47 protein-coding genes and 1 pseudogene (1 of these 48 only partly in view) are annotated in these 44830 nt (G+C 62.5%); 24 read left to right on the top strand and 24 right to left on the bottom strand.

Annotated elements, in window-relative coordinates; all coding sequences use genetic code 11:
* The 6 genes and pseudogenes from RY831_RS33405 to RY831_RS13310 form a co-directional block, all read left to right on the top strand.
* Window positions 1-113: pseudogene (locus RY831_RS33405) on the top strand (TRAP transporter substrate-binding protein); the annotation flags it as partial.
* 155 nt (window positions 114-268) lie between these two features.
* Entirely contained in the window at window positions 269-760 is a 492-nt protein-coding gene (locus RY831_RS13330; RefSeq protein WP_326506843.1) for a TRAP transporter small permease, read from the top strand.
* Window positions 751-2037: a TRAP transporter large permease gene (locus RY831_RS13325; protein ID WP_326506842.1), complete on the top strand. Its 1287-nt coding sequence runs from the start codon at window positions 751-753 to the stop codon at window positions 2035-2037. The genes RY831_RS13330 and RY831_RS13325 overlap by 10 nt, the downstream gene beginning before the upstream one ends.
* 196 nt (window positions 2038-2233) lie before the next feature.
* The gene (locus tag RY831_RS13320) at window positions 2234-3010 is read left to right on the top strand and encodes an HpcH/HpaI aldolase family protein (protein WP_326506841.1); all 777 of its coding nucleotides are present in this window, start codon (window positions 2234-2236) and stop codon (window positions 3008-3010) included.
* Window positions 3011-3051: 41 nt separating this feature from the next.
* Complete coding sequence (gene glxR, locus RY831_RS13315) at window positions 3052-3948, top strand: 2-hydroxy-3-oxopropionate reductase (RefSeq protein WP_326506849.1); 897 nt, start codon at window positions 3052-3054, stop codon at window positions 3946-3948.
* Between the two features lie 21 nt (window positions 3949-3969).
* A complete protein-coding gene (locus RY831_RS13310) occupies window positions 3970-5241 on the top strand; it encodes a glycerate kinase type-2 family protein (protein WP_326506840.1) in 1272 nt (423 codons plus the stop codon).
* Window positions 5242-5310: 69 nt separating this feature from the next.
* On the opposite strand, the gene RY831_RS13305 is transcribed toward RY831_RS13310, so the two are convergent.
* Together RY831_RS13305 and RY831_RS13300 are read right to left on the bottom strand one after the other, a co-directional pair.
* Window positions 5311-6063, bottom strand: a complete 753-nt coding sequence (locus RY831_RS13305) for a FadR/GntR family transcriptional regulator (RefSeq protein WP_326506839.1) — start codon at window positions 6061-6063, stop codon at window positions 5311-5313.
* A gap of 125 nt (window positions 6064-6188) precedes the next feature.
* Window positions 6189-6914, bottom strand: a complete 726-nt coding sequence (locus RY831_RS13300; RefSeq protein WP_326506838.1) for a FadR/GntR family transcriptional regulator — start codon at window positions 6912-6914, stop codon at window positions 6189-6191.
* 312 nt (window positions 6915-7226) lie between these two features.
* Between RY831_RS13300 and RY831_RS13295 the strand changes: the two genes are divergently transcribed.
* A complete protein-coding gene (locus RY831_RS13295; RefSeq protein WP_326506837.1) occupies window positions 7227-8846 on the top strand; it encodes an Ig-like domain-containing protein in 1620 nt (539 codons plus the stop codon).
* A 37-nt stretch (window positions 8847-8883) separates the two neighbouring features.
* Here the strand turns inward: RY831_RS13295 and RY831_RS13290 are convergent, their stop codons facing one another.
* The 11 genes from RY831_RS13290 to RY831_RS13240 all read right to left on the bottom strand — a co-directional run bounded on the left by RY831_RS13290 (window position 8884) and on the right by RY831_RS13240 (window position 17544).
* Entirely contained in the window at window positions 8884-9114 is a 231-nt protein-coding gene (locus RY831_RS13290) for a hypothetical protein (protein ID WP_326506836.1), read from the bottom strand.
* An 88-nt stretch (window positions 9115-9202) separates the two neighbouring features.
* A complete protein-coding gene (locus tag RY831_RS13285) occupies window positions 9203-9433 on the bottom strand; it encodes a hypothetical protein (RefSeq protein ID WP_326506835.1) in 231 nt (76 codons plus the stop codon).
* Between the two features lie 148 nt (window positions 9434-9581).
* Window positions 9582-10559 carry a 2-hydroxyacid dehydrogenase gene (locus tag RY831_RS13280; RefSeq protein WP_326506834.1) on the bottom strand — a complete coding sequence of 326 codons (978 nt, stop codon included), beginning with the start codon at window positions 10557-10559 and terminating at the stop codon, window positions 9582-9584.
* The gene (locus RY831_RS13275) at window positions 10559-11515 is read right to left on the bottom strand and encodes a sugar kinase (RefSeq protein ID WP_326506833.1); all 957 of its coding nucleotides are present in this window, start codon (window positions 11513-11515) and stop codon (window positions 10559-10561) included. Before RY831_RS13275 ends, RY831_RS13280 begins: the two co-directional genes overlap by 1 nt.
* Window positions 11512-12315: a sugar phosphate isomerase/epimerase family protein gene (locus RY831_RS13270; RefSeq protein ID WP_326506832.1), complete on the bottom strand. Its 804-nt coding sequence runs from the start codon at window positions 12313-12315 to the stop codon at window positions 11512-11514. The genes RY831_RS13275 and RY831_RS13270 overlap by 4 nt, the downstream gene beginning before the upstream one ends.
* 10 nt (window positions 12316-12325) lie before the next feature.
* The gene (locus tag RY831_RS13265) at window positions 12326-13123 is read right to left on the bottom strand and encodes an amino acid ABC transporter ATP-binding protein (protein ID WP_326506831.1); all 798 of its coding nucleotides are present in this window, start codon (window positions 13121-13123) and stop codon (window positions 12326-12328) included.
* Window positions 13124-13134: 11 nt separating this feature from the next.
* A complete protein-coding gene (locus RY831_RS13260; RefSeq protein WP_326506830.1) occupies window positions 13135-13947 on the bottom strand; it encodes a transporter substrate-binding domain-containing protein in 813 nt (270 codons plus the stop codon).
* A gap of 44 nt (window positions 13948-13991) precedes the next feature.
* A complete protein-coding gene (locus tag RY831_RS13255) occupies window positions 13992-14645 on the bottom strand; it encodes an amino acid ABC transporter permease (protein WP_326506829.1) in 654 nt (217 codons plus the stop codon).
* Window positions 14645-15316: an amino acid ABC transporter permease gene (locus tag RY831_RS13250; protein WP_326506828.1), complete on the bottom strand. Its 672-nt coding sequence runs from the start codon at window positions 15314-15316 to the stop codon at window positions 14645-14647. The genes RY831_RS13255 and RY831_RS13250 overlap by 1 nt, the downstream gene beginning before the upstream one ends.
* A gap of 135 nt (window positions 15317-15451) precedes the next feature.
* Window positions 15452-16522 (bottom strand): LacI family DNA-binding transcriptional regulator, encoded by a 1071-nt coding sequence (locus tag RY831_RS13245; RefSeq protein ID WP_326506827.1) that lies wholly within the window; start codon window positions 16520-16522, stop codon window positions 15452-15454.
* A 62-nt stretch (window positions 16523-16584) separates the two neighbouring features.
* Window positions 16585-17544, bottom strand: coding sequence for a LysR family transcriptional regulator (locus RY831_RS13240; RefSeq protein WP_326506826.1), 960 nt, complete (start codon window positions 17542-17544; stop codon window positions 16585-16587).
* 124 nt (window positions 17545-17668) lie between these two features.
* Between RY831_RS13240 and RY831_RS13235 the strand changes: the two genes are divergently transcribed.
* The 5 genes from RY831_RS13235 to RY831_RS13215 all read left to right on the top strand — a co-directional run bounded on the left by RY831_RS13235 (window position 17669) and on the right by RY831_RS13215 (window position 23834).
* Entirely contained in the window at window positions 17669-18835 is a 1167-nt protein-coding gene (locus tag RY831_RS13235) for a fumarylacetoacetate hydrolase family protein (protein WP_326506825.1), read from the top strand.
* A 57-nt stretch (window positions 18836-18892) separates the two neighbouring features.
* Entirely contained in the window at window positions 18893-19462 is a 570-nt protein-coding gene (locus RY831_RS13230) for a TRAP transporter small permease (RefSeq protein ID WP_326506824.1), read from the top strand.
* Window positions 19459-20742, top strand: coding sequence for a TRAP transporter large permease subunit (locus RY831_RS13225; RefSeq protein ID WP_326506823.1), 1284 nt, complete (start codon window positions 19459-19461; stop codon window positions 20740-20742). The genes RY831_RS13230 and RY831_RS13225 overlap by 4 nt, the downstream gene beginning before the upstream one ends.
* A gap of 135 nt (window positions 20743-20877) precedes the next feature.
* On the top strand, window positions 20878-21891 hold the full coding sequence (locus tag RY831_RS13220; RefSeq protein ID WP_326506822.1) for a TRAP transporter substrate-binding protein: 1014 nt from the start codon (window positions 20878-20880) through the stop codon (window positions 21889-21891).
* A gap of 134 nt (window positions 21892-22025) precedes the next feature.
* Window positions 22026-23834, top strand: coding sequence for an IlvD/Edd family dehydratase (locus RY831_RS13215; protein ID WP_326506821.1), 1809 nt, complete (start codon window positions 22026-22028; stop codon window positions 23832-23834).
* 269 nt (window positions 23835-24103) lie between these two features.
* Here RY831_RS13215 and RY831_RS13210 read toward each other — a convergent pair whose 3' ends face one another.
* Together RY831_RS13210 and RY831_RS13205 are read right to left on the bottom strand one after the other, a co-directional pair.
* A complete protein-coding gene (locus RY831_RS13210; RefSeq protein WP_326506820.1) occupies window positions 24104-24532 on the bottom strand; it encodes a YciI family protein in 429 nt (142 codons plus the stop codon).
* 166 nt (window positions 24533-24698) lie between these two features.
* A complete protein-coding gene (locus tag RY831_RS13205) occupies window positions 24699-24938 on the bottom strand; it encodes a DUF2798 domain-containing protein (RefSeq protein ID WP_326506819.1) in 240 nt (79 codons plus the stop codon).
* A 99-nt stretch (window positions 24939-25037) separates the two neighbouring features.
* Between RY831_RS13205 and RY831_RS13200 the strand changes: the two genes are divergently transcribed.
* Genes RY831_RS13200 through RY831_RS13190 form a run of 3 tightly spaced genes read left to right on the top strand, consistent with a single transcriptional unit; the run spans window position 25038 to window position 25915 of the window.
* Window positions 25038-25157 carry a helix-turn-helix domain-containing protein gene (locus tag RY831_RS13200; RefSeq protein WP_326506818.1) on the top strand — a complete coding sequence of 40 codons (120 nt, stop codon included), beginning with the start codon at window positions 25038-25040 and terminating at the stop codon, window positions 25155-25157.
* 39 nt (window positions 25158-25196) lie between these two features.
* Window positions 25197-25433: a LysR family transcriptional regulator gene (locus RY831_RS13195; RefSeq protein WP_326506817.1), complete on the top strand. Its 237-nt coding sequence runs from the start codon at window positions 25197-25199 to the stop codon at window positions 25431-25433.
* Window positions 25430-25915, top strand: coding sequence for a substrate binding domain-containing protein (locus RY831_RS13190; RefSeq protein WP_326506848.1), 486 nt, complete (start codon window positions 25430-25432; stop codon window positions 25913-25915). Before RY831_RS13195 ends, RY831_RS13190 begins: the two co-directional genes overlap by 4 nt.
* Before the next feature lie 131 nt (window positions 25916-26046).
* Here the strand turns inward: RY831_RS13190 and RY831_RS13185 are convergent, their stop codons facing one another.
* Both RY831_RS13185 and RY831_RS13180 read right to left on the bottom strand, forming a co-directional pair.
* On the bottom strand, window positions 26047-26286 hold the full coding sequence (locus tag RY831_RS13185) for a hypothetical protein (protein ID WP_326506816.1): 240 nt from the start codon (window positions 26284-26286) through the stop codon (window positions 26047-26049).
* Window positions 26287-26760: 474 nt separating this feature from the next.
* The gene (locus RY831_RS13180; protein ID WP_326506815.1) at window positions 26761-27180 is read right to left on the bottom strand and encodes a putative quinol monooxygenase; all 420 of its coding nucleotides are present in this window, start codon (window positions 27178-27180) and stop codon (window positions 26761-26763) included.
* Window positions 27181-27295: 115 nt separating this feature from the next.
* Between RY831_RS13180 and RY831_RS13175 the strand changes: the two genes are divergently transcribed.
* The 3 genes from RY831_RS13175 to RY831_RS13165 all read left to right on the top strand — a co-directional run bounded on the left by RY831_RS13175 (window position 27296) and on the right by RY831_RS13165 (window position 30544).
* Window positions 27296-28177, top strand: coding sequence for an AraC family transcriptional regulator (locus RY831_RS13175; protein WP_326506814.1), 882 nt, complete (start codon window positions 27296-27298; stop codon window positions 28175-28177).
* Between the two features lie 555 nt (window positions 28178-28732).
* A complete protein-coding gene (locus RY831_RS13170; RefSeq protein ID WP_326506813.1) occupies window positions 28733-29869 on the top strand; it encodes a helix-turn-helix transcriptional regulator in 1137 nt (378 codons plus the stop codon).
* A gap of 330 nt (window positions 29870-30199) precedes the next feature.
* Window positions 30200-30544 (top strand): phage protein NinX family protein, encoded by a 345-nt coding sequence (locus RY831_RS13165; protein ID WP_326506812.1) that lies wholly within the window; start codon window positions 30200-30202, stop codon window positions 30542-30544.
* 235 nt (window positions 30545-30779) lie between these two features.
* Here the strand turns inward: RY831_RS13165 and RY831_RS13160 are convergent, their stop codons facing one another.
* The 6 genes from RY831_RS13160 to RY831_RS13135 all read right to left on the bottom strand — a co-directional run bounded on the left by RY831_RS13160 (window position 30780) and on the right by RY831_RS13135 (window position 37368).
* Window positions 30780-32294, bottom strand: a complete 1515-nt coding sequence (locus RY831_RS13160) for a tripartite tricarboxylate transporter permease (RefSeq protein ID WP_326506811.1) — start codon at window positions 32292-32294, stop codon at window positions 30780-30782.
* A complete protein-coding gene (locus RY831_RS13155; RefSeq protein ID WP_326506810.1) occupies window positions 32294-32761 on the bottom strand; it encodes a tripartite tricarboxylate transporter TctB family protein in 468 nt (155 codons plus the stop codon). Before RY831_RS13155 ends, RY831_RS13160 begins: the two co-directional genes overlap by 1 nt.
* 115 nt (window positions 32762-32876) lie before the next feature.
* Entirely contained in the window at window positions 32877-33845 is a 969-nt protein-coding gene (locus RY831_RS13150; protein ID WP_326506809.1) for a Bug family tripartite tricarboxylate transporter substrate binding protein, read from the bottom strand.
* A 108-nt stretch (window positions 33846-33953) separates the two neighbouring features.
* Window positions 33954-34715: an SDR family NAD(P)-dependent oxidoreductase gene (locus RY831_RS13145; protein WP_326506847.1), complete on the bottom strand. Its 762-nt coding sequence runs from the start codon at window positions 34713-34715 to the stop codon at window positions 33954-33956.
* An 83-nt stretch (window positions 34716-34798) separates the two neighbouring features.
* Entirely contained in the window at window positions 34799-35764 is a 966-nt protein-coding gene (locus RY831_RS13140; protein WP_326506808.1) for a C-terminal binding protein, read from the bottom strand.
* Between the two features lie 29 nt (window positions 35765-35793).
* Window positions 35794-37368, bottom strand: coding sequence for a UxaA family hydrolase (locus RY831_RS13135; RefSeq protein ID WP_437126266.1), 1575 nt, complete (start codon window positions 37366-37368; stop codon window positions 35794-35796).
* A 281-nt stretch (window positions 37369-37649) separates the two neighbouring features.
* Here RY831_RS13135 and RY831_RS13130 point away from each other — a divergent pair, with 281 nt between their 5' ends.
* From RY831_RS13130 to RY831_RS13120, 3 genes are all read left to right on the top strand, one after another.
* Window positions 37650-38408, top strand: coding sequence for an SDR family NAD(P)-dependent oxidoreductase (locus RY831_RS13130; protein ID WP_326506807.1), 759 nt, complete (start codon window positions 37650-37652; stop codon window positions 38406-38408).
* Window positions 38408-39484 carry an Ldh family oxidoreductase gene (locus tag RY831_RS13125; protein WP_326506806.1) on the top strand — a complete coding sequence of 359 codons (1077 nt, stop codon included), beginning with the start codon at window positions 38408-38410 and terminating at the stop codon, window positions 39482-39484. Before RY831_RS13130 ends, RY831_RS13125 begins: the two co-directional genes overlap by 1 nt.
* Window positions 39485-39785: 301 nt before the next feature.
* Window positions 39786-40586 carry a FadR/GntR family transcriptional regulator gene (locus RY831_RS13120; protein WP_326506805.1) on the top strand — a complete coding sequence of 267 codons (801 nt, stop codon included), beginning with the start codon at window positions 39786-39788 and terminating at the stop codon, window positions 40584-40586.
* Between the two features lie 179 nt (window positions 40587-40765).
* On the opposite strand, the gene RY831_RS13115 is transcribed toward RY831_RS13120, so the two are convergent.
* The gene (locus tag RY831_RS13115) at window positions 40766-41851 is read right to left on the bottom strand and encodes a malate/lactate/ureidoglycolate dehydrogenase (RefSeq protein WP_326506804.1); all 1086 of its coding nucleotides are present in this window, start codon (window positions 41849-41851) and stop codon (window positions 40766-40768) included.
* A 200-nt stretch (window positions 41852-42051) separates the two neighbouring features.
* On the opposite strand from RY831_RS13115, the gene RY831_RS13110 reads away from it, so the two are divergent.
* The 3 genes from RY831_RS13110 to RY831_RS13100 all read left to right on the top strand — a co-directional run.
* Window positions 42052-42750, top strand: coding sequence for a FadR/GntR family transcriptional regulator (locus tag RY831_RS13110; protein WP_326506803.1), 699 nt, complete (start codon window positions 42052-42054; stop codon window positions 42748-42750).
* 30 nt (window positions 42751-42780) lie between these two features.
* A complete protein-coding gene (locus tag RY831_RS13105; RefSeq protein ID WP_326506802.1) occupies window positions 42781-43821 on the top strand; it encodes an L-idonate 5-dehydrogenase in 1041 nt (346 codons plus the stop codon).
* Window positions 43822-43906: 85 nt separating this feature from the next.
* On the top strand, window positions 43907-44830 hold the 5' portion of the coding sequence (locus RY831_RS13100; RefSeq protein WP_326506801.1) for a sialic acid TRAP transporter substrate-binding protein SiaP. Its footprint extends 45 nt past the window's final position; the window shows 924 of its 969 coding nt (coding positions 1-924); the start codon lies at window positions 43907-43909; the stop codon falls past the right edge of the window.

Genomic DNA, 44830 nt, shown 5'->3' with positions numbered 1-44830 from the left:
CGGACGTGGACAAGAAAGGATTTACGGCGGCGATGAAGCCGGTGTATGACCGCTTCGTCACCGACCCGGCGCTCAAGGACGTGGTCGCCAAGATCCAGAAAAGCGCAAATTGATTCCATGTCCCTCGCATGAGGTGACAAATCATTGATGGAAGCCCAACGGCCTCCATCAATGCAGTTTTTTCTGGATTTTCTGGATTTCTGGAGGCCGTATGTTAGATGCAGCGATCAAGGCGGACATGGCGCCGCCTGTTCAAGAAGACAAGATAATGTTTCTCACTAAATTCAACGCGGCGCTATGCCGCGCGGCGATGGTCGCGGCGGTGCTGGGACTGTTCGGCATCGTCTTCGTGGTGATGTGGCAGGTGTTCGGCCGCTACGTCATGAACGACACCCCGACCTGGGCCGAGGGTGCCGCCCTGGTCCTGGTCATCTACGTCACCATGCTCGGCGCCGCCGCCGGCGTGCGTGACGCCGGTCACATCGGCATGGAATCCATCCTCGTGCTGCTGCCCGAAAAACTGCGGCAGAAGTTCGAGATCGTCATCCATGTCGTCGTCGGCTGCTTCGGCGCCATGATGGTCTGGTACGGCTCCCTGCTCGGCAAGTCCGTTATGAACTACAACATCCCTTCGCTGGGCGTCTCCGAAGGCATCAACTATGTCGCCGTCGTCATCGCCGGCGTACTCATCATTCTCTTTTGCATCGAGCACATCATTGCAATCGTCACCGGTAAGGAAGTGATCCCATCATGGCACTGACAATTCTCGTACTCAGCTTCGCCGGCTTCCTGTTGCTTGGCGTGCCGGTGGCCTTCGCCATCGGCCTATCGTCCGCCGCCGCCCTGCTGGTCGAAGGCATGCCGCTGGCCGTCATGTTCCAGCGCATGGTCTCGGGCATGAACATCTTCTCGTTCCTGGCCATTCCCTTCTTCATCTTTGCCGGTGAAATCATGCTCTACGGCGGCGTGGCCGCCCGCATCGTGCGCTTCGCCAAGAGCCTCACCAACCACGTGCGCGGTGGCCTGGGCATGTCCAACGTGGTCTCATGCACCCTGTTCGGCGGCGTCTCCGGCTCGCCGGTGGCCGATGTCTCGGCCATGGGCGCGGTGATGATCCCGATGATGAAGAAAGAGGGTTATCACGCCGACTATGCGGTGAATGTGACCACCCATGCCTCGCTGGTCGGCGCGCTCATGCCCACCAGCCACAACATGGTGATCTACGCCTTCGCCGCCGGCGGCGCGGTGTCGATTTCTTCGCTCATCATGGCCGGCATGCTGCCGGCGCTGGTGCTGACCATCTGCATGCTGGTGGCGGCCTACCTGGTGGCGGTCAAGCGCAACTATCCCAAGGGCGAGTTCCCGGGCTGGGGCGAAGTGGTCGCGTCGTTCGGCTCGGCGCTGCCGGGCCTGATGATTGCGGTCATCATCCTGGTGGGTATTCTGTCGGGCATCTTCACGGCGACGGAAGCGGCGTCGGTGGCGGTGGTGTATGCGCTGATCCTCACCGTCTTCGTTTACAGGTCGATGACCTGGGAAAACCTGATGAAATCGGCGGCCAAGGCGGTCAAGACCACTGGCGTGGTGCTGCTGCTGATCGGCATTTCCGCGGTGTTCCAGCACCTGATGAGCTTGTATGAAGTGGCGGAACTGACCGGCGAGATGATGTCGAGCATTTCGTCGAGCCCGTGGGCGATCTTTGCGATGATCAACATCATCCTGTTCCTGCTGGGCACGTTCATGGACATGGCCAGCACGATCCTGATCTGCACGCCTATTTTCTTGCCGATCGCAATGAAGTTTGGCATGGACCCGGTGCAGTTCGGCATGCTGATGCTGATCAATTGCGCGCTGGGGTTGAACACGCCGCCGGTGGGAACCACCCAGTTCGTGGGCTGCGCGATTGGCGGAATCAGTGTGGGGCAGGTGATGAAGACGATTTGGCCGTTCTACGGGGCGCTGATCGCGGCCATGCTGCTGATCACCTACGTGCCCTCGTTCTCGCTGTGGCTGCCTTCGGTCATGCTAGGCAAGTAACAATTCAAGCAGCACATGCCGCCTGAATTGCCAGGCGGCTCTTGAATGACGGAGCGTTCGCCAGCGCGCTCCGTTTTTTCACGAAAGAAGCCTTGCCAGACAGGCAGATTGCCATTGAAAATAAACATGTCGGCCCGGTCCGAAGCATTGCAAGATCCCTGCACGCCGTCGTCCCACTTGATTCATCGAGGCTTCCATGAAAACCAATTCCTTCAAGGCGCGCTTAAAGGCCAGGCAGCAACAGATCGGCATATGGAGCATGCTGGCCAGTTGCAACGTCCTGGAAGTACTGACTCAATCCAGCTACGACTGGGTGCTGATCGATAGCGAACATGCCCCCAACGATGTGCCCATGGTACTGGAGCAGTTGCGCACCGTTGCGCAAGGCGACATGCCGGCGCTGGTGCGTCCGGTCGTCAATGACACCATCATCATCAAGCGCATGCTGGACATTGGTGCGCAGACACTGATCATTCCCATGGTGGATACCGCCGACGATGCCAGACGCGCGGTCGCCGCAATGCGCTACCCGCCGCTGGGCATTCGGGGCGTGTCGGCCGGAACCCGTGCCAACCGCTACGGCCGCGACGCCGATTACTTCGCGCAGGTCGACAACGAGACCTGCCTCGTGGTGCAGATCGAATCGGCTGCCGGTCTCGGCAACATTGAAGAGATCGCCGCAGTCGACGGCGTCGACGCTCTGTTCGTCGGACCTTCGGATCTCGCCGCGGCGCTCGGGCACCTGGGCGACAACAAGCATCCCGACGTGCAAAAGCAGATTCATGCCGCACGCGAACGTTGCCATGCCGCAGGCAAACCGATCGGCATCCTGATGCCGGACGCCGAGCTGGCGGCCGAATACACGCGCAGCGGATTTGATTTCGTCGCCATCACGACCGACATCACATTGCTCCGCAGCGGCGCTGAAGCAGCGTTGCGGAATCTCGCCGAATCGACACGGCAAGGCGTTTGACCGGCGGCTGAAGGCAGCCGCCGGCACGCCCCTCAATCATCATCAAGGAGAACTACATGGCAAACCTCGGCTTCATCGGACTGGGCATCATGGGTGCGCCCATGGCACTGAATCTGCAAAAGGGCGGACACCAGCTGTTCGTCCATACCCGAACCAAGCCGGCGCAGGACCCGCTCAACGGCCAGGCCACCTACTGCGCCTCCGCCACGGAAGTCGCGAAAAGCGCCGACATCATCTTCCTGATGGTGCCGGACACGCCGGATGTGGAGAAAGTGCTGTTCGCCGATAACGGCGTGGCCGCCGGCCTGTCCACAGGCAAGGCCGTGGTCGACATGAGTTCCATCTCGCCGATCGAAACCAAGGAATTCGCCAAGCGCATCAACGCGCTCGGCTGCGAATATCTCGATGCGCCGGTTTCCGGCGGCGAAGTCGGCGCCAAGGGCGCAACGCTCACCATCATGGTCGGCGGTTCGGTCGAGGGCTTCGAGCGCGTCAAGCCGTACTTCGAACTGATGGGCAAGAACATCACGCACGTCGGCGAGAACGGCGCGGGCCAGACCACCAAGGTCGCCAACCAGATCATCGTTGCGCTGACCATCGAAGCCGTCAGCGAAGCGCTGCTGTTCGCCTCGAAAGCCGGTGCCGATCCGGCGCGCGTGCGCCAGGCGCTGATGGGCGGCTTCGCTTCCTCGCGTATTCTCGAAGTGCATGGCGAGCGCATGGTCAAGCGCACCTTCGATCCGGGGTTTCGCATCGAGCTGCACCAGAAGGATCTGAACCTCGCACTGCAGGGCGCTCGCTCGCTCGGCGTTACGCTGCCCAATACCGCGACGGCACAGGAGCTGTTCAATACCTGCGTGGCGAACGGTTTCGGCAAGAGCGATCATTCCGCACTGTGCCGTGCGCTCGAACTGATGTCCAACCATCCGATCGCCTGATCGAACGGTGCCGACCCCGCCATGACGACCCAACACCGTAGCGCGCCCCGCGCGGATTTGCTGGACCTGTTCAAGAAGGCGGTGGCCGCGGTCAGCGCAGCGGATTGCGTGCCCGCGCACCTGCCCGCGCCGCCGCCCGGCCGAACCGTCGTGATCGGAGCGGGCAAGGGCGCCGCCGCGATGGCGCAGGCGGTGGATGCGCACTGGCGGGGTGATCTGTCCGGCCTGGTCGTCACCCGCTACGGCCATGGTGCGCCGACGCGCCGCATCGAAGTGGTGGAAGCCGCGCATCCCGTTCCCGATGCCGCCGGCGCCGCCGCGGCGCAGCGCATCATGGCATTGGCCGGATCGCTGGAGCAGGATGATCTGCTGCTCTGCCTGATCTCGGGCGGCGGATCATCGCTGCTTGCCGCGCCCGCGCAAGGGCTCGCGTTCGGCGACAAGCAGGCGATCAACCGCGCGCTGCTGCGCTCGGGCGCCAGCATCTCGGAAATGAATTGCGTGCGCAAGCACCTGTCGGCGATCAAGGGTGGCAGGCTCGCTGCCGCATGCAGGGGGCGCGTCCATACGCTGCTCATTTCCGACATCCCCGGCGATGACCCGAGCCATGTCGCCAGCGGGCCGACCATCCCTGACGCGACCACCTGCGAAGATGCATTGCGCATCATCGCCAGGTACGGAATAGAGGTTCCCGACGCAGTCAGGTCCCGCCTGGTTTCCGGCGAACTGGAAACCCCCAAGCCCGGCGACCCGCGCTTTGCGGGACATCGCCATGAAGTCGTCGCCACCGCGATGACCGCATTGGAAGCGGCGGCGGATAGGGCGCGTGCACTGGGCATCGAGCCGCAGATCCTGTCAGACCATATCGAAGGCGAAGCGCGCGACGTGGCCACCGCGCATGCGGACATCGTGCGCGAGATGCACGGGCAGGTGAAGGCGAGCGGCAAGCCTCGCGTGCTGCTCTCCGGCGGCGAGACCACCGTCACGGTGCGCGGCAAGGGGCGTGGCGGGCGGAATGCGGAATTCCTGCTTGCGCTGGCGGTGGCCCTCGAAGGCATGCCCGACGTGCATGCCATTGCCTGCGATACCGATGGCATTGACGGCTCGGAAGACAATGCCGGCGCAGTCATCGGCCCCGATACTTTGGCGCGCGCCGCTGCGTCCGGCATCGATGCGCAGGCCATGCTGGCCGACAACAACGGATATGGATTCTTCAGCGCGCTTGGCGACCTTGTCGTCACTGGCCCGACGCTGACCAACGTGAACGACTTCCGCGCGGTATTGGTTCTTTAAAGTCTCAACATCCGCTGCGATGACGCTGTGTCGATCCTGTTGTGGTCGAGCCAGACGTTTTCCGCGTTGTCAAGTCGCTCGCGGCTCTTCCGCGATCGCATTGCGCAGGCGCTCGAGGCTGCTGGTCAGGTGCACCAGCATGGCTTCGTGGGCGCGCTCGGCGCTGCCTTCGGCGATGGCGTCGTAGATCGCCTTGTGCTGCTGGTTCACGATGTGCATGTACTGCTCGCGCGGCAGTGGCTGGAACTGGTGGGTACGGACCTGGGTGCGCGGAATTGCGCGCGCACCGAGGAAGCTGAAGGTGTCGGCGTAATATCGGTTGCCGCTGGCGGCGGCGATGCTGTTGTGGAATGCGAAATCGGCGCCCGAGGTATCGTCGCCGCGCGTGCGCTGTTCAACCAGTTCGTCCAGCGCAGTCTTGATGCTGCGCAGTTCGTCTTCGCTGCGGCGCTGTGCCGCAAGAAAGGCAGCTTCCGGCTCCAGGCAGATGCGGAATTCCAGCAGCTGCAGCACCTCGCGTATCGTCTGTACCTCTTTCGGATCGGTGGCCACGCGCACGCGGCGGCTCGGCTCCAAGACGAAGGTGCCGATGCCATGGCGCGTCTCGACCAGGCCGTCGGCCTTCAGGCTCGATACCGCTTCGCGCACCACGGTGCGGCTGACCCGGTACTGCTCGATCAGCTCGATCTCGGTGGGAAAGCGGTCGCCCGCCTTCAATTCCCCGTTCTGGATGCGCTCGGTAAGCAATTCGACCAATTGCCGGCTGAGACTGCCGACATTGCTCCGGTTCGGGTTGTTGGACACTGCGGTATGGATATCCATGGAGTTCAGATCATTCAGATCAATACGGTGAAAAGCTAAGCCGGTTTCATTCTACACCGGCGATTTGCATTCAAAGCGGTCCCGGCCTGCAGGGATGGGCTTCATTGCGCCTGCAAGCGGCAGCCTTATTTGTCGCTGCCCAGGATGCGGATCATTGAATTGTTGATGTGTGCCCGCATCGCCGCCGACGCCGATTCGGGATCCTGTCGCGCGATAGCGTCGATGATCATTCTGTGCTCCTTGTCAGCCGACGCCATGCGCTGCGGCCCTTGCTCCCGCGACAGATTGCGCGACAGCGACATGCTGAACAGCGTCTGGCTGCGGATGGCTTCCAGCACCGACTGGAAGAAGGGATTCTTCGCCGCCATGGCGATCGCCATGTGCAGCGCAAAGTCTTCCTCGACTGCGATTTCGCCGCGTACCGTCACCGTCTGCAGCCGCTGGTAGGCGTTTTGTATCCGTTCGAGGTCGGCCCCATCGCGCATGCGCGCGGCATGGTGCGCGGCGCCGGCTTCTATGCCGCGCCGGAATTCATAACATCGCTGGAAATCGGCAACGCTGGCAATTTCACTGAAGTTGAGTGCCGGTGCCTGCTGCGGTCGCCCAACATAACTACCGGAGCCCTGGCGCGACACGATGATCCCGCCAGCCCGCAAACGTGCCAGGGCCTCGCGTATGGTGGGGCGCGACACGCGGTACTGCTCGCTCAGCGCCTCTTCGCCCGGAAGCCGGTCCCCTTCCTTTAGCTCGCCTTCAACGATGGATTTGAGGATCGAGTTGTAAAGCACGTCAGCCAGCTTTTCGCGCTTTTTGGTCGGATACGGAGCATTGAGGACAAGTTTGGACGCCACGGCGATATCACGATTCCTGTTTGGCTTGAAAGATGCGTTGGCCACTTCGGCAGGCGGTTTGCGAAATGCTTGCCGGCGGACATTGATCCTAAAGCGGTTGTAAGTAAAGACATCTTACAACATTGTCGCGATGAAGTCATTCCCACTGCATTTGTGAAAAGAGTTTCCGTCATTTCAGTTGAAAAAACCGATTGCCAAATACATAAGGGAAGTGTAACGGCAGGTAAGAAGAGGAACGAAATATGTTTCTGTAAGACAACACATGGTTTAACGAAATATGCTTCGCTATCACTTCTTCTCCGTAGATTTTCCATGTTCCTTTCAGCCTCCTTTAGCTATCGTGCGGTAGTTCCTGTCCGTCCGGCCGCGCGCAGCAGCATTGCCGCCGCAATCGCGCTACTTGTGTCCGGGATGGCGGCCAACGCCTCCGCCGCGACATTGGCAGTCGGTCCGGGAAAGCCGTTTTCAACGCCGTGCAAGGCTATCGGTGCCGCCAGAGCGGGAGACCTCATCGAGATCGACGGCGCGGCAACCTATACCGGAGACGTCTGCGGCATCTATGCGCACAACCTGACGATCCGCGGCGTCAATGGACGTCCGAAGATCGATGCCGGCGGCAGGAATGCGATGGGCAAGGGCACCTGGGTCGTGGTCGGCGATGGCACCACCATTGAAAACGTGGAAATGTTCGGCGCGAAAGTCCCCGACCGCAACGGCGCCGCACTGCGGCTTGAAGGAACGGGCTTCACCTTGCGCGGCAGCTTCCTGCATGACAATGAAAACGGCATCCTCTCCGGCGTCAATACCGCGTCGGACATCCTGATCGAAAATACGGAGTTCGGCCATAACGGCTATGGAGACGGGTATTCCCACAACGTCTACATCGGGCAGGCGAGGAGCCTGGTTTTCCGCAACAACTACTCGCACGATGCCCATGTCGGGCACAATCTGAAGTCGCGCGCCCATACCAACACCATCGCGTACAACCGGTTCTCAAGCACCGCGCCCGGCCAGGCGGGTACCACGGCAAGCGGACAGCCGAGCTATGAAATCGATTTGCCGAATGCCGGCACGGCCTATGTGATAGGCAATGTGATCGAACAACCCTTGATCAACCAGAACCCGGGCATGCTGGCCTTCGGCGCGGAAGGCGCGAGCAATCCCACCCAGGATCTCTACGTGGTGAACAACACCTTCCTCAACAACGACAGTTCGCGCGGAACCTTCATTCTGGTCGGGTCGTCGGTCACCACGCCAATCCTGATGCAGAACAATATCTTTTCGGGAGTAGGAGAAGCCACGACCCAGGTAACGGCCCTCGACAGGACCAATTACCGTTCACTGAGCCCGGCCTTCATGAATCGCGCCGCTTATGACCTGCGTCCGGCCGCAGGTTCACCGGTCATCAACACGGGTTCGGCGGCGGGCGTCTCGAAAACCGGTGTGTCGCTGACGGCCGTGGCGCAGTACAGGCATGTCGCATCCGCGGAGCAGCGCGTCCTGAACGGGCAGATAGATATCGGTGCCTACGAAGGCGCCGCGCCGGCACCAGCACCAGCACCAGCACCAGCACCAGCGCCGGCACCAGCGCCAACGCCAACGCCAACGCCAACGCCAACGCCAACGCCAACGCCAACGCCAACGCCAACGCCCGCCGATACCACGGCACCCAAGGTTTCCTTCACGAGCCCGGGCAACGGTGCGGTTGTTTATGGAACGGTCCGTGTATCGGTGCGGGCAAGCGACAATCGCGCCGTCGCTAGAACCATGCTGCTGATCGACGGCAGACGCGTGGCGACCGTGACGGGCGGCGTGCTCGACTACGCCTGGAGCACGCGCGGCCTGGCGGGCAGCCATACCCTGACCGCGATTGCCTACGATACATCGAATATCGGGGCGCGCAGTACTGTCCAGGTAAAAGTTCAGCGATAAGCTCCGGGCCGGCTCCGGATGCGGATGTGTTCCGGAGCTACTCGTCGGTGCCGGAAGCGCGGGTGCCGGAAGCTTTTGGGCTGGCACCCTTGATGCCGCTGTAGCGATAGATGGTGGCCGCGGGCAACATCAGCAGCAGCAGGGCAATCACTCCTGCCTTCCAGCCGGCCAGCATCCAGATGAGGGCCGAAGCGACGCAGGCAAAAACGACGATGATGAACAGGACGACTCTGAGAGCCTTGTTGTCCGATGCTTCAGTCTTGGTCATGGCAAGCGCTGGATGGGCCGGTGGAAAATGGGAGGGCAGTATGTCATGAGTGCCGCGAGAATCACACCCTGGTTCGCCCGGAATTCCCTCACGGTTTGCCGTCGTCCAGGCGCGCAAGGCCTGCATTGCACTTATGCTCATGCAGGGCGTCATCGAGCCGAAGGTATTCGTTCCGCTCCGTTTCGCTGACCGCCCCATCCCTGATTTTCCGTGCCAGCTCCTGATGGCGCTGGCGCATTGCCATCATTTCGACGCTGTCGCCGATGCGAAAGCTGCCTGGTTGCATGATGCCTTGCCCTTGCTGACTGTCGTTTGCCATCCTGCCGCTCCGCTGTTTCGTGATCGGTGACATCGAATATCGATGGCATGCCGATAATGCATAGGCAATTGCATGGGCGTTTTGTTCCTGCCGGAACGGATGACGAAACCGGTTTGCCGCCGTACTACTTTGCTACCCTGCTACCGTTCTATCCAAGCGGATAGAGCGCCGTCGGCCGTTCGCCAGCCAAGGCCTGCAGCAGGTTGGTGGTGGCCAGCTCCGCCATGCCGTGGCGTGTCTCGTGCGTGGCCGAGCCGATGTGCGGCAGCGCCGTGATGCGCGGATGCAGGCGCAGCGGCGAAGCTAGCGGCAGGGGTTCGCTTGCGAACACATCGAGCCCCGCCGCGCGCAGCTGTCCCGCGTTCAATGCGTCGAGCAGCGCGTCTTCCTGCACGATCGCGCCGCGCGCGCCATTGACCAGGATGGCTCCCGGCTTCATCGCCTGCAGCTCGCTTCGGCCGATCAGTCCGCGCGTATCCTCGGTCAGCGGCAGCGTCAGCACCACGATGTCGGAGCCGGCGAGCAAGGCCTCCATCGTCACCCGCGTCGCCTTGCCCTCCAGCCCGGGGGCTTCCGCATCGCGCCGGCCGCTGTACAGCACCCGCATGTTAAAGCCGAGCGCCGCGCGCCGCGCCACCGCCTGGCCGATGCGGCCGAAGCCGATGATGCCGAGCGTCTTGCCGTGCACGTCCCAGCCGTACAGATCCTCGCCGATGTTGCGGTCCCAGCGGCCTTCGCGCACATGCAGCGCGAGTTCGACCAGGCGCCGCGAGGTCGCCATGATCAGCGCAAAGATGGTGTCGGCGGTGGTCTCGGTCAGCACGCCGGGCGTGTGACAGAGCAGGATGCCGCGCTCGCGCAAGGCGGGCAGCGCATAATTGTCGACGCCGACCGATACGCTGGAAATGACTTCAAGGCTGGCGGCGCGTGCCAGCAGATCGGCGTCGACCGGATAGCTGGAGCCGATCAATCCATGCGCCGAAGGCAGCGCTTCGTCGAACCGGGACAGCTGCTCCGGCTTGCGCGGGTTGGCGACGGTCACGTCATGGACCGCGCGGATGCGTTCGAGCTGATCGGGCGGGAGCTCGCGGAATACCAGGACCTTCTTGCGCGGCGCGGTCGGCATCACATTCCCGCTTCCGCCAGCAGCGCCCTGGTCGGCAAGCCTTCGGTATCGCCCAGCACCTGCACCGCGCGGGCGCCTATCCAGGCGGCGCGGCGCACCGCCTGCGCCATCGGCAAGCCCTCCAGCAAGGCGGAGACGATGCCGACTGCGAAGCCATCGCCGGCGCCGACGGTGTCGATCACCTTGTCGACCGGGAAGGAAGGCGCATAGCCGCTCGCCGTTTCATCGCCCACCGCGCCGTCGAAGTAGGCGCCGTCGCTCCCGAGCTTGACGACCACCAGCTCCGCGCCACGCTCGCGGTAGAAGCGGGCAATGCCTTCGGGCGTCTGCTCGCCGGTAAGAAATCGGCCTTCCTCCAGGCCGGGCAGCACCCAATGGGCATGCGCCGCCATGCGGTTGATGCTTTCCCGCATCAGCTCCGGCGTGGCCCACAAGGTCGGCCGCAGATTGGGATCGAAGGAGACCGTGCGCCCCGCGTCGCGCATCAGCGTCATGGCCGCCAGCGCGGCTTCGCGGCAGGTATCGGAGATGGCGGCGAACACGCCGGTCGCATGCAGGTGCCGCGCCGACTGCAGCCATGGCACGTCGATATCGCCAACCGTCATCTGGCTGGCGGCCGAGCCCTTGCGATGGTATTCCACCGGCGGATCGCTGCCGTCGGTGACGCGGCCCTTGAACTGGAAGCCGGTGCGCTGCGCGGCGTCGCAGACCACGTGCGAACAGTCGATGCCTTCGCGCTGCATGGCCTTGAGCAGGTAGCGGCCCATGGAATCGGTGCCGAGGCGGCTCGCCCAGCCGACCTTGAAGCCGAGCCGCGCCAGTCCGATTGCAACATTGGTTTCCGCGCCCGCGGTGCGCTTGTGCAGGACTTCGGCATCCTCGATCGGACCGGGACGGTCCGTCACCAGCAGCAGCATCGCTTCGCCGAAAGTCACCACATCCAGAGCCTGGTTCATTGCAATGCCTCCCTGGCGGCGCCGGCGGCCATGATGGCGCGCAGGCCGCTGATTTCGGATTGCGTCACGGCGAGCAGGTCGTCGCCGGTCAGCGGATATTCGATCGCGCACGGCACGCCGCCGGGCAGGCTGCGCAGCACCGAGCGCCATGCCGCGCTCGACCGGGTCATCGGCACCGCGGCCCAGCGCTGCGACTGGTGCTGCACACCCTTGCAGTGGATGTAGGCCACCCGTGCCGCAAATACCGACGCCGCCTGCTGCGGGCATTCGCCGGTCCAATGCCAGTTGCCCATGTCGAAGGTCATCGGTAACGCCAGCCCGGCCGCATCGGCGGCGGCAAAGAATTCCCGGAGCGCGCCGAGCGTGCCGGCGGACTCGGTCTGGTCGTTCTCGATCACGAGTTCGATGGCGGATTCGCTCAAACGTCTCTTCAGCACCTGCAAGCAGGAATGCGATGCCTGGCCGAAATGCCCGATCGACATTTTCAGCCGCGAGGCGCCGAGGCGAAGGGCAATGGCGAACGCGCGGTCGAGCGCGGCGGCATCGAGCTCGCCGTTGCCGCCGAACATGCCTTCCGGGCTCGAATACACCACCCGCAGTTGCATCTCGCGCAAGCCGGCGGCAATCTCGTCGATCTCATCGGTCTGGCCTTCGCGCTGCCGCAGCAATTCTCCGCGCACCTCCACGCCGTCGGCGCCGGCCGCATGCGCAAGCCGCGCGAACCACAGCTGGCCATGGCGTCCCACCTCGGCGGCGCCGAAGGAGGACAGGGAGATGAAAACGGCGGAAGAAAGGCTCATTGTCGGAAATCTAGTGAGAGGTCAGGATCTGACCGAGGAAGTTGCGCGTCTTTTCATGCTGCGGCTGTCCGAAGAACTGCGCCGGCGGCGCCTGCTCCAGGATGCGTCCATCGGCCATGAAGATCACGCGGTCGGCGACGCTGCGTGCGAAGCCCATTTCATGCGTCACGCATAGCATGGTCATGCCGTCCTCGGCCAGGCCGACCATGGTGTCGAGCACTTCCTTCACCATCTCCGGATCGAGGGCCGAGGTCGGTTCGTCGAACAGCATCACCTTGGGTTTCATGCACAGCGCGCGCGCAATCGCAACGCGCTGCTGCTGGCCGCCGGACAGCTGGCTAGGATACTTGTTTGCCTGATCGGGAATGCGCACCCGCGTCAGGAAGTGCAGCGCGATGTCCTGCGCTTCCTGCCTGTTCATGCGTCCCGACTGCACCGGTGCCAGCGTGCAGTTTTCCAGCACCGTAAGGTGCGGAAACAGGTTGAACTGCTGAAACACCATGCCGACTTCGCGCCGCACCGCTTCCACGTTGCGCCCGCCGTCGGTGAGGTCGATGCCGTCGACCGTGATGCGGCCCTGCTGCACGGTTTCGAGCCGGTTGATGCAGCGGATCAGGGTCGACTTGCCGGAGCCGGACGGCCCGCAGATCACGATCCGTTCGCCGGCCTTCACCTGCAGGTTGACGTCGGTCAGTACCTGGAAACTGCCGTACCACTTGTTGACGCCTTCCAGGCTGATGAACGCCGCTTCCTTCCGCTCTCCCGACGCGGCATCGTCGCGGACCGCGGCGCTTGCGCTTGCTGTCATGGCCGCCCCGCTCAGCTTCCGGACATGGCGGGCATGTCGGTTTCCAGCCATTTGCGATACAGCTTGTTGAGCTCGCCGTTGGCCTTGTTGCGGGCGACGAAGTCATCCACCGCCTTCTGCAGTTCGGCCTGGCCGGGGCGCATCGCAATGCCCATCACCTGCTGGCGCAGCACGAACTTGTTTTCGAAGGTATTGGCAGGAACGCGCTTCTCGATCTGCGCGGCCACCGTGGTCGAGCAGCCGATTGCATCCACCTGGCCCGACATCAGCGCCTGCATCGCCGACGCATCGTCGTCGAAGCGGCGGATCTCGGTACCTTCCGGTGCCACGGCGGTCAGGGCGATGTCCTGCGTGCTGGCGCGGGCAACGCCCACGCGCACGCCCTTGAGTTCGGGCGCAGCCTTCACGTTGGCTTTCTTGCTGCCATAGACTACGATGGTGGCCGCCGCATAAGGCTGCGAGAACTGCACCTGCTTCGCGCGCTCCGGCGTCACCGCCAGCGAAGCCACCAGCACATCGACCTTGTTGGTTAGCAGGAAGGGAATGCGGTTGGGGCCGGTGACCGGCACCAGCTTCACATTGACGCCGAGGTCCTTGGCCAGCAGGCGGGCCACGTCGGCGTCGTAGCCGTCGGGCTGGTTGCTGCTGCTCATGATGCCGTAGGGCGGGAAGTCTACCAGCATGCCGACCGTCAGTTCACCCTTCTTTTTGATGTCGGCCACCGTCTGCGCCGAAGCGGCTGTTGCGCTCATGCCGATAGCGGCGGCAACGCCGAGGGCAAGCATTGATGAAGTTGCGAGGCGGCGTTTGAAAAAATCAGTCATGGCTAGTCTCCTGTGGTCGTCGGTTGTCGTTCTGTGAAAATTCGCTAGCGCGCCAGCGCGGCATTGCGGCGGCGCTCCATGTGCCCGGCCAGCAGCGACAGCGGCCAGCAGAGCATGAAATAAATGGCGGCCACCACGCTGAACACGATCAGCGGCTGGAAGGTCGCGTTGTTGATGATCTGCCCGGCGCGCGTGACCTCGGTGAAGCCGATGATCGCTGCCAGCGAAGTGCCCTTGATGATCTGCACCATGTAACCCACCGTCGGCGGCAGCGCGATCTTGAAGGCTTGCGGCAGGATTACCTTCATCATGCGCGACCTGTAGGACAGGTTGAGCGCTTCGGCCGCTTCCCACTGGCCGCGCGGAATCGCTTCGATGCAGCCGCGCCAGATCTCGCCGAGGAAGGCGCTGGTGTTGAGGATCAGGGCGATGCCTGCCGCCACCCAGGGATTGACGTCGAGCCCGAGAATGGGCGCGCCGAAAAACACCAGGAACAGCTGCAGCAGCAGCGGCGTGCCCTGGAACACGAGGATGAATGCGCGCGCCGCGTTGCGCAGCAGGGGCAGGTCCGAAGTGCGGCTGAGCGCGATGGCGAGGCCGCCGATCGCGCCGCCGATGAAGGCGATCAGCGACAGCGCTATTGTCCACTGCGCCGCTTCGAGAATGAACCAGAGGTCGCCGATGCCGAAGGTTCTCATCACCGGCGCTCCGGATAGCTCAGCCAGCGGCCGGAAATGAGCCTGAACAGCGCCGAGAACGCCAGTGACAGCAGCAGGTAGATCACGGCCACCACGATATAGATCTCGAAGCTGCGGAAGGTCTGCGACTGCAGATTGGCGGCCACCGAGGTCAGGTCGTCGGCCGAGATCGCCGACACCACGCTGGAACTCAGCATCAGCAGGATGAACTGGCTGGTCAGCGCCGGAAATATCGCGCGCAGCGCCGGCTTGAGGATAATGAAACGGAAGATCTGGAGCCGGTTCAGGCTGAGAGCCAGTCCGGCTTCGATCTGCCCCTTCGGTATCGATTCGATGCCGGCGCGGATGATCTCGGTCGCATAGGCGCCGAGATTGACCACCATCGCCGTCAGCGCCGCGGTATGCGCGGACCAGCGCAATCCCAGCGCGGGCAGGGCGAAGAAGAAAAAGAACAGCTGCACCAGGAAGGGGGTGTTGCGGATGATCTCGATATAGGCATTGATGAGCCAGCGCAGCGGCGCCGGACCCTCGGTCTTGCCCCAGGCACAGACGATGGCCACCACCAGCCCGATCGCCATCGCCAGGAAAGAGAGCTGGACCGTCACCCAGACGCCTTTCAGCAGCAGCGGCCATGCGGCCAGCACGTCTCCGAATTGAAATGTGTAATTCACGATGCTCCCGGCGTGATGCGTTGGCTCACAAGAGGCTGTTCGATGGGCTCTGCGATGGAGCTTTGAAAATCATTCTACTGAAACCGGTTTCAAAGATCAAGAAACCGGTTTCATAAATCTTGTGCGAAAGCTGTTTCATTCCTGCATCGTCGATCCGCGCGCGGTGAGCCTGCCGGATAACAGGATCTGGCGCGGCGGCAGGTTGAAGCCTTCGATGCGTTCGATCAGGCAGCGTGCCGCCATGCGGCCGAGTTCGTCGGTCGGCTGGGCGATGGTCGTGATTCCGGGGCCGATCAGCGGCGCCCATTCCGCATCGTCGAAACCGATCAGGCCGAGGTCCTTGCCAAGCTGCAACCCGAGGCGGGCCGCGACGGCAGCCACGCGCAGCGTCATCACCGCATTGCCGGTGATAATGGCCGGTCGGCGCGAGCGGCGCGTGCCCGGTCCCGGCTTGACCAACCTGCGCAGCGCCTGCTCCAGCGCCTCGGCATCGTCCTCGGCATTCTCGTGGCTGGCGCCGTTCACTTTCGACGTGCGGCCCGCGATGCAATTGCGAAAGGCCGTCTCGCGTTCGATGCGGGAGCTGACGTTGGACAGCGGCTGGGTCACGAACAGCAGTTCGCGGTAGCCGGCCTCGACCAGGTGATCCACCGCCATGGCCATGGCGCTGGCATTGTCCAGTGATACGAAATCTTCCTGCATGTCGGCATGGCGCCGGTCCACCAGCACGGCCGGTTTGCCGTAGTGATCAGGCTTGCGTGACTTGCTCGGCATGTAGCCCGAGGTATTCAGGATGAAGCCTTCCACCTGGTAGGAGGACAGCGCGGCGATGGCTTCCTGTTCGCGCTCGCGGTCGTTGCTGATATTGAACAGGATCACCAGGTAGCCCGCTTCGCGGCAGGCGGTCTCGACGCCGCGCAGCACCGCGACCGAATACGGATTGGCCACGTCGGCGACCACCAGCCCGATCAAGCCGGACTTGCCGCGCTTGAGCGACTGTGCCATCGGGCTGGGCGTGTAGCGCAGGCTGGCGATGGCGGATTCCACCCGGCTGGCGATGTCGGCGGAAAGCAGCTTGTCCCCGTGATTGAGGAAGCGCGATACCGTTGCCTTGGAGACGCCGGCTTCCCGGGCGACGTCCGCGATCGTGGCCTTGGCTGCCGGCGCCTTTTGCTCCGGGGTACGCTGAATGGACTTGGGTGGCATATGGATTCGGTAAGCGGACTCTGAAGGCAGATATCGTTGAAACCGGTTTCAGAATCCTATCATCAAGCACCGGACGGCGCCATGCCTCCGTAATGATCCTGCGCGGCCGCTCTCAGGAAACCCAGCAGTTCGGCCGCGGTCGGCGACAGCAGGTGGCCGCGCCGGGTGATGATGCCGAACGAGTCCATGGTGTACGACAGCTGCAGCGGCAGGATGCGCAGATCGCTGCCGGCGCAGTGCCGTGCCGCCTCCGTCGGCAGGATGGCGAGCATGTCGGTGCGCTGCACGAGCGCGGCCAGGGTTTGCAGCTCCACGGTTTCCACCAGGCGCCTGGGCGGGCTCAGATCCTGCTCGCGGAACAGCATGTCGAAGCGGTGGCGCAGCCGGCCGCCGGGCGGGGGAACCACCCAGGCCGCTTCTGCCAGGGTCTGCCACGACAGCTTGCGCCGCCTTTGCAGGGGATGGTCGCGCCGGGCGACGAAGCAGATGGCTTCCTGGTCGACCAGCGTCTCGTAGTCGTAGTTGGTCTTGTCGCCGTCGACCACGAAGCGCCCGATCATGATGTCGAGTTCGCCCTGCGCCAGCCGCGGAAACAGCACGTCGCTGGATTCGACCACCACCGAGACCCGCGCCATCCGGTCTTCGCGGTAGAACGCTTCAATTGCCCTGGGAACGATGCTGATGGCCGGCGCCATGATGGAGCCCACGGTCACCCGGCCCGAACGGCCTGATTTCCAGTCCGCGATTTCATCCCAGGCGGTGTTGAGCCCGCGCAGCACCATGCGAGCATGGCGCACCATGGTTTCGCCGTACCAGGTCGCCTGCATGCCGCGCGGCAGCCGTTCGAACAATGCCACGCCCAGCACCTCCTCGATTTCGCGCAGCAGCTTGGACGACGCCGGCTGCGTCATGCCCAGCATTTCAGCCGCCTTGTTGATGCTCTTGTGATCGTAGATGGCGACGATCAGCCATAACTGCCTGGTCTTGAGGCGGTTGCGCACGAACCAGTGGGGTGTCTCCATGAGTGTCTCTCCGGGTATATCGATAATGGCATAGGTGCGGCATGATTTTTCATTGGAATTATATGGTTGCCGCGCCTAAGATTCGCTGAATAAGCAAAGAATCAACAAAAATTTTGGAGACGACGTGATCGATGCAAATGCCAGCCGCTGCCTGCCCGACGACCTGGAGCAGGCCCTTCTTGTAGGACGCATATGGGATACGGATAGGGGCGGCCCCGGCGTGGTTGCCGTGCGCAACGGCATGATGCATGACATCACATCGACCGTTTCTACGGTCTCCGACCTGCTGGAAGCCGACGATCCGGCGACGCTCGCCCGCACCGCCGCCGGTACCGGGCTGGGACCGGTACAGGCATTCATGCAGCGCAGCATCGAAGCCGGTGCAACCCGTCCTTCGCTGCTGGCACCCTGCGACCTTCAGGCGATCAAGGCGTGCGGCGTAACTTTCGCGGTCAGCCTGCTGGAGCGGGTCATCGAGGAACAGGCGCGCGGCAAGGCCGAGGATGCGCCGAGGATTCGCGAGACCATCACCGCGCTGGTCGGGACCGACCTGTCGCAGGTACGGCCCGGATCGGACGCGGCCAACCGGCTCAAGGCATTGCTGATGGAGCGCGGCGCCTGGTCGCAGTACATGGAAGTCGGGCTCGGTCCGGATGCCGAAGTCTTCACCAAGTCGCAGCCGATGTCGGCAGTCGGCTTTGGAGCGGCGGTCGGGCTGGCGCAGGAGTCGCACTGGAACAACCCCGAGCCGGAAGTCGTACTCGCGGTGAACAGCCGCGGCAAGGTGGTGGGCGCCACGCTCGGGAATGACGTCAACCTGCGCGATATCGAAGGCCGCAGCGCCCTGCTGCTCGGCAAGGCCAAGGACAACAACGGTTCCTGCGCGATCGGCCCATTCATCCGCCTGTTCGACGACGGCTTCGACATCGATGCCGTGCGCCAGGCCGAACTGTCGCTGCGCATCGAGGGCGCCGACGACGGCTTCGTGCTGCAGGGCAGCAGCCGCATGAGCGAAATCAGCCGCGACCCGCTGGACCTGGTCGCCCAGACCTGGGGCCGTCACCACCAGTATCCCGACGGCTTCATGCTATTCCTCGGCACCATGTTTTCGCCGATCCAGGACCGGGATGCCCCCGGCGCCGGCTTCACCCACCACCTGGGCGACGTCGTCACGATCTCCACGCCGCGCCTCGGCGCGCTGGTCAACACCGTGCAGCTGTCCACCGAGATTCCGCCCTGGACCTTCGGCGTGCGCGCACTATATCGTTACCTTGCAGGACGCCAGCGATGACTATGACCGTCCCCGCAGTTCATCTGCATGTTTTCCTGCATCGAGCCGGGAGCCGCTATGAATGAACGATGGAACTGGGCGCGGCGGGCAGTCGAGGCGCTGCTCGCCCTGATGCTGTTCGTGATGTGCGTCCTGACATTCGGCAATGTCGTGCTGCGCTACGGCTTCAATTCCGGCATTTCATCATCGGATGAAATCGCACGCTTGCTGCTGGTATGGCTGACCTTCATCGGCGCCGTGCTGGCAATGTACGAGGGAGCTCACCTCGGTGTCGATACCATCGTCCGGCGTGCGCCATCGGGAATGAAAAAAATGCTGTTCCTCGCCAGCAATGCGCTCATGCTGATCTGCTGCGTGGTGCTAGCCATCGGCAGTTGGAACCAGGTTGTCATCAACCGCACCATCCTGGCGCCGGTAACCGGCTATCCGATTGCATGGATGTATGCGGCCGGCCTGTTCGCAGCCGTCGGCATGGGCCTCGCGGTGCTGCGCAATTTGTGGCGACTCGTCACCGGCCGACTGGCGGGAGACGAAATGCTGCAGGTGGCAGACAGCGAGGAAGAAGCGCATGTCGCGCAGGAGGCAAAAGCCCCGCTTCCCCAAGGTGCACCGGGGAGAGCCACTTGACGCTGCTGGTCTTTCTCGGTTCGCTGATGGGCGCCATGGGCCTGGGCATGCCGATCGCGTTCGCGCTCATCGTCTGCTCGCTCGCGCTGATGCTGCAGATCGGCAATTTCGATTCGCAGATCGTGGCCCAGTCCACGGTCAACGGCGCCGATTCGTTCATTCTGATGGCCGTGCCTTTCTTCATGCTGGCCGGCGAATTCATGAATGCCGGCGGACTGTCGCGTCGCATCGTCAACCTGGCTTCCGCGCTGGTTGGCCACCTGCGCGGCGGGCTTGGCTACGTCGCGGTGTTCGCGGCCATCATCATGGCCAGCCTGTCGGGTTCGGCGGTGGCCGATACCGCCGCGCTGGCGGCATTGCTGATTCCCATGATGCGCGACGCCAAGTATCCCATTGGCCGCTCCGCCGGCCTCATCGCTTCGGGCGGCATCATCGCCCCGGTGATTCCGCCGTCGATGGGCTTCATCGTTTTCGGCGTGGCTGCCCAGGTATCGATCACCAAGCTTTTCCTGGCCGGCATCGTGCCCGGCGTGCTGATGGGTCTGGCGCTGGTCATCGCCTGGTGGGCCGTCTGCCGCAAAGACCCGCTCGCGACCCGGCCGCGCGCCAGCGGCGCTGAAATGCTCAAGGCGCTGCGCGACGGCATCTGGGCGCTGGTGCTGCCCTTCATCATCATCGGCGGGCTCAAATTCGGCATCTTCACGCCGACCGAAGCCGCGGTGGTGGTCGCTTTCTACGCATGGTTCATCGGTGCCGTGGTTTACCGCGAGCTCACGTTCCCGCTGATCTACCGCAGCTTCGTCAACGCCGCCAGGATGACCGCGATCATCATGTTCCTGGTGGCGGCTGCCATGGTGTCGGCCTGGCTGATCGCCGTGGCCGACATACCGGCGCAGGTGCAGGCACTGGCCGCGCCGTTCATCGATTCGCCGAAGCTGCTGATGCTGGTGCTGATGTTCGTCGTAGTACTGGTCGGCACCGCGCTCGACTTCGTGCCGACGGTGCTGATCCTGACGCCGGTGCTGATGCCCATCGTGAAATCGGCGGGCATCGATCCGGTCTACTTCGGCGTGCTGTTCATCATGAACAATGCGATCGGCCTGCTCACGCCGCCGGTCGGCACCGTGCTCAATGTGGTTTGCGGCGTGGCCAAGATTCCGATGGAGTCGGTGATCAAGGGCGTATGGCCTTTCCTGCTGGCGCAGCTGTTTTTGCTCGGCCTGCTGATTGCCGTGCCGGAGATCGTGACGATGCCATTGCGCTGGCTGACGATGCGCTGAAGGTACCGAATGTCAGGAAAACACCTTCTCCTTCAAAGGAGACGTAGCAGGGATCTTGCAACGCACGCGTCACGCCCGCAGATCCCGAATTGAATTCAGGTGGCAATACGAAGCACATCAAAACCAGGAGACAACATGAAACTCAAGCAAAGCCTTTCCGTCCTGACCGCAGCGCTGCTGCTCGTCGGCGCCGCCCATGCGCAGCAGGCCAAGGAGCGCGTCATCCGCGTCGGCATCGGCCTCAACGACGAGCATCCGCAGGCCACCGCGGTGCGCAAGTTCGGCGACTTGCTCAAGCAGCAGTCGGGCGGCAAGATCACCGTGCGCCTGTATCCGTCCGGCCAGCTCGGCAACGACGTCACCATGACTTCGGCGCTGCAGGGCGGCACGCTCGACATGACCATTCCCGATACCTCGACCCTTGTCAGCCACGTGAAGGATTTCGGCGTCATCAACCTGCCGTTCAGCATCGCCAATGAAAAAGAAGCCGATGAATTGCTCGACGGGCCTTTCGGCGAAAAGATCCTCGCCAAGCTACCTGAGAAGGGCCTGATCGGCCTTGGCTTCTGGGAAAATGGCTTCCGCCACGTGACCAATTCCCGCAAGCCGATCCGCAAGGTCGATGACTTCGCCGGCCTCAAGCTGCGCGTGATTCCCAACCCGCTGTTCGTCGAAACCTTCAAGGCGATGGGCGTCAACGGCATTCCCATGCCTTTTCCGGAAGTCTTCAGCGCGATGGAAACCCGCACCGTCGATGGCCAGGAAAACCCGGTGGCCACCATCCTCGCATCCAAGTTCTATGAAGTGCAGCAGCACCTGGTGCTGTCCAAGCACATCTATTCCGCCTGGGTCCTGCTGATGAGCAAGAAGACCTGGGACGGCCTGTCGCCCGAAGAACAGAAGATGGTGACTACCGCCGCGCAGGAAGCCAAGCTGTTCGAGCGCAAGACCATCCGCGAATTCTCGACGAACGCGGTCAACGAACTGAAGAAGAACGGCATGACCGTGACCGAGCTGCCGGCATCCGAAGTCGATGCGCTGCGTGCCAAGGTGCAGCCGGTGACCGCCCGATTCTCCAATGAATTCGGCAGCGCGGCGGCCAGCGAAATGCAGGCCGAACTCACCAAGATCCGCGGCAAGGTCAAGTAAGCCGGTCAAGAGCGGGACCGATGCCGGTTCCGCAATGCCGATTCCGGCGCGCCCACGGTCGTCAGTCATCACCGTTGGCGCATGCCGCCGGAATCGGCACAAGGTTCACCATCCCATCCATCCAGGACAATCCAATGAACAAAGACGATGAGAAGCACGGCGCGCAGCCGGGAGCGCGGCTGCGCAGCCGCCGCTGGTTCGACGACCCCGCCGACCCCGGCATGACGGCGCTGTATATCGAGCGCTACATGAACTACGGCATCACCCGCGAAGAGCTGCAATCGGGCAAGCCCATCATCGGCATCGCCCAGACCGGCTCCGACCTGTCGCCGTGCAACCGCCATCACCTGCAGCTGGCGTCGCGGGTGCGCGACGGCATCCGCGACGCCGGCGGGATTCCGCTCGAGTTTCCGATGCACCCGATCCAGGAAACCGGCAAGCGCCCGACCGCGGCGCTGGACCGCAACCTGGCCTATCTCGGACTGGTGGAAGTGCTGCACGGCTATCCGATCGACGGCGTGGTGCTCACCACTGGCTGCGACAAGACCACGCCGGCCTGCCTGATGGGCGCGGCCACCGTCAACATCCCGGCCATCGTGCTGTCCGGCGGGCCGATGCTCGACGGCTGGTGGAAAGGCAAGCTGGCCGGTTCCGGCACCGTGATCTGGGATGCGCGCAAGCGGCTCGCGGCGGAAGAGATCGACTATTCGCAATTCATGGACATGGTGGCGTCATCGGCGCCATCGATCGGCCATTGCAACACCATGGGCACCGCGCTGTCGATGAACTCGCTGGCCGAAGCGCTCGGCATGTCGCTGCCCGGCTGCGCCGCGATCCCCGCGCCGCACCGCGAGCGCGGATGGATGGCCTATGAAACGGGACGCCGCATCGTCGGCATGGTGCATGAAAACCTGCGGCCGTCGGACATCATGACCAAGCAGGCGTTCGAAAATGCGGTCGTCGCGGCGGCCGCGCTCGGCGCGTCGTCCAACTGCCCGGTCCACATGGTGGCGATCGCCCGCCACATGGGCGTCGAACACTCGCTGGAAGACTGGCAGCGGCTGGGCGCGGAAGTGCCGCTGCTGGTCGACTGCCAGCCGGCGGGACGCTTCCTCGGCGAAGCCTTCCATCGCGCCGGCGGCGTGCCGGCGGTAATGAAGGAATTGCTCGATGCCGGCCGCCTGCGCGGCGACGTCATCACCGTCACCGGGCGCACGCTCGCCGAGGATCTCGCCGCCGTCAGGGAGGAACCCGACCGCAACGTCGTGCGCCGCTACGACAATCCGCTGAAGGAAGCCGCGGGCTTCGTGGTGTTGTCGGGCAACCTGTTCGACAGCGCGGTGATGAAAATCAGCGTGATCGACGAAGAGTTCAGGAAGCGTTTCCTGTCCGATCCCGAACATCCCGACTGCTTCGATGTGAAAGCCGTGGTGTTCGAAGGCCCGGAAGACTACCATGCGCGCCTGGACGACCCGGCGCTGGAAATCGACGAGCGTTCCATCCTCGTGATCCGCAACTGCGGCCCGGTCGGCTATCCCGGCGGCGCTGAAGTGGTCAACATGCAGCCTCCGGCCGCGCTGCTCAAGGAAGGCGTCACGACACTTCCCACCATGGGCGACGGCCGGCAGAGCGGCACTTCGGCCAGCCCTTCCATCCTGAACGTATCGCCGGAAGCAGCGGTGGGCGGCGGCCTTGCCCTGCTCAAGACGGGGGACACGCTGCGCATCGACCTGAGGCAGCGCAGCGTCAACCTGCTGGTGCCGAGCGAGGAACTGGAACAGCGTCGCAGCAACTGGGTGCCGCCCAAGCTCGACAACAAGACGCCGTGGGAGGAAATCTACCGCAGCATGGTGGGGCAGAACGGCAGCGGCGCCTGCCTGGAGCCGGCAGTGAATTACCTCAACATCATTGAACTGCGCGGCGAGTCGCGGCACAACCACTAGAGCGCTTTCGGCTAGGCCGGTCAAGCCGAAAGCGCTCTAGCGAGGCGGGTTGTCTGCGAGGCAGGGAGAGCAGGGCGGTGCATCGCCCTCCCTGCCGGCCTGTCCGGAGTTGCGGAAAGTGCCTCGCGCGCCTCCGCTACCTGCGCTGCCATTCTTATCCCCATTCCGCTATCCTGGCCATATCCGGCCATTCGTGGACGGCAGCTTCCTAGGGACTATGCGCGGTTCCACGACGACTCCAGACCGCCTTGGCGCCTCGACAGGAGGCGTCATTCGCGCTGCTTGATGGCGGCCAGCTGTTCACGGATGATGCGTTCGGCATCTTCGGGTGGAAGGTCAATGCCGCCCATCAGCGGGCGCACCTCGATGCAACAGGGTTGACCAGGGAACGGCGCCGGAAAGCGCCGCGCCCATGCCATCGCTTCGTCGTGTGATCGCACCTCGATCAGGGTGTAGCCGGCAATCAGCTCCTTGGCCTCGGCAAAGGGGCCGTCTATGACGCGCACCTGACCGGCGGCATCATACTGCACGCGAAATCCCTGACTGCTGGGCTGCAGCCCAGCACCATCGAGCAGCACGCCGGCCTTGGCCATTTCGTCGTGGAAGGCCATCATGCGCGGGACCAGAGTAGGGTCATCGGGGAAGTCGCCAGCCTCGCTCGTTGGGGTGGCGCGAACCTGGATCATGTAACGGGGCATGGAAGTCTCCTGAAAATGGTTACCCTACACGACGAATAACGGCGGTGCATTTCGACAGATCTCTCAAGCTTTTGTGGTGCACACTCCGGATGGCCGCTTTGCGGCAGCAAAGCAAGTCCTTTTGCGCCTCACCTTACTATGCACTCGATCCATACGCCGTCAAGAGTTAAGCATTGCGCCCGTCTCCCGGAAGCAGCCGCTGGGTCACGCGCTGCAATAGCGGCCCGAACAAAAAGGCGATCAGGAAGGCGGCTGGCCAAGCCATCAGGAAGGCTCGACCCCATTGCAGTGCAAAGTCGGGGCGCATTCCAAGGTTGATGTAGGTTACCCAGCAGGTCATGAAAACCGACATGACCAGTGACATCAGCAAACCGAAAACGAGTCGAAATCGGAAGGGATTCTTCACTTCTTTTCCTTTCTTGACGGGATGAGGCCACAAGTTTATATGGTGCCAAAACCACGAACAAGGCGCGATCTTTAAAACTTAAATTCCAAATTTGAAATCATGCTCGATGATCTTTATCTGTTTGTGACGATAGTCGAGGAGGGTGGTCCGAGCGCGGCGGCCCATAAACTGAAGCTGCCCGGAGCAACTGTCACCCGCCGCCTGCGCAACCTCGAGTAACAACTTGGGTGTCGTCTGCTCAACCGAAGTGCGCGGCGCATGCAGGTCACCGCGGAGAGTGCGCAGTATTACGAACAGTGCCGCCCCCTGGTTCATGCCCTGCGGCAAACCATACAACGGCTCGAAGCCACTTTTGGCAGTGTGACAGGCTGCATCAGGGTGCCGGCCGCGGTTAGTTTTGGCAGCGGAATCCTGACCAATGCATGGGAGAGCTTCCTGCATGAATATCCCGAGGTGCAGATTGAACTCAAACTTTCAAATGAAGTGGAAGTCTGATTGGAAGCGGCGCGGACCCCGCAATCCGTATCGGTTCCCTGACCGACTCGTCTCTCAATCAGCGACGGCTGGGACGTGTAGTCTCGGTGCTCGTTGCCTCGCCGGATTACTTGGCACGGTCCGCGCCCGTGGAAAATCCGGACGCCCTTCAATCTCACTCATTGAGTGTTGCGGATCCGTTTCAGCAATGGGAACTCCGCAATCCACCGACTGGCGCAAGGTTTGTTCTGCAGGCGGCTGCTCGTTTTCGGGCAAGCAATGAAATGAATGTCGCGGTCGCCATGGCTAAGTCGGGAATTGGAATTCTCTATTGTCCGATCACCCAATGCCAGCGAGAGCTGGACCAGGGTAAACTGGCGCGCCTCCTGCCCGAATGGGTGGCGCCGGCACGTGACATATATGCAGTCTGGTCGCAGCAACGGTTCCTGCCTGCCCGCATGCGTGCCTTGCTCTCAAAGGCGTTCCAAACATACGATAGCTGAAGCCACTTAGAAAAATCTGCGTTTTTACACACTCTGGGCCAGGAGCTGACATCTATCCCACTTCAAGGTTGCTGTTCAAATTCCATGGGTTCGGCATCGTCATCTGAATATCGGCCGACTATTCGTTGCCATCATGGGAAGGTCAAGTCTAAACCGAGCATCCTGGCAAGGGCGAAGGTGACGAGCACCAGGCCCAAGAGCGATAGCACGAAGACTGCGGCCACCTTGCCTCCCGCGAGTAGCACCGTCGCCCCCTCGTTCTCCTTCCCCTTCTTCCCTTGATCGTAATGCCACTTGATGGCGAAGAACATGCCCGTGCCTAACGCGAGCATCTTGAAAGCAAAGGCGACTATTGGGAACCAATCCACCATATTGAATATTTCCAGGCTATTACTTGACACTATCTATCGTGAGGACCACTACCTCAACACGCTGCTTCAGCAGCTTCATTTTTGTTCAAACCAACGAAGCCAATTGCCTGAGTATTTTTCTCATTAACATCAGTTGTTATTTTTTGCAACGGACAAGTTCATCACGAACGAGGACGGAACTAAGTCCCTTTATGTATATGGCGTAGGCTCAGACGCGATTTACCCGACCAATATGGTCGAGTGCCATCCGAGGATTGGGTCGATGCACGTTCTGAGGCATTCTACTTAAAAGCACCACTCATACATTGAGACAAAATGTCCTAGTTGAAAATCATGCAAGTTGAGAATTAGCCCATCTGGTTGCCGCGACTGGCCGTACACGGCGGGTCGCGTTTTTTCCAGATTGCGGCTGCGTTGCAGGCGGCTAACTGCTGCCTGCTGCCAGCTGCCGGATGCAGGTTCCATGCTGTCTTATCAGAGTGGATGGAGATGAGAAAAGGAGTCCTTGCTCATCAGCACGTCGACACGGTGCACCTTTGCCGCATCGGCTAGGATCGCGTTCATACGCTCGCGGTCGCGGAAAATGTCTCCGCCGCCACCCTCTACATGTGCCTGGCGCCCCGCCAGATCGGGAAATGCTTCGAAAATGGCGAAGCTGGACTGTGAAAACCGGAAGGCGAACCACGGGCCCGTGGCAGGCTCGTCCTCGACGCAAGCCCGAATGTCACGCAGCATCTGTATTACGGCATCCTCCTGGCCCGGGCGGGCCTCGATCTGGATAAAGAATGCCTTGCGGCCTTCAGCTCCTTGTTCTCCAAGTACCTCCACGCCGCGATGAGTTGCGTGGATAATTTCCGGTGCAGGGCAGTGCGAATTAATTGGCGGGTGGGTCATCTGTGAGTCTCCTGGTTGAATGCGAGTAGTATCTTGCTCGGATTCCCTTGACCTATGCTCGAACGTCGATATTTCTTGCCTAATCGTCTGAACTTGTTGGCGTGCGTAGAAGGAGATGTTTAAATTCACCATGGTCGACGAACTGAAACATGCCCTTCTTCGCTACACGCGTGCCCACTCCCAAGTGGACGGTGTGACAGCCACATCTGTCCGAGGCTTTTACCTGTTCCAGCGTACGACACCAAGCGAGGTGGAGCACACCGTGGTGAATCCGTTGGTATGCTTGGTACTGCAGGGGCGCAAGCAGGTCTCGTTAAGCAGCGGTGTTTCGTCATACGCGGCTGGGGAGACTTTGATCGTGACCGGCAATGTGCCGACTGCCAGTCGCATCAGTCAGGCCAGCGCTGCCAGTCCCTATCTAGCGCTGGCTCTCGACTTGGATCCAAACGTGATTACGGATCTAGTGTTGAGCGAGCACGTAGCATCTTCATCACAGGCCGCGCACGACACCAGCGGCGATCTGTGCGATGCCCTACGCCGGCTGGTGATGCTGCTGGACCGCCCGGAATCGCTGGCAGTGCTCAAGAATGGCCTGATCAGGGAGATTCATCATTGGTTGCTGCTGGGCCGCCAAGGACACGCAGTCCGCAACCTAGGCCTGCCCGATAGCCATGTGAGGCGCATTGCACGGGCTGTCGCGATCCTGCGTGCGGACTACGCCCAGCCGGTGCATATTGAGCGCCTTGCGGCGGCAGCTGGTATGAGCCGAGCAGCATTCCATCAACACTTCCGTGCTATCACATCGCTGTCCCCATTGCAGTTCCAGAAGCAGCTAAGGTTGATAGAAGCACGACGGTTGATCTTGTCCAAAGGCAAACTCTTGAGCCAGGTCGCTTTCGAAGTGGGATACGAAAGCACCTCGCAGTTCAGCCGGGAGTACACCAGAATGTTCGGCCGGTCACCGGTAAAAGATAAACAGACGGTATCTGAACGGTAGAGATTCGCCGGCACAAACGGATAGCCTGCTGTCATGTGGTGTAGGCGACACCTTCAGTGTCCCCTGAAGACCACCGATCTCGCGCAGGAGTGTCGGTTGTGGGTCGGCTGCTGTCCTCACGTCCGAATGGTACCAAAGACCGCTTTCTGGCCAACCTCTGCCATTGGTTTCTGGAATCGTGTCGTTGTGCCGCGCACCCTCATCTTGTTCCAACCGTCCTTGCTCAAGCAGTACTGCCCTCGAGTCCGAACGCGGGCATAAGCTCGATAATTCTAAGGCAGCAATCAGTTAAGCCCGCATTGGTTAACTTCGTAAATTCCATTATTTATCGCATGAGCCAAGTTATGGCGCGGACATTTCTTCCATTCATCCCGAACGTTACTTGGGGTGCGTTACTTTTTACGCAAGCCGGTTTCATCCAGTCAACAGGAACTCTCTGCAGGTACCGGCGCATCCGGCTGAAATCCCGATCGTTTTATCTACATCAAAGACTTGTATCTACGCTCACGTACCTTCATCAAGCATGCGGTTCAACTGCGCTGGAAGGGAAATCGTATGGGCACATCGGAAAGAGTCAGTCCGGACCAGGTAATTAGCACCTTCTACGATGCGGCCCTGGATCCGTCGCTCTGGCAATCCGGATTAACCCGGTTCGCCTCATTGATGGACTCGCAAGGCTCCATCCTGATGCTGGCGGATCCAGGCAGAGCCGGCGCAGAAATCGCATTCAATGTCGGATATTCGGAAGAAGTCGTCAGCGCATACAACGATTACTACAACACCCTGGATCCCTTGGTCGGCGTGGTGCCTTATTCCCAGGTAGGCTGCTGGACCGCGGACGCAAACGGCAAGGCGTGGCCCGACCAGAAGAACGCACGCGAATACCATAACGACCTCCTGCGCAAGCACGACATAGGCGGCATCCTAGCATCATTGGCCGTCAGGGAAGACAGGCTCGTCGCCACCATTTCCGTCCAGCGTTTCGGGCTCGGGAACAGTTATCGGGATGACGACCATCTGGCGGCACGGGAGGTCATGCCTCATCTGCAACGTGCGATCAGATTGCATTTTCGCATGCAGGAGCTGCAGATTCCCGCTCGTATTGCACAGGCGGCACTGGATCATGTGGCGGCGCCGATGCTGGCCGTGGATGGCGCCTGCAATCTCCTGTTCGCAAATAGGGCCGCAGAGCGGCTGTTGTCTCGGCAATGCGGAATTGTCGTGCGCTTCGGCAAAGTCTCGACCTGCTCGCGTGCGCTGGAAGTTCAACAGGCCATTGCACAGGCCGCCAGCACGACGGCAAGCCGCGGCAGCGCGTACAGTCTCGATTCAGGTTCCGACGACGCCATGCATCTTCTGGTTTTGCCAATGCCCTTGAGACTGGCCGCTGCCCATTTCAATGAAAGGCCGATGGCGCTCATCGTTGTTCATGAAACGGGAAGATCCTGCGCCGGCGTGGAATCGTCTCTTCGCGATCTGTATGGTCTGACGCCGATGGAAGCGCGGATCGGGTGCATGCTTGCCGATGGACTTTCAACGCAGGAGATCGCAGACGAGCAGTCGATCTCCATGTCTACGTTGAGAACGCATCTGAAGTCGGTATTCAGCAAAACGGGGCTGCGCCGCCAGGCCGCCCTGACGCAGATGATCGCGACCCTCGCAAGTATTGGCTCCTCTTCGGAGTACCATTAGAGCGGTTTCACCCTGACCTGCCTGCCGATCCCGGACAGAATGCCCGCCGGCACTGCGTTGCGACTTCTTGCCATGGCTAGGCCATGTCGCGTCCTCACGCCTTGTTCCAGCGGCAGTCTGCCTCGGCCTCGACTAGGGCCGGTCAGGGCGAAAACGCACTAGTTCGGCGACCTATCCGGCTGTGCGGCACTGTTTCCGGCAAACAGCCGGCGCGCTTGCCGGCGCCGGATTTCTTTCGGCACGACAAGCGATGAACCATATCCCGCAGGCCATGGTCAGATTTTCATTGCATAATCAAAACTTCACCCTCACGAAAATACAAGGACCGCGATGAAAGTCATTGATCTTGAGAACTCGCAGCTCGATCACTGGGTTGCGAAGGCGGAAGGCATCGAAGTGAAGTACACCCATACCGGGGAGTTCTGGCGCGTCATGGATGAACCGACGGAAATCCAGTGGATTCCTCACAAGGACTGGACGCAGGGCGGGCCGATCATCGAACGCGAAGGCATCGGCTTCTACCGCGCGCCCAGCCCCGACCAGCCCGACTACGGTGACGAAATCTGGGTCGCGTCGGATGCGCGCGATACCTTCACTTACCGGGGCAGCACGCCGCTGATCGCCGCGATGCGGGTGTATGTCGCGAGCAAGTTCGGAGAGGACCTGCCGGACTAGGCCAAACTCCGGGAACCTTTGCCGGCCAATGTATCAAAACGTACGCGGGGCCCTTCTCTAACCCGTTAAATAATCAGGGTGGCGCTATCTGCTACCCTATTCTCGACATGGAGAGTACCTGGGCCTCGCTTCCGCTCGAGATTATTCCTTCTGTTTTTTCTCCACCCGTTCATTCTATGCTCGCCCCTGCCGTTTGCATCGATGCAAGGGTGCTTCATGCCGCCCTCCATGCGCATCAGCCCGCAGTGCCGTCGGCAAGGCGGCGCGTGCCGCGCCGGTTGCGCCAGGTCCAGCTCAACAGAGGCCAGAAGAGGATCAGGAAGGTCAGCGCCGCCAGGCCGCCGGCAATCGGCCGCGAGAAGAATGGCGCGATGCTGTAATCCGACTTGATCATGGACGTCACGAAATTTTCCTCCAGCATCTGGCCCAGCACCACGCCGAGGATGGCCGGCGCGGTGGGAAAGCCGTTTTCCTCCAGCAGGTAGGCCAGCAGGCCGAAGCACAGGATCAGCACCACGCCGAACACCGAGTTGTTGATTGCAAAGGAGCCGACGATGCAGAACAGCAGGATGGTCGGCATCAGGATGCTGCGCGAAATCTGCAGCACCCTGCGCGCGGCCTTGATCATCGCCCAGCCGAACGGCAGCATGATCAGGTTGGCCAGCACGAACACGAGAAATACCGCGTAGATGTCCTGGGGGTTGTTGACGAAGATGGTCGGCCCGGGGTTCATGCCCTTCATGTAGAGCACGCCGATGGCGATCGCGGTGATGGAATCGCCCGGGATGCCGAATACCACGGCGGGAATCCAGGCGCCGGCCAGCGAACTGTTGTTCGCGGCGCCGGATTCAATGATGCCTTCCACGTGGCCGGTGCCGAACTTTTCCGGCTCCTTGGAAAAGCGCTTGCTCATCGCGTAAGACATCCAGGACGCCATGTCGGCGCCGGAACCGGGCTGGATGCCGATCACCGTGCCGAAGGCGCTGCCGCGCAGGATGCCCCACTTGTAGCGCTTGGTCAGGCCCCACATGCCCTTGAAGACATCGCCGACCTGTGCCACCTTGGTTTTCATCTCCGGCGCCGTATTCACTGCATAGCGCAGGATTTCCGACACCGCGAACATGCCGACCATCATGGGTATCAGGCTGATGCCGCTGGCCAGCTCGTTATTGCCGAAGGTAAAGCGCGGCAGTCCGGAAGGATTTTCCATGCCGACGCAGGCGATCAGCAGTCCGAGCATCAGTGATATCAGTGCCTTGAGTATGCTGGCCGAACCGATGAAGACCGCACCCGACAGGCCGAGCACCACCATCCAGAAATATTCGAAGGAGCTGAACTTAAGCGCCACCTCGGCCAGCAGCGGCGCCGAAGTCATCATGACCGCGGTGCCGAACAGGCCGCCGACGACCGAGAACATCAGGCCTGCGCCGAGCGCGAGTCCGGCCTGGCCCTTGAGCGTCATCGCATAGGATTCGTCGGTGTACGCGGCCGAGGCCGGCGTGCCTGGAATGCGCAGCAGCGCACCAGGGATGTCGCCTGAGAAAATGGCCATCGCCGATGCGGTGACGATGGCCGCGATGGCCGGCACCGGCGGCATGAAAAATGTCACCGGCACCAGCAGCGCCGTCGCCATGGTGGCGGTCAGGCCGGGTATGCAGCCGACCACCAGGCCGTACAGTGCCGATGCGGCGATCACCATCAGCACATAGGGGTCGAACACCAGCTTGAGTGCGAGCAGATAGGCGTCCATTACCAGGCTACTCCCTGAAGCAGTCCCCAGGGCAGGGGCACCCGGAGTATCTTGTAAAAGATCGTGTGAATCACCAGCGTGGCAGCGACGGCCGTGATCAGCGAGGTGGTCCACTTGACGCCGAAGGCACGCAGCAGTCCGATCATCAGCAATACGGCGGTGAGAACGAAACCGAGTGCCTGCGCTGCATACAGGTAGAACAGCAGCGCACCGACGACCGCGGCGAAGCGCAGCACATGGCGCGGCGAACGCAGCCAGTCGCCGCCTTCAAACCAGCGCTGGCGCGAACGCAGGCCGCGCACGATCAGCAGCAGCGAACAGGCGCCAAGGATCGACGCGACCAGGGTAGGGAAGGCGCCGGGTCCGATCTGCTGGCCGGGAATCGCGGGAAAGGCGCGCGAAGCGACCAGCACCGCGATCGCCAGGACGAGAAACAAGGCGCCGAAAACGGCATCGTTGAGTTTCATGGTGAAGCCTTCCAAGGGCGGGCGTCAAGAGAGTTCCGCATGACGCGGGTCGACGGGAGGATAAGACGACAGGGGAGGGCCGCGACGTGCGGCGGCCCTTCTCGCGCAGGGTCGTTTACTTCGCGATGCCCACTGCCTTCATCGTCGCGCCCAGGTCTTCGTTGGACTTCGCCATGAACTTGCCGAAATCCTGCTGCTGCGCCCATACCACGCCGAAACCGCGCTGCGCCATGAAGTCCTTGTATTCCTTGCTGTCATAGACTTTCTTCAACGCGTTGGCGAGCGCGGTCTCGACATCCTTCGGCAATCCCTTCGGCGCGACGATGCCGCGCCATGCGCCCAGCTTGGTCGTGCTGCCGGTGACCGACTTGAGTGTCGGCACGTTCGGGAACAGTGCCGACGGCTGGTCGTCCATCACGGCGAGCGAGCGCACCTTGCCGGCTTCGATCAGCGCGCGCGCCTCCGGCAGCGAGCAGGGCACGACTTCGACGCCGCCAGCGACCAGGTCCTGCAGGCCGGGTGCGGCGCCGTTGCTTGGCACCCAGGGTACGGATGCCGGATCGACGTTCATATCCTTGAGCATGCTGGCAATCGCGAGATGCCAGATGCCGCCCTGGCCTGTGCCCGAGGCCTTGAACTTGCCGGGGCTGGCCTTGATCGCATTGACGAGGTCGGTGACCGACTTGTACGGCGCGTCGGCCCGCACCTGCACGCCGGCCGGATCAAAGTTGACCAGGCCGATCGGCGTGTAATCGCTGTACTTCAGCTGGGTCAGTCCCATCCAGTGCATCATGCCGATTTCCACGGTCGCCATGCCGATCGTATATCCGTCGGGCGCGGCGGAGGCAATCGCCTGGTGGCCTACCACGCCATTGCCGCCGGCGCGGTTGACGACGTTGACCGGCTGCTTGAGCTCCTTCTCCATCAGGGTGCCGATGATGCGCGCGGTGGCGTCGGTGCCGCCGCCTGCGTTCCAGGGCACGATGAGCGTGATTGGACGTTCCGGATAGGCGGCATGGGCCAGCCCGGCTACGGTTGCGAAGGCGGCTGCGAAAAGTCCTTTGAACACGGTTCTGCGATCCATTGTCTGCTCCTTGTTATAGAAATATGGTCGTGCCCTTGTTGCTCCTGCTGTTTCTGTTGCTTGTGCTGCTGCGTTCCCCGCCCGAACACGGCGGCGCAGAATGCGTTGCTACGGCATCAGCTGACCGCCATTCACCTCCACGATCTGCCCGGTCACATAGCCGCTCAACTGGTTCGATGCGAGGTAAAGGAAGGTCCCGGCGCACTCGTCGGGCGTGCCCGCACGACGCATCGGAATGCCCGCGTTAAAGGCTTCCATCTGCTCCGCGGACGTATGCCGGTCATGGAAGGGCGTGGCGATGACGCCGGGCGAGACTGCGTTGACCCGGATATTGTCGGCGACGAATTCCTTGGCCATGCCGCGGGTGACGGTGCTGACGAAGCCCTTGGAAGCGGCATACAGCAGCGCGCCGCCGCCGCCGCCGTGACGCGCCGCGATCGAGGTGACATTGATGATGTTGCCGCCGCCCTGCCTGCGCATGAAGGGCACGGCCTCCTTGCAAGCCATCAGCACCGAGCGCATGTTCAGGTGAGCGACCTGGTCGAAGAATTCGTCCGTCATCTCGGTGATCGGCCTGCGGCCTACGAGGTCGCCAGCATTGTTGATCAGTACGTCGATGCGGCCAAAACGCGAAACGGTCTGCTCGATCAGGGACTTGATGGCGGCGCTGCTGGTCACATCCGCCTGCATCGCGACGGCTTCTCCGCCGGCTGCCTCGATATCCCGCACGACCTGCTGCGCCGGACCTTCGTTGCGATTGTAGTGAACCGCCACCTTCGCCTGGTTGGCGCCGAAGGCGCGTGCGACGGCTGCGCCGATGCCCGTGCTGCTGCCGGTGATGAGTACGACCTTGCCTTTCAAATCTTCAATCATGCTTGTCCTTGCTCATGAATCAGTGGTTAAACAAAAAGCGTGTGCGACGACATGCGGGCCCCGATCGAGCGGCGACGCCGTCATCCCGTTTGCGCATCGCCTTTCACGACGACATAGGTCGGCCGTCCCGTCTGTTTCCAATCGATCAGGTTCTGGGCCGCCTTGCGGCGCAGCTCATCGCCTGCCACCTCGGAATAGAAAGCCGCATGTGGAGTAAGCAGCACGCGCGGATGCTGGACGATGCGGGCGTCTGTCTCCGGAGGCTCGGCTGGCAGCACATCGAGCGCCGCGCCGTCCAGCCGTCCCGCATCGAGTTCCGCCAGCAGCGCATCGATATCGACCACCGCGCCGCGCGAGGTATTGACCAGCACGCTGCCCGTCTTCATCCGTCCCAGCAGCGATGCATTCACCATGCCGCGCGTTTCATCGTTCAGCGGTACATGCAGCGACACCGCGTCGGCCTGCTCGAACAGCTCCTGCAGCGTTACCCTTTCAACATAAGGCGGGAAGTCGCCGTCGATGACGTGTGGATCGCAGGCGATCACCCGGCGGAAGCTGTTGCGGGCGAGATGCGCCATGCGCTTGCCGATTCGTCCGAGCCCCACGATACCCAGCGTCATGTCGCCGACGCGCTGCATTTTCCCGGCGCTGGTGTAGTGCCAGCGGCCTGCCTTGATGTCACGATCGTAGAAGGCAATATGGCGCAGCAGCGCCAGGGTCATCGCCAGCGCATGGGTGGCGACTTCGCCCACGCCGTAGTCAGGCGAATTCGCGACCCATACGCCGTGCCGCTCGGCATCGGCGATGTCGACCGTGTCGAAGCCGGCGCCGTAGCGGCTGACGATCCGGATCTCGGGGCGCGCCTCGAACACTTTCGCATTGACCGGGGCATACTGCACCAGCAGGCCGTCACAGCCCGCCGCCGCCGCAATCACTTCGTCCTCGCTGCGGCACTGGGCGGTCACCAGTTCCACGCCGGCATCGCGAAACAGGGCGCGCTCCAGCTCGATATCGGGAAAATCGTAGTCTGTGATCAGTATCTTCATCGCGTTCAGTCAGTGGCCAGGCAGGGGGCTCACATCGTCGGGCCGAGTATCCACGGTGCGAACTCGTCTTCGCCGAAGCCGTGCTCCTCACTCTTGCTCGGACGCCCGGAGGCGGTCTCGATGATGAGCCGGAAGATCTGTTCGCCCGACTCCTGCACGGTCAGGCCGCCATCGAGAATGTCGCCGCAGTTGATATCCATGTCTTCGCGCATGCGGTGATACATCGGCGAGTTGGTGGCCAGCTTCAGCGATGGCGAGGGCTTGCAGCCGTACACCGAGCCGCGCCCGGTGGTGAAGCAGATCATGTTGGCGCCGCCGGCCACCTGGCCGGTGGCCGACACCGGGTCATAGCCGGGCGTGTCCATGAACACCAGTCCCCTGGTGGTGACCGGCTGCGCATACTCGAACACGTCGGCCAGGTTGCTGGTGCCGGCCTTGGCCACCGCACCCAGCGATTTTTCCAGGATTGTGGTGAGCCCGCCCGCCTTGTTGCCGGGAGAGGGATTGTTGTTCATCTCGCCGCCCAGGCGGGAAGTGTAGGCCTCCCACCACTTGATGCGCGACACCAGTTTCTCGCCGACCTCGCGCGACACCGCGCGCCGCGTCAGCAGATGCTCGGCGCCATAGATTTCCGGTGTTTCGCTGAGAATCGCGGTGCCGCCGTGCTGCACCAGCAGATCCATCGCCGCCCCCAGCGCGGGATTGGCGGTAATGCCGGAATAGCCGTCCGAGCCGCCGCATTGCAGGCCGATGGTCAGGTACCTTAGCGGCACCGGCTCGCGTTTCACCTGGTTCGCAGCGGGCAGCAGTTCCTTCACAAGGGCAATTCCGCGCTCGATGGTGGCGCGCGTGCCGCCCGACTCCTGGATGGTCATCGTGCGCAGCCTTGCCGATTCGGACAGGTTCTCCGCGCCGAGCAGGGAGCTGACCTGGTTGGATTCGCAACCGAGGCCGATGAATAGCACCGCCGCGAAATTGGGGTGGCGGATGTAGCCGGCGGTCACGCGCCGCAGCAGGTCGATGCCTTCGCCGTTGGATGCCATGCCGCAGCCCGACTTGTGCGTGATCGCCACTACGCCGTCGATGTTCGGATAGCCCGCCAGCGCCTCGCCGCGGAAGGCTTCGGCAATCTGGCGGCAGACCGTGGCCGAGCAGTTCACGCTGCTGATCACGCCGATATAGTTGCGCGTCGCCACGCTTCCGTCCTCGCGCACGATGCCGTCGAAGTTCAGCAGCAGATCGGTCTTGCACCCAGGCGTGTGCTCGGGCTTGCGGTCCGCGCAGAATGCATAGTCGCGCTCGAAGTCCTGCATCGACAGGTTGTGCAGGTGGATGTGGCCGCCGCGCGGAATGGCGCGCGTGGCGAAGCCGATGATCTGGTTGTAGCGCCGCACGGGTTCGCCGCTGGCGATGTCGCGCGCCGCGATCTTGTGACCCGCAGGCACGGTGTCGGCCATCGTCAGGCCTTCTTCCGGCACGTGGGTGCCGGCGCGCAGTTCCTGCATCGCGATAAGCACATCGTCGCTGGCGTTCAGGCGCAGGACGCGGACAGCATTGCCTCGCTTGCTGATGGCCTCGACCGGTATCAGGGTTTCATGTGCCACGGTGTCTCCCGTTCAGGTGTCTTGCTTGCGTTTTGCAAAGTTGCGGTTCGCGCAAAGTCTATTTCAGATTGGTTGATAGGTAAAGTGGTAATACCAATATCCTACCAATCGTCCGACAACGGAGCAGGCTTCCATGTCGGTGCGGCATTGATCCATCTCAACCTACAGCGAAATGCGCGGCCGCTTGTGGACAGGGTGAGGCCGGCTCAATACAATTGGACAATTGGTCTGACCAAGGACTGGTGACGATGATAACAATATTCAACGGCAAGGAGACGAACATGCAGCATCGAAATCACTATGACTTCTCTGGACGGCACGCCGTCATTACCGGCGGTGCGGCCGGCATCGGCCTCGCGATCGCTCAACGCCTGGCTGAAGGCGGCGCCTCCGTCAGTCTTTGGGACAGGGATGCGGAGGCGCTCGAACATGCCATCGGACGGTTCGATCGCGAACGGGTGCACACGGCGGTGGTCGACGTCGCCGGCGAGCAGTCGGTCGCCGAAGCGCGCGACGCCACGCTGGCCCGCTTTGGCAAGGTGGATGTGCTGGTCACCAGCGCCGGCATTACCGGCCCGAACATGAGCGTGGCCGATTATCCGCCGGAGGAGTGGGACCGGGTGATGAACATCAATCTGCGCGGCCCTTTCCTCTGCTGCCGCGCCCTGGTGCCGCACATGCGCGAAAAGGATTACGGTCGCATCGTCAACATCGCCTCGATTGCCGGCAAGGAAGGCAATCCCAACGCATCGGCCTATAGCGCTTCCAAGGCGGGGGTGATCGCGCTGACCAAATCGCTCGGCAAGGAACTGGCGCAGACCGGCATCCGCGTAAACTGCATCACACCGGCGGCGGTGCGCACCGGCATGTTTGCGCAAATGACGCAGCAGCATATCGATTACATGCTGTCCAAGATACCGATGAGCCGCTTCGGCACCGTGGAAGAAGTGGCGGCGCTGGTGGCCTGGCTGGCCTCCGCCGAATGCTCGTTCTCGACGGCGGCGGTATTCGACGTGTCGGGCGGAAGGGGGACTTACTGATGGTGTCCGGCGCAAGCACCGACATTCGGCATGCGGCCGAAGACCTGACTATTTTCGCGGTCCGCCTGCTGCAGGCCGCCGGCATGGAAGCGGTGATGGCCGATACCGTTGCCCATGTGCTGGTGGAAGGCGATCTGCTCGGGCACGACACCCACGGATTGGCGCTGCTCGCTTCCTATGTGCGGGAACTGGAGCAGGGCAGCATGGCGCGCGTGGGCGAAGCGCAGGTGCTCTCCGACCGGGGTGCCGCGCTTGCCTGGGACGGCTGCCGCCTGCCCGGGCCGTGGCTGGTGATGAACGGCATCAATGCCCTGATGCCGCGCGCCCGCGAGTACGGCAGCGCCACGCTTGTCATCCGGCGCAGCCATCATATCGCCTGTCTCGCCAGTTACCTGCTGCGGGCGACAAGCGCGGGATTCATGATCGTGCTGTCCTGCTCCGATCCGGCGGTGGCCAGCGTGGCGCCGCACGGCGGCAGGCGGGCGGTGTTCACGCCCAACCCGATTGCAGCCGGCATCCCGACCTCCGGAACGCCTTTCCTGGTTGACATCTCCGCATCGATCAAGACCAACGGCATGACCAACCGGCTGCACAAGGCTGGCATGATGTATGAGGAAGATTGCCTGCTCGACGGCGAGGGCCGGCCCAGCCGCGATCCCGCCGTGCTGGCGGCCGACCCGCCCGGCACCATCCTGCCGCTCGGCGGACTTGCCGGGGGGCACAAGGGGTTCGGACTGGCGCTGCTGATAGAAGCGCTCACCGGCGGACTGTCCGGGCACGGCCGCGCCGATCCGGCCGAGGGCTGGGGAGCGAACGTATTCCTGTCGCTGTACGATCCGGAAGCCTTCGGGGGCGGCGATGCATTCCTCCGCCAGATGGACTGGGTGGCCGAAGCCTGCCGCAGCAATCCGCCTCGCCCCGGCGTGACGCGGGTACGCATGCCGGGCGACCGGGGACTTGCGCTGCGCGAAGAGCAGATCAGGCAGGGGATCGCCCTGCATCCCGCGATACCGCCTGCTTTGTCCGAATGCGCTCAGCGCTACGGTTTGGAGTTTCCGGATGCGCATCGAGGCTAGAGCGCTTTCGGTTTGACAAGACTACGCGAAGACGAGGTGGTTTGCCGCCGAAACAATGCGTGGTGTCGCGACATGGCGGGCTCGGTGCCCCCGGGCCATGGCAAGAAGGACTCGGCGTCCCCACACAACGCAGTGTGGCCGGCAAAGCAGCCGGGATCGTCAGGCCGGTCAGAACGAAAACGCTCTAATGAGCCGCAACGTGCAACTATTTCTTGAATTGGCCCAAAGGTCATACAGCCTGCGGAGGCGCCGTGCTGCATAATTGAAACTTACCGAGACAATCCCGTACCAGAACACCGTCATGCCTATCCAAGCCATCGAGCCCAAGCGGCTCTACCGACAGATCAGCGAGCAGCTGCGCACCCTCATTCAACGGGGAGAATTCCCTGTCGGCACGCGCCTGCCCGCCGAACGCGACCTCGCCGAAAAGCTCGGCGTGAGCCGCCCCTCGCTGCGGGAGGCGCTGATTGCGCTGGAAGTCGAAGGCTACATCGAAGTGCGCATGGGTTCGGGCATTTATGTCTGCGAACCGGCGTCGAATCAGCCCGGCCATGACCTCGACGCCGAGGAAGGCCCGCTGGAGCTCATCCAGGCGCGAGCCGTGCTGGAAGGCGAGGTCGCTGCGCTGGCGGCGAAGACCGGGCGCAAGGCCCAGTTCGATGCGGTTGAGGAAGCCATCGACGCGATGGAAGCCGATGCCGATGCAGGCGTCAAGCCGCTGGAGACCGACCGGCTGTTCCATATCCGCGTCGCCGAGGCAACCGGCAACAGCGTGCTGGTCGGCACCGTGCGCCGGCTTAACGACCTGCGTCTCGGCCCTCTTTACGACCAGCTGCACAGCCATTTCGAAACCGAGGACACCTGGCGCCAGGCGATCGAGGAACACCGCGACGTGCTGGCCGCGCTGCGCGCCAAGGACCCGGTCAAGGCGCGCGCCGCGATGCGGCGCCACATGGATATTGCCTTCAAGCGCATGACGGCGACGCTGACGCCCACTCCGAAACCGAAGCCGAAGACGGCGGCGAAGGTGGCGGTAAAGACGGGGCGCACTGCGGCGCGCAAACCGGCGTTGCCCGCCAAGGGCATTAAGAAAGTTGGATGAAGCAATCTGAGCTGGACATTCACCTTTAGCATCAACTCCTCGGGATGTGCTCCCTTCTCCCGCAGGCGGGAGAAGGGCTGGGGATGAGGGCGATAGCAAAGCCTGCTGAGGTCTTGGCAACCTCCCTCACCCCCACCTCTCTCCCACCCGCGGGCGAGGGGAGAAGTGCCTCGGGCAATTCACTCAGCCTGCGCCGCCGGTGCCACTACCCCAAACTGCCGTCCCGCCTCCTCTAGCTGCGCCCAAGTCGTCCCGTCAATCGGAATGCCCGCCGCCACCCGTTCGCGCCTGCGCGCAAGCTCCGGTTCCCCCGGCACCTGGATTTCATCCGCACCCTGCTGCAGCGGCGAAGCCTTCACCCATGCGAGGAAAGCCTCGGCCTCGACATCCGCGTCCGGCGCGTCGAACGCCGCCGGATCGATGATGACTGACAGCATGCAGTTAATGATCGCATTGGAGCGCACGATAGTGTCGGCATGCGTGGTGAAGCCGCCGCTCAGCGCCCCGGCAAATATTTCGCATATCGCCGCCAAGCCGTAGCCCTTGAACTCCCCGAGTGTCAGCAGGGAACCGCGCGGCGACTCATGCATGACCCTGGGATCGGTCGTCGGTCGCCCCAGGTGATCGATCACGCAGCCTTCCGGCAGCGGCACGCCCTTGTTGTAGGCCACCCTGGTCTTGCCGAAGGCGACGCGGCTGGTCGCGAAGTCGAGCACCAGCGGCGGCTTGCCGCGCCGGGGATAGGCGGCGCAGAAAGGATTAGTTCCGAAGCGCGCATCGATGCCGCCGAAAGGTGCCACCAGCGGGTCGCCGGCGACATTAACGAAATGAAACGACACCAGGCCGGCGGCCGCGCATTGCTCGGCCCAATGGCCGATGCGGCCGATATGGTGCGCGTTGCGCAGGCCGACGGCGCACAGGCCGAGCTTTTTTGCACGGGAAATGCCCATGTCCATCGCTTCCTTGGCCACCACCTGGCCGAAGGCCAGTCCGCCGTCGACGGTAAGGACGGCACCGGCATCGCGTACGAGCGTCGCATGCCGGTTCAGCTTCAGTTCGCCGTCCGCCAATGAACGCAGATAACGCGGAATCATGCCGACTCCATGCGAGTCGTGGCCTGATAGATTGGCTTGCACCAGGTGGTCGGCCACTAGCGTCGCTTCCAGTTCCTCGCTGCCGGCGCCGCGCCAGATCGCGCTGATGAAAGCATGCAGTTCAACGGCGGAAATGCTGATGCCTGCGGAAAAATGCGCGGTGTCGTTCATGGGTCTCCTGTCAGTTGTCGTTGTGCATGCAATCGCAAGGCGCCGATATCGTGGCGTTTGACCGGTACCAGCCAAGCTGTTTTATCTGCTTGACAAGCGCAACCGGAAGTGAAATTATCCGGTCTATTGGTAAGGCCAATTTACCAAAGTGTGACGGAAAAGGCGGCGCGGCACAACACCCGATTGACGGAACCGATCTCATGCCGATACAACTCATCGAACCGCAGCGCTTGTATCGCCAGATCGCCGATCAGTTGCGCGAGCTGATCCGCTGCGATGAGTTCAAGCCGGGTAGCAGGCTCCCGCCGGAACGGGACCTCGCGGTGCAGCTCGGCGTGAGCCGTCCGTCGGTGCGCGAGGCCCTGATCGCGCTGGAAGTCGAAGGCTGCGTCGAGGTACGCAAGGGCGCGGGCATCTATGTCTGCGAGCGGCGCGCCGACCGCGCCGTGCAGTCCGACCTGCTGACCGACATGCACGGGCCGCTGGAGCTGATCCGCGCGCGTGCGGTGGTCGAAGGCGAGATCGCTGCCATGGCTGCGCGCGTGGCCAGGCCGAGGCAGCTGGCGCTGCTGGACGAAGCGCTGAAGATGATGCGCAGCGAGGCCGAAGCCGGAGGCGTGCCGATGCAGGGCGACCGGTTGTTCCATCTGCGGCTGGCGGAGATTGCCGGCAACAGCGCATTGACCAGCGTGGTGGCGCTGCTGTTCGATCAACGCAATAACCCCATTTCGGCCAAGCTGGGGCAGCACTTGGAAAATGCGGCGAGCTGGAATGCCGCCATCGACGAGCACAGGAAGGTGGCCCATGCGGTCGCCGAGCATGACCCGGCAGCGGCGCGCGCAGCAATGCAGAGGCACATGGACCGTTCGCACCGGCGTCTGACCAAGCGTCTTGATTAACGCATTAAGTATTCGGCGAGGAACAGGCAGATGACACTTTCATGCAAGATCCATGCAGCCGGGGACCTGCGCTTCGAGCAGCAGGAAGACGCGGCGCTCGAACCGCATCAGGTGGAGATCCAGCTCGGTGCGGCCGGAATTTGCGGCTCGGACCTGCACTATTACCTGCATGGCCGTGCCGGCGCTTTCCAGATTCGCGAACCGCTGACGCCAGGACACGAAGCGTCGGGCGTGGTGGTGCGCTCCGGTCGTGCGGCGGGCGCATTGGCACCGGGCGTGAAAGTGGCAATCAACCCATCGCAGGCTTGCGGCAGCTGCGCTTATTGCCGCCAGGGGAGGGAGAACCTGTGCACCGAGATGCGCTTCCTCGGCAGCGCCAGCGTCTTTCCGCATGTGCAGGGCATGTTCCGCGAGCGTTTCGTGGTGAACGAACGCCAGCTGACCGCGGTTGAGACCGATATCTCTTTCGGCGAACTCGCATTCGCCGAGCCGCTTGCGGTTGCACTGCATGCGGTGAACCGCTGCGGTCCGCTGCTTGGCAAGACCGTGCTGGTGACCGGCGCCGGCACCATCGGCTGTCTCATCGTCAAGGCTGTCCGCCTGGCCGGCGCGGCAAGGATCATCGCATGCGATGTTGCCGACCACCCGCTGCAGGCTGCCGCGGCGGCGGGAGCCGACACCGTGGTGCGCAGCGATGCCTCTTCCGCTGCGGACTTGTCGTCCAGCGCCGACGTCTGCGTGGAAGCTGCCGGCAATACCGGCGCGCTTGCCACCTGCGTCGATGCCTGCAGGCGCGGCGGCCGCATAGTCCAGGTCGGCACGCTGCCGGCCGAAGGCGTGCATTTCCCGGCCAATGCCGTCATGGCGCGCGAGCTCGATTATATCGGTGCGTTCCGCTTCGGCGTCGAGTTCGACTGGGCCGTCGATTACATCGTGTCGCGCCGCATCGATGTGCGACCGCTGCTCACCGCGCAACTGCCGCTGAAGGATGCCGCGGCCGCGTTCCAGCTGGCCGCCGACAAGAGCCGGAGCACCAAGGTGCAGCTGATCGGGGAGGCGGCGATGGCTTAGACGCGTGAACGATTTGCTTGCTGCAGGGCGGAGCCTGCCCGGATTTAAATAACAAGAAACGAATCATCCAATCAAGGAGACCACCATGAAACTCTGGAAACAAACCCTGTTCGTCATTGCCGCTTCCGCATTCGCCGTGGGCGCCAGCGCCCAAACCAAGCTCAAGTGGGCGCACGTGTACGAAACCTCCGAACCTTTCCACAAATGGTCAGTGTGGGCCGCCGGCGAAATCGGCAAGCGCACCAACGGCAAGTACCAGATCGACGTCTTTCCGGCATCGCAGCTGGGCAAGGAAAACGACATCAACCAGGGCCTCGCGCTGGGAACGGTCGACATCATCATCTCCGGCTCCAGCTTCGCCAGCAAGTCGTATCCTCCGATCGGCGTGACTTATTACCCGTATGTGTTCCGCGATGCCGACCACCTGCTCAAGTACACCAAGAGCGATGTCTACCGTGACCTCACCAAGGGCTATGAGGAGAAGACCGGCAACCGCATCGTCGCCACCACCTACTACGGGGCACGCCAGACCACGTCCAACAAGCCGATCGCGAAGTGCGCCGACATGAAGGGCCTCAAGATCCGCGTGCCCGACGTGCCGGCCTATCTCGCCATGCCGCGCGCCTGCGGCGCGAACACGTCGCCGATCGCCTTTGCCGAGGTCTATCTCGCGCTGCAGAACGGCACCGTCGAGGCCCAGGAAAATCCGCTGACCACGATCGAAGCAAAGAAGTTCTATGAAGTCCAGAAGAATATCGTGCTCACTGCGCATATCGTCGATCACCTCAATACGGTGGTCTCCGGCAAGCTCTGGAAGCAGCTCTCCGAGGACGAGAGGAAGATGTTCACTGAAGTGACGCAGGAAGCGGCGCAGAAAGCCAGCGCCGACGTGGTGGCCCGCGAGAAGGAGCTGGTCGACGTATTCAAGCAGAAGGGCTTGTCGGTGACGGAAGTCAATCGCGACGAGTTCCGCGACACCGTGCTCAAGACCGTGAAGTTCGAGGACTTC

Source organism: Noviherbaspirillum album (assembly GCF_035916955.1).
Taxonomy (GTDB): domain Bacteria; phylum Pseudomonadota; class Gammaproteobacteria; order Burkholderiales; family Burkholderiaceae_D; genus Noviherbaspirillum; species Noviherbaspirillum album.
This window is presented reverse-complemented; position numbering and strand designations above follow the sequence as displayed.

What these genes read in the sequence shown, in the direction of transcription:
- RY831_RS13330 (WP_326506843.1), top strand. Translation starts at nt 269, where the DNA reads ATGTTTCTCACTAAATTCAACGCGGCGCTATGCCGCGCGGCGATGGTC.
- RY831_RS13155 (WP_326506810.1), bottom strand. Translation starts at nt 32,761, where the DNA reads ATGAAACTCAACGATGCCGTTTTCGGCGCCTTGTTTCTCGTCCTGGCG.
- RY831_RS13290 (WP_326506836.1), bottom strand. Translation starts at nt 9,114, where the DNA reads ATGACCAAGACTGAAGCATCGGACAACAAGGCTCTCAGAGTCGTCCTG.
- RY831_RS13180 (WP_326506815.1), bottom strand. Translation starts at nt 27,180, where the DNA reads ATGACCCACCCGCCAATTAATTCGCACTGCCCTGCACCGGAAATTATC.
- RY831_RS13325 (WP_326506842.1), top strand. Translation starts at nt 751, where the DNA reads ATGGCACTGACAATTCTCGTACTCAGCTTCGCCGGCTTCCTGTTGCTT.
- RY831_RS13305 (WP_326506839.1), bottom strand. Translation starts at nt 6,063, where the DNA reads ATGGATATCCATACCGCAGTGTCCAACAACCCGAACCGGAGCAATGTC.
- RY831_RS13195 (WP_326506817.1), top strand. Translation starts at nt 25,197, where the DNA reads ATGCAGGTCACCGCGGAGAGTGCGCAGTATTACGAACAGTGCCGCCCC.
- RY831_RS13215 (WP_326506821.1), top strand. Translation starts at nt 22,026, where the DNA reads ATGAACAAAGACGATGAGAAGCACGGCGCGCAGCCGGGAGCGCGGCTG.
- RY831_RS13310 (WP_326506840.1), top strand. Translation starts at nt 3,970, where the DNA reads ATGACGACCCAACACCGTAGCGCGCCCCGCGCGGATTTGCTGGACCTG.
- RY831_RS13210 (WP_326506820.1), bottom strand. Translation starts at nt 24,532, where the DNA reads ATGCCCCGTTACATGATCCAGGTTCGCGCCACCCCAACGAGCGAGGCT.
- RY831_RS13165 (WP_326506812.1), top strand. Translation starts at nt 30,200, where the DNA reads ATGAAAGTCATTGATCTTGAGAACTCGCAGCTCGATCACTGGGTTGCG.
- RY831_RS13240 (WP_326506826.1), bottom strand. Translation starts at nt 17,544, where the DNA reads ATGGAGACACCCCACTGGTTCGTGCGCAACCGCCTCAAGACCAGGCAG.
- RY831_RS13105 (WP_326506802.1), top strand. Translation starts at nt 42,781, where the DNA reads ATGACACTTTCATGCAAGATCCATGCAGCCGGGGACCTGCGCTTCGAG.
- RY831_RS13140 (WP_326506808.1), bottom strand. Translation starts at nt 35,764, where the DNA reads ATGAAGATACTGATCACAGACTACGATTTTCCCGATATCGAGCTGGAG.
- RY831_RS13110 (WP_326506803.1), top strand. Translation starts at nt 42,052, where the DNA reads ATGCCGATACAACTCATCGAACCGCAGCGCTTGTATCGCCAGATCGCC.
- RY831_RS13245 (WP_326506827.1), bottom strand. Translation starts at nt 16,522, where the DNA reads ATGCCACCCAAGTCCATTCAGCGTACCCCGGAGCAAAAGGCGCCGGCA.
- RY831_RS13175 (WP_326506814.1), top strand. Translation starts at nt 27,296, where the DNA reads ATGTTTAAATTCACCATGGTCGACGAACTGAAACATGCCCTTCTTCGC.
- RY831_RS13125 (WP_326506806.1), top strand. Translation starts at nt 38,408, where the DNA reads ATGGTGTCCGGCGCAAGCACCGACATTCGGCATGCGGCCGAAGACCTG.
- RY831_RS13275 (WP_326506833.1), bottom strand. Translation starts at nt 11,515, where the DNA reads ATGAACCAGGCTCTGGATGTGGTGACTTTCGGCGAAGCGATGCTGCTG.
- RY831_RS13255 (WP_326506829.1), bottom strand. Translation starts at nt 14,645, where the DNA reads ATGAGAACCTTCGGCATCGGCGACCTCTGGTTCATTCTCGAAGCGGCG.
- RY831_RS13320 (WP_326506841.1), top strand. Translation starts at nt 2,234, where the DNA reads ATGAAAACCAATTCCTTCAAGGCGCGCTTAAAGGCCAGGCAGCAACAG.
- RY831_RS13270 (WP_326506832.1), bottom strand. Translation starts at nt 12,315, where the DNA reads ATGAGCCTTTCTTCCGCCGTTTTCATCTCCCTGTCCTCCTTCGGCGCC.
- RY831_RS13220 (WP_326506822.1), top strand. Translation starts at nt 20,878, where the DNA reads ATGAAACTCAAGCAAAGCCTTTCCGTCCTGACCGCAGCGCTGCTGCTC.
- RY831_RS13130 (WP_326506807.1), top strand. Translation starts at nt 37,650, where the DNA reads ATGCAGCATCGAAATCACTATGACTTCTCTGGACGGCACGCCGTCATT.
- RY831_RS13200 (WP_326506818.1), top strand. Translation starts at nt 25,038, where the DNA reads ATGCTCGATGATCTTTATCTGTTTGTGACGATAGTCGAGGAGGGTGGT.
- RY831_RS13115 (WP_326506804.1), bottom strand. Translation starts at nt 41,851, where the DNA reads ATGAACGACACCGCGCATTTTTCCGCAGGCATCAGCATTTCCGCCGTT.
- RY831_RS13160 (WP_326506811.1), bottom strand. Translation starts at nt 32,294, where the DNA reads ATGGACGCCTATCTGCTCGCACTCAAGCTGGTGTTCGACCCCTATGTG.
- RY831_RS13150 (WP_326506809.1), bottom strand. Translation starts at nt 33,845, where the DNA reads ATGGATCGCAGAACCGTGTTCAAAGGACTTTTCGCAGCCGCCTTCGCA.
- RY831_RS13295 (WP_326506837.1), top strand. Translation starts at nt 7,227, where the DNA reads ATGTTCCTTTCAGCCTCCTTTAGCTATCGTGCGGTAGTTCCTGTCCGT.
- RY831_RS13170 (WP_326506813.1), top strand. Translation starts at nt 28,733, where the DNA reads ATGGGCACATCGGAAAGAGTCAGTCCGGACCAGGTAATTAGCACCTTC.
- RY831_RS13120 (WP_326506805.1), top strand. Translation starts at nt 39,786, where the DNA reads ATGCCTATCCAAGCCATCGAGCCCAAGCGGCTCTACCGACAGATCAGC.
- RY831_RS13280 (WP_326506834.1), bottom strand. Translation starts at nt 10,559, where the DNA reads ATGCCGACCGCGCCGCGCAAGAAGGTCCTGGTATTCCGCGAGCTCCCG.
- RY831_RS13265 (WP_326506831.1), bottom strand. Translation starts at nt 13,123, where the DNA reads ATGACAGCAAGCGCAAGCGCCGCGGTCCGCGACGATGCCGCGTCGGGA.
- RY831_RS13230 (WP_326506824.1), top strand. Translation starts at nt 18,893, where the DNA reads ATGAATGAACGATGGAACTGGGCGCGGCGGGCAGTCGAGGCGCTGCTC.
- RY831_RS13285 (WP_326506835.1), bottom strand. Translation starts at nt 9,433, where the DNA reads ATGGCAAACGACAGTCAGCAAGGGCAAGGCATCATGCAACCAGGCAGC.
- RY831_RS13260 (WP_326506830.1), bottom strand. Translation starts at nt 13,947, where the DNA reads ATGACTGATTTTTTCAAACGCCGCCTCGCAACTTCATCAATGCTTGCC.
- RY831_RS13185 (WP_326506816.1), bottom strand. Translation starts at nt 26,286, where the DNA reads ATGGTGGATTGGTTCCCAATAGTCGCCTTTGCTTTCAAGATGCTCGCG.